The sequence below is a fragment of the Lederbergia wuyishanensis genome (genome assembly GCF_022900255.1).
In the GTDB taxonomy this organism is placed as follows: Bacteria; Bacillota; Bacilli; order Bacillales; family Bacillaceae_C; genus Lederbergia; species Lederbergia wuyishanensis.
Map to the genome: position 1 here is coordinate 57672 of NZ_JALIRM010000005.1, position 57671 is coordinate 115342.

Sequence of the window (57671 nt, forward strand, 5' to 3'; positions counted from 1 at the left end):
TATAATCAGTTGACTGCTGGAGATGTAACTAAAGGCTATGAAATAGCAGGTACCGGTACAATTGATATGGATGGAAATGTAGGTCAAATTGGTGGAATCCGTGAAAAAATAACCGCTGTTCATAAAGCAGGAATGGATATTTTCTTCTGTCCTGCAGATATTTTAGACAATGATACGAATGAAAAAGATGTAAAAGACGAAGTACAAAAAGAAGGATATAAAGTGAAAATCGTTCCTGTTAAAACGATACAAGAGGCGATTGATTACTTAGATAAGATACCGCCTAAGGAGGGGAAATAGTTGAAACAGTGGTACAAAATTATAATTGCAGTCCTAGTTAGTATGAGTTTTATCATAAGTGGAATTGGATCAGCACATGCAGATCAAAACACGGATGAGGATGTAATTAATGAAAAATTGGGTCTTCCTATCGTTGTTTATGGTGAGACATTAACGGCAGAGCAAAAAGATGAAGTAAGAAAACTATTAAAAGTAAATGATCCATCAAAGGTAGAAGAGATTACAGTTACTGCAAAAGACTTGGCAAGGCTAATAGATGGAAATCCAAATTCAAGAATGTTTTCCTCTGCAAAAATAACGTTGAAGGAAAAAGGAAATGGCCTAGTTGTAACGCGTGTGACACCGGAAAATATTACGGAAGTAACAGAAGAAATGTATGCCAACGCTATGCTGACGGCCGGTATTGAAAATGCTACTGTAGATGTTGTATCTCCGGTTAAAGTAACGGGTCATTCTGCACTAGTCGGAATTTATAAAGCGTATGAAAGCCGCGGAGAGACCTTGGATAAAGATAGGATGGAAGTGGCAAATGAGGAGCTTGATTTAGCGACAGACCTAGCTGGAAAAGACGGTCTCGATGATGAAAAAGTTAGTGAACTTTTAACAGAAATTAAAAAGGCGATTGCTGACCAAAATCCTGCCACTAGAGAAGATGTAGAGAAGATAGTGGAAGAACAACTGAAAAAGATGAAGATTGAACTTAGTCCAGAAGATAGGCAATTATTGATTGATTTATTTGAAAAAATGCGTTCAATTAATATTGATTTTGGAAATGTAAAGACCCAACTTGAAGATATTTCTAAAGATATAAAGAAGAAGTTGGAGAATGTAATCGGTGATGAAGGCTTCTGGGATAGTGTTAGCAATTTCTTTAAAAAACTTTTTGAATCTATTGCGAATCTATTTAAATAATATAGAAAACAGAGGACAGCATGAACATTTTAAAATGTTTCACTGTCCTTTTTTATATAATTTTAGAGCTTAATAGGGTTATAATAATGAAAAGGTTTTCTAAGGGGGAGAAGAAATTGGCTAGTGTTATGAATGCAGCTGTTTTAAACAAGCCTCTAGATATTGAGGTAAAACAAGTAACAATTCCTAAACCGAAAAAGGATGAAGCACTAGTAAAAGTATATTGCATCGGTGTCTGCGGCTCTGACGTCCATTATTATGAACATGGGAAAATCGGCAGATATAAGGTAAAAGAACCTCTCATTTTGGGTCATGAATTGGCTGGCGAAGTAGTTGAAATAGGCGATGATGTGTCACATATTTCAGTTGGAGACCGTGTTGCTGTTGAGCCTGGTGTTACTTGTGGAAGATGTAATTACTGCAAATCGGGAAGGTACAACTTATGCACGGATGTTGTTTTTATGGCAACTCCTCCTGTTGATGGTGCTTGGGCTGAATATATCACGATCCGTAGTGATTTCCTTTTCAAAATTCCGGATGAGATGTCTTACGAAGAAGGAGCATTGCTAGAACCACTCTCTGTAGGTATACATGCTATGCAGCGTGGAAAGGCATCTATGGCTGATCGACTTTTTGTCAGCGGACTTGGTCCAATTGGGCTGTTAGCTATTCAAGCAGCAAAAATGTTTGGGATTACTGAAATATTTGCAAGTGATGTTGTGCCTTTTAGAAGAGAACTCGCTAAGGAATTGGGAGTTACTGCTGTTTTTGACCCAATTCAGGAAGATATTAATGAGCTTATTTCAACATTGACTGAGCAAAAAGGTGTAAATTTAGTAGTAGAGACATCTGGTAATAGTAAAGCTATTTCCGATACGATTAAAATAGTAGATAGAGGCGGTCGCATTGTTCTTATAGGGCTTCCAACTTCGGACTCCATTCCATTAGATATTAACCAATTAATTGATGGGGAAATTGATGTTTATGGCGTATTTCGTTATGCAAATACATATCCGATTGCAATTCAGTCACTAAGTAATTCGAAGGTTAATATTGAAAAAATCATTACACACAAATATTCGTTAAATGATATCAAAGAGGCCGTTGAGCTTGCTCGTACTGAAAAAAATACTAGTGTAAAAGTGATGATATACCCTTAAAATAAAGCAAAAGCGAGGTGCTACTATGAAATATAAAGACTACTTTATCCGAAATGAAAGAGAACAAAAATTTGCCGAAATGGCTGACAAGCTGGCTGTGAATTTTGCAAAAAGAGCATACGAGCATGACGTTGAAGGGTCATTCCCATTTGAAAACTTCGAAGATATGAAAGTAGCTGGTTATTTAAAAACGACTGTTCCGAAAGAATATGGTGGTGATGGAGCCTCTTTATACGAAATGGTTCTAATGCAAGAAAGGATTGCAAAAGGAGATGGCTCTACTGCACTTGGCGTAGGTTGGCATGTGGGAATGATGCTTAGTTTAAGAGAAAGCCGAGAATGGCCAGAAGAATTGTTTAAGGATTTTTGCAAAAAGGTAGTAGAAGAAGGTGAAATGATCAATTCTTTTGCGAGTGAACGAGCTACTGGCAGTCCCGCACGAGGCGGTAGACCACAAACGACAGCAGAGAAAACAACTGACGGATGGGTTATAACTGGTAGAAAAACATTTAGCACATTAAGCCCAATTCTAAATTATTTTACTGTAAGTGCAGGGATTAATGATGAGAATAAAATCGGTCGTTTCTTAGTTCAAAAGTCAGACAATGTTAAAGTCGAAGAAACGTGGAATACCATGAGCATGAGAGCGACGGGAAGCCACGACGTTATTTTGGACAATGTGTTTGTCCCTGATTCAGCGTTGATCGAAATAGAAGTACCGGGTGGGAAAACGCATCATCAAGGTGACTCGGGATGGATGTTGCATATTCCTGCTTGCTACATCGGAATTGCCCATGCAGCGCGAGATTTTGCTGTACAATATGCACTAAATTATCGTCCTAATAGCTTGCCAGGCCCGATTGCTGAGGTAGATCATATTCAGCAAAAAATTGGAAAAATAGAAGCGGAGTTAAAAACGGCCAGAATGTTTCTTTATTCTGTAGCTGATCGATGGGACAAAAATCCAGATGAGCGCCCTCAGCTTAAATCTGAATTAGGTCTTGCTAAATACGTCGCAACAAATTCCGCGCTGTCAATCGTAGATCAAGCGATGCGAATTGTTGGAGGGGCAAGTCTTTCTCGAAAACTTCCTTTGGAGAGAATGTATCGTGATGTGAGAGCTGGATTGCATAATCCACCAGCGGATGATGTAGTTCTAAAGGGATTAGCAATGGCAGCACTTTGGCCAAAAAATTAATTAGGAGAGAAAATTCATGACAACTAAGGCATATATAACTTTTTCAAATAATTCACTTGTGGAGAATGATCCTCAATTAAAAGAATTTATTCAAAACCACCAAGGCAGGTTTATTACTCTGTTATTGGACGGAAACGTGTATGCAATCATCAAAGAAAATAAAACAGAAGATAGTACATATGAAGATGTAAGACATATGGCAGGTTCAATTGCTAGGGAGTTGAGTGGGAGAAAGATCCCATCTGTTATATTGGAAGGCGCCGTTTTAGAAAGTGGTTTTTCTAAATTAGATAAAGGAAAATCTGTTTGTGCCTTTATTGAAGGTTGGGAGTTAGGTTCCTATCAATTTTTAACTTATAAATCTGATAAAAAATCATTTAAAACAGAATTGGAATTAGTAGATTGTGAAGATGTTCAGTCTTCTGTTAAAGAAGGAAAAGCAAGGGCTAAGGCAGTAGCTTTTTCAAGAGATTTGATGAATGAAATTCCAAGTACGTTAAATCCAGAAACGTATCCTGAAATACTTGAAAAAGAATTCGAAAATACTGATGCAAAAGTTCAAATTTTCCGTGGAAAGCAGTTAGAAGAAAGGCAAATGAACGGAGTATTGGCTGTATGCAGGGGAAGTAAATATGAACCATCATTTGTAGAAATTTCATATTGTACTGATAAAACGAAGCCTCATGTCGTCCTAGTTGGAAAAGGGGTTACCTTTGATACAGGCGGTATTAGTTTAAAAAGAGGTGCAGATATCAGTGATATGAAAATGGATATGGGTGGATCTGCTGCAGTTGCTGGTGCGATGAAGCTCCTAGTAGATATGAAGGCAAATGTAAATGTAACAGCGCTTATCCCAATGGTAGAAAATATGCCTGATAGTCATTCCTTCCTGCCGTCTGAAGTAATTCATTATAAAAATGGATTAACGGTGCAAGTTGGAAATACAGATGCTGAAGGAAGACTAATATTAGCTGATGGTTTAATTCGCGCAGGAGAACTAGAAGCAGACTATGTTGTCGATATCGCTACTTTAACGGGAGCGATTGGAAATGCACTCGGATCTAAAATCGCTGGTGTTTTTGGTGATGAAGAATTGGCTGATGAAATGAAAAAAATCGGTAGAGAAGATGGAGATTATGTGTGGCCAATGCCTCTCATAGACGATTATGATTCCTATTTGAACAGCGATTATGCAGACCTCTGCAACATTAGTTCAAGAGGGGAGGCTGGCTCCATTACGGCAGGTTTATTCTTACGTAGATTTGTTCCGACATCGAGTAAATGGTTACATATCGATATGGCTGGTGTTATGTCTAGCAACCGTGCAACAGGTTACTATCCTAAAACAGCATCAGGGTTCGGCGCACGTCTTTTAGCTGATTTTACGACACATGTATCAAAATAAAAAATAGAATACATGTTTTGTTATTAAAGTTTTGGCTAAAACGTTCGAATGTTAAAAAGTCCGAAATTCCAACAATTAAAAATATCGTAATAAAGAAAGACCCTTCCATTCCGAATTAATAGGATGGTGGGGTCTATTCTTTTAATGAAAAGCAAACTCTTTACTTTTTACCCGAATATTAAAATTACAATAAAATAAACAGCCATTGCAATTAAGCCTACAGGTACTCCAAAACGTGCCCATTCGCGGCTTGTAATGTTTAGTTTTCCTGCTGCAATGATATTAGGAATATTCCCTGGTATGAGCATTCCTCCACTGATTAGAAGACCGAGCAAGATTGCTTTAATTGTAGGCTCGTCCATTGCAGGGCTAATTTCTGCCGCGGCTAATGTTGCGTTGTCTAAAATAGCTGAAATCATGTTAATCCAGTATAACAATAGTGGGCTAAGGCCAAGTAAATATTTTTCAATAAACGGTTCAAACCCAGCTCCAAGTAATGTTAACCCCATAACGAATAAATAGATTTTTATTGCTCGAATGATAATTTCTCCGTAGCTTTCAGAAGTTTGTTGGGCAGCTAACCCAGTATCTGATTGTTTAGGGCTAACAAGAATAGCAGCAAGGATTCCGAATATGGTTACCGCTGGGATAACATCGATGCCAATTAATTCGAGTAAATAAAAGAAATCTTCATTTAATTTGCTGATAGCAATCGTGGATAAAGGCTCGCCAATTGGTGTTAGTGCTGCACCTAGACCAATCGAAAAACAGGCTAGAACAACAAGACGCAATTCTGATTGACGGTCAAGCCTTAGTACACTAACAATTACAACTAACACGATTGCAGCGATAATAGCCGTGATGACACTAGAAATGAGGCCAAGAAAAATAACAGTTAACGCGACGAACAGTCTAAAAGGAATTGCTTTGCTAACACCTAATATCCCATTTTCTACTGGTTTTTGAAGCCATTTGAATAATAAGCCTGCAATAAGTACAGCTAATGTAATATGTACTGGATCTTCCAATGCTTTCATAAACAAACTTCTATCCAATACGTGGCTGATGAAAGCAGCTGCAAGACCCATGATAAATAAGAAAGCTTCTAAGTTGTGTTCAACCTTTTTTACAGTAAAAGGTAAAAACAATACGAGTATTAAGATGATTGTTAATCCGAGTATCATATTCTCTTCCTTTACTTTTTTTTTTTCATTATAACATGAATTAATTTCAGTGATAGTTTCTAGCAATTAAATGAGATGAAGGTCATACAATGGTTGAAAGTTATGCCAAAAAACATTGAAGGAGAGAATCATGTTCTTTTCTAAAATCATTTCTAATGATTCACTGAAGATTCATAACGCTATAAATCAATTCTCGACATCGACAAATTTGGTTTTAGTATCCTTATTAAGCTGCTTGTCCACGGTATTCCAAGCTGCAGGCGGTTTTATACCATTAATAGGTTTTTTCATCAGTCCACTATCAACAGCACCTATTATTGTTTGTACGATTTTATCCCTACGTTACGGATTACTTTCATATTTTTCGACCATCTTACTCTTATTCATTTTACAACCCAGTGAGCTTATTGTCTTTCCATTTACAACAGGCTTACTGGGCCTGGGAATTGGATATTCATTTTTAGTCTTCAAGAAAAGAATAAGCATTGTTTTTGGAGGAAGCGTTTCTTTATTTATTGGGATTTTGTCTGTTCTGTATATATTCAAATTTCCATTATTAGGTCCAGTAGCATCAACATCGTTTAACTTGTATAAAACGGGTAGCATTCTTTTGTTTTCCATTTTATATAGTTGGATTTGGATTGAAATTAGTATAATGATCTTTAAAAGTATTAGGAAGAAACTTGTTTCGTAACCTTCCAAATATCGGATTTCACCCAATGATTATTAATGAGTTTTTACATTCTATGGTCTTTGCAGAAGGGGAATCTCGAATAATATCAGTTCATCCGAAGATAATGCAGAAATTAATAATTCTTCAAACTCATCAAGAGTATTAGGTCTCACACCTTTAATACCGAAACTCCTTGCCAATTGTACGAAATCTGGATTTCCAAAGTTAACGCCAAAACTATCACCGAATTTCTTTTTCATCATTTGCTTTTCTAGTTCTAAGATGTAATCGTTTAGAACAATCATTATAAATGATAGGCCAAGTCGTTTCGCCGTTTCTATTTCGGCAAAGTTCATTAATGCCCCGCCATCACCTGTGATGCAAATAATCGTATTATTTGGGAGAGCTAACTTCGCTCCGATTGAACTAGGCATAGCGATTCCCATTGATGCAAAGCCGTTTGAAATAAGAACGCCTCCAGCTTGCTTTGGCTGATAGGTACGGGCAACTGATATTTTGTGTGCGCCAACATCGGAAATCAATATCGTATGATCAGTAGAAACTTTTTCGATCACTTTCAAAATATTTTCTGTTGTAAGAGGCAAATTTGCCGTTTCTTTATGACTGTGACTAATGTGGTATATTTGCTCAATTCTCTTTTTTAAGTTTCCTGATGGAGTCCAACTTTTCGAATGAATCTGTTGTGTGTTCATTTCCTTTAAGGTCTGTTGAATGTTGCCTATCAGCTCCGCCTGAACTGGATAGTATTCATCGACAGGGGCATTGTTTGCGTTGATGTGCAATATAGGTGCTTTTTTGCGATTCCAGTCCTTCGGAAGTTTCTCAACTATGTCAAAGCCGATGACAATTAATAAGTCAGCTTCATCAATTCCGGATAAAATAAGATCGTTCTCCTCGAATCCAAAGGTATAGTAGTTAAGCGGGCTGTTTTTTGGGAGGATTCCTTTCGCTGTAAAGGAATGGGTAACAGGAACCTGTAAATTATCAGCGAAAGCATAAAACTCTTCGATACATTTTTGCCGTAGTACCCCATTCCCAACGATTATTAACGGTTTTTGACTTTCATTTATCAATTTACAAGCTTTTGTAACATCTTCGAAATCTGGCTTGGTACTTGGCTCTGGAAGTACAGGTAAACCTTTTGGTGGAGCATCTTCCATTGCTAAATTTTCAGGTATGACAAGAAGGGCAGGGCCAGGCTTTTCCGTTTGCGATGTACGAAAGGCAATTCGTATCATTTCAGGAATTGCTTGGTTGCTTAGAACTTGTGATGCACATTTTGTTATGGGTTCAAATATTTTAACGATATCAACAAGTTGATGGTATGAATCGTGCTGTTTATCAAGTCCGGCTTGTCCCGTAATGGCAACGACGGGGGAATAATCTAAAAATGCACTAGCTATTCCAGTACATAAGTTTGTTGCACCTGGCCCCAAAGTAGAGGTGCATACACCCGTCTTTCCGGAAAATTTACCATAAGCACTTGCCATAATAGCTGCACCTTGTTCATGTCGAACGGGAATGAAGGTAATTTGGCTAGATTTTGAAAGGGATTCTATAAAGTCTAATGTTTCCTTTCCTACAATGCCAAATATGTATTCTACTCCTTCGTTTTCCAAGCATTGCACAATTACGTCTGTTGCTTTCATTTATGTCCTCCTGAAAATGTGATATTGCTCATTAGTTTTTGATATATATGAAAAAAAAATGCCTCTGAAATTAGAAGCATTTTGATGATATGGTCAATATTTCTCTGAATTCGTCATATTTCCCCGGAAATATTCGAGAAATTTCTTCAATGTTTCGCTAAGAATCATACATTTTTCGAGTTTGTTTTTTGAAATTAAAAGTCTTTTGAAAGGCAACTTCTAATAATTCCCGTAAAATGATTTTTAAGTATTGGTTGCGTTTAGGCAACATCCACGCTTGGTTAGCCGCTCGTTGTCTTTCTCTAGTCTCTTGTTTCATTATTTTTTCTACCGTATATAGATTCATCATTTTCGAACTCCTCCATTGTTTTATTAATTCCATTGTAATAGGGATGGAAGAGGTTAAAAATGGTACACATTTTAAATGATTTTTCCACTTAAAGAAGAAAAATACCTGTTCCATGATTATTTTTCCATGGTATATTGGATTAAACATGGAAAAGGTGAAAAGGGAAAGAATTATTCTTCAACTTATTATCCCGTAAAGTTGGTGTACATATGTTAGCGAATGATTTTATTGTGTTATGGAAGTCATTTTCGAATACTAAGGATCATGAACCATACCCTGTTACGATGGAAAAACTTTCCGAGTTATGGTTCTGTACGACCCGAAATGCCAAATTAATTGTTACGAAAATGGTTGAGTCAGGCTGGATAGAGTTTGTCCCGGGAAGGGGACGAGGAAAGCGTTCAACACTCACTTTTTTAAAAACGCTGGAGGATATTCTGTTTGAAAAATCCGTACAACTTGTCAAACAAGGGGAACTGAAGGAGGCACTTGAACAAATTCAATTGTATGGAGAGGGAACAAATGTAAAAATAAGAATTATGGCATGGCTATCAGAATACTTTGGTTACGATGTAGAGGATAATGATAATAATCGTATTGAAATTCTGCGGTTTCCAATTTTCCGTCCGATTACTACACTTGATCCTGCATGCCTTTATTATGAACTAGACGCCCAAATTATAAGTCAAATATATAACACACTGATAGATTATGACCGTTATTCTAAACAATTAAAAGGGGTGCTCGCTCACTATTGGGAATCTAATAAAGATCAAACCAAATGGGTTTTTTATTTAAGAAAAGGTGTTCATTTTCATCACGGAAAAGAATTTACATCAGAAGACATAGTTTATACTTTCGGTCGTTTGCGTGATTCTCCACATAAATGGTTAGTTCAGCAAATAAAAGAAATGATTATACATAATAAATATACGATACAGTTTAACTTAAATAGTCCCAATTATCTGTTTTTAAATTATTTGGCGTATACACCAATGTCTATTCTTCCTTTAGACATGTCAAATGAGGATTTTCCTCTCTGTCCAAACGGAACAGGGCCATTTAAAGTAATAAAAAATACATCAAAAAATAGCATCCTTGAAGCTAACTCAACATATTTTTTAGGACGACCACAATTGGATCGCATAGAAATCTCAAGAATTCCTAATGACGAAAAAATAATGAATTTAGAAGGGCAAAATTTTGAAAGATTGATTGTTAATCACGATGAAGGTGCTAATTACACTGATAATTCGTGGAATGTTCAAGAAGAAATATATGCAGGTAGTAGCGTGCTAACAATGAATTTAGCAAAAAATGGTCCCCAAAATAACTATTATTTTCGAAAGGCTGTCCATCGACTAATTGATCGATCAAAAATGGTATCAGCTCTAGGTGAACCACGTTTGTATCCTTCGAATGGCTTTCATTTAAGGGGAATTCCATCTATAAGAGATCGTGAATACAACCCATCAGAAGTAGGACCTCTGCTTCAGAAGTCAGGTTATGCTGGTGAGTCAATACATTTATATTGCTACGAAAGACACGAACCAGATGCGTATTGGTTAAGGGATGAATGCCTGAAGCATGGAATAAACCTAGAAGTTAACATTGTAAATTGGGATGAAATGGCACAAATCGAGTTGATTAAAAGTGCAGATTGCATTTTATTTGAGGTTCTATTAGGAGATAAAGAGATATCGCAAATTCAAGATTACCAGTATTCCAATGGGTTTTTACGTACCCACTTGGATGAGGAATTAGCTGAAAAAATTGATCAGAAAATCGATGAAGTTTTACAAGAGCCGGATGCAAGTTTAAGAGAAAATAAGTTACTGGAAATAGAATATATTTTAAAAGAACATTATGCAATCCTTTTTCTTGTTCACAAGAAGCTTGGAACTGCTTCTCATCCCTCTGTACAAGGTGTGCATATGAATTCAAGAGGATGGATTGATTTTAAAGACATTTGGTTCAAGCCAGAAGGAGTAAAGGCAGCGTTGTCAGAATAAACTAAAAGAGGCCGCATATAGAAAATATGATGGCTTCTTTTTTATTCTTAATGAAGGCGTGATGAAAATGACAATAAAACGTGTTAAACCACTTATAAAAGGCGATACTATCGGACTCACTGCACCAGCAGGCCCAGTAGATAGTGAAAAGCTCCAAGTGGCAATTTCTAGGATAAATGAGATGGGGTTCAATGTAGAGGTAGGCAAGACATGCTATGAAAAATATGGAGGGTATTTGGCTGGTACGCCTGAGAATCGAGCAAAAGAATTAAATGCAATGTTTATGAATAAGGGTATCTCAGCCATTTTTTGTCTTCGTGGTGGGTATGGCTCTATGCATCTACTTCCATTATTAAATTATGAAGCTATTGCTATGAATCCAAAATTATTTGTAGGTTACAGTGACATCACAGCGCTTCATATCGTCCTTCAACAAAAGTGCCATTTACCTACAATTCATGGGCCTATGCCTGCATCGGATTTAGTGAATGCAAATGACTTTACGATACAATCTTTAAAAAACGTATTATTACAATATCCATTTAAAGGCAAAGTGAAAAACCCAGACAATGAGCGCATTGGTTGTCTAGTACCAGGTACAGCAAGTGGAATGCTAATAGGTGGAAACCTATCAGTATTAGTGAGTACGCTCGGAACCCCTTATGAAATAGATACGAAGGGAAAAATATTATTTTTAGAGGACATAGGAGAGGAACCGTATCGAATTGATAGAATGCTAACGCAGCTTGCATTAGCGGGGAAGTTTTCGGAATCGGCGGGTATAGTTCTAGGTACTTGGACTGAATGTACCTCTGAAAGGTATTCAGATGGATTTAAAGTAGAAGACTTATTCGGAAAAATAATTGCTCCAATTGGGAAACCAACTATTTTTAACGTTAAAGCCGGACATGGTAATCCGACTTTAGCCTTACCTTTAGGTTTAACTGCTTATATGGATGCAGAAAATGGCTGGTTATCTTTTGGGTGAGAGTACGTAAATGTGTAAAATTTGGTGAATTAGGAAAATAGTATTAAAATTTAGTAAAGTATATCCGATATATAGATTATATACAGGAAAGAAGACATAGAGAAAGATGGTGGGGATATGAGAAGTTTGAGGGGGAAAATATTAAGAGGATTTTTAATTATTAATGCTTTTGTATTAATTATAAGCGGTTCCAATTATTTTTTTGCATCTCAAACGAATAAGCAAACGACACAAGTTGTTGAAGAACAATTGCCAGTGCTTGTGTTAGCTGAAAAGCTGAGTGTAAATATAGCCGAACGAACATCGCAATTAAGTATTTACCTTCTTTTCGGTCAAACACCTTACATGCACGCTTTTGAAAATTTAACAGTTGAGAGTAAGGAGTTAGAAAAGGAACTTGCAGCTAAATCTTCTTCAGCAGAAACAAAGGAGCTTCTCGAGAGACTTAATAATTGGGAGATTGCCATTAATGATATGGTTTTTAAGGAGTTTTTAGCCGATCGAGAAATAGCGAGGGATAATTTTAGAAACACAATCGAGCCTTTAGGCCAAATTTTAAGAGATTCTTTTCAAGAGCTTTCACATGCACAAGAAAAGAATATTACCGCCAATGCTGAGAAAGTAATTAGTGTTGGGGAAAGAAATTCATTGACTAGTGCGGGGATTGGGATAGTTGCCCTGATACTAGGAATTGTATTCGCTATGCTAACCGCTAATTCTATTTCTAGACCTATCGTAAGGGTAGCAAATCGTATGCGCTTAATCGCTGAAGGTGACTTAACCCATGAAGATTTAAAGACAAGGTCAAAGGATGAAGTTGGGGTATTAATTAATTCTGTGAATGATATGAATCGCCAAATTCGTTCAATGGCTCAAGAAATTGGAAGCGTTTCTCAAACTGTAATGAGACGAAGCGAAGAGCTTAGCCATTCAGCAATGGAAGTAAATTCGGGAAGTCAACAGGTGGCAACAACAATGGAAGAGCTATCGATTGCAGCTGAAACACAAGCACAATCTTCTTCCGATTTGGTTGAATCAATGGGCTCTCTCACAGCTAATATACATAATGCTAACGGGAGTGGACAAAGAGCTAGCCAAGTTTCTAGCCAGGTGCTGGAATTAACTGAAAAAGGAAATGAAGCAATGACAGAGTCAATTTCGAAAATGAAATTGATTGATGAGAATGTGAAGGATGCAGTTGGAAAGGTACAAAGTCTTGAAGGGCATTCAAAAGAAATTTCACAACTTATAAAAGTGATTTCTGATATTGCAGAACAAACAAACTTATTAGCTTTAAATGCAGCGATTGAAGCTGCGCGTGCAGGTGAGCATGGAAAAGGATTCGCCGTAGTGGCAGGAGAAGTGAAAAAGCTGGCTGAACAAGTGGCAAGCTCTGTTTCAAACATTACTGGCATCGTTTCCACGATACAAAAAGAAACAGGTGAAGTCGTTCGTTCCTTGAATGAAAGCTTTGTACAAGTAGAACTCGGAACTGAACAAATAAGATCAACGGGAAGTACATTTGAAATGATTACAGAATCTGTTAAGCAAGTCGTAAACCAAATTCAAATTATTTCCCAAGATTTGGACAATATCGCAAACAGTACAGATGTGATGAACTCGTCCATTTCAAACATTGCTTCTATTTCAGAAGAAGCATCAGCTGGCATTGAAGAAACGGCAGCATCCGCTGAGCAAACGACAAGTTCCATGCAGGAAATCGCAGCTAATGCAGAATCTTTATCCGCCATCGCTGTTGACCTGGATAAATTAATTAGACAATTTAAGGTATGAGTTTTCAGTAAGGTTGTTTTAATTTGTAAAATCCCAAAATCCGGCTTTTACACTTAACCAATGAAGTTTATCGGTTTAAATCTATTTCGTATTATTATTTATGTGAAATTGCAGCAAAGTTTTTGAAAAGAGCATCAAAAAAAGAGACCAAAGCGTAGAGAGAAAATGATTCTACACTAAATGGTCTCTTTTTTTTGTAGGGACATCTATGTTATTTTTTTGCATCTTTCTTTTCTTTATAAATTCTCTTGCAAGTGGATATACAATAGGAGCAGCTTTGATTGCAAAGCGTAATAGTTTCGACATGCGCATATTTGGACATCCTCTCTTTATTTTATATACTTTCCCCAAAACTAATAACTGCTAAACCATAACATAGTTTTGGAATAAGCAGGTTATGATAACCATAATAAGGGAATATCATCGTAGAGAGGTTTTTTTATTGTTTGAGAATAGCCATGGAATCTAAAATTGGGGGGAGCATTGATGGATACGCTGTTGATCATCATTAATATCGCCATTTTTCTACTGCTTATATTTTTCTTGTTTCGTATGCAAAAAAAACATATATCCTTTTCAAAACGGGTATTTACTGCATTAGGTATAGGGATTGTTTTTGGGCTGGCAATGCACTTAATATATGGAACGGATTCCGATATTACAAAAGGTTCCTTGGATTGGCTTAATATCGTTGGTAGTGGTTATATTTCATTATTGAAAATGATTGTGATGCCGCTAGTTTTTATATCGATTGTGTCGGCTTTTACGAAATTGAAGTTAACGAGTAACCTTGGAAAGATTAGCGCGCTAGTCATAGGGATCTTAATTGGAACAACAGCTATTGCAGCTTCAATCGGAATTGCCACTGCTTTGGGCTTTCATTTAGAAGGAATCCAACTTGAGGAAGGAGAAGCAGAGGTTACCAGAAATACTCAGCTTCAAGAAACAGTGGGGGATGTTAAAGATATGACAATCCCTCAACAAATCGTTACTCTTTTTCCGCAAAATCCATTTATGGAATTAACAGGTGCACGTCCAACTTCTACGATTGCTGTTGTTATTTTTGCTGCTATTATTGGGATTGCTTACTTAGGTGTTCGAAGAAAAGATCCAGAACATGCTGACTTTTTCGCAAAGATAATAGAAACCATTTACACAATAGTTATGAGGATTGTTACACTAATTTTAAGATTGACACCTTATGGAGTACTTGCTCTAATGGCAAAAGTAACGGCGACGAGTGACTACTCGGCAATCGTGAAGCTTGGAAAGTTCGTCGTCGCATCCTATGTCGCATTAATTATAATGTTTCTTATTCATTTGCTTTTACTAGCTCTTGCAAAGCAAAATCCAGTTACGTATGTTAAGAAAGCAATGCCGGCACTTGCCTTTGCATTTACATCGCGTTCTAGCGCAGGTACTTTGCCACTTAATATTAAAACGCAACACAAAGAATTTGGTGTATCTGAAGGGATTGCGAATTTTGCAGGTTCGTTTGGTCTTTCCATTGGGCAAAATGGATGTGCGGGGATATACCCAGCCATGCTTGCCATTATGGTTGCACCTACAGCTGGCGTCAATCCACTTGATCCATCGTTCATAATCACATTAATTGTGATCGTTGCAATTAGTTCATTTGGTGTGGCTGGAGTAGGTGGAGGCGCTACATTTGCCGCATTGCTCGTTTTATCAGCACTCAACTTGCCAATCGCTATCGTCGGATTATTAATATCGGTTGAACCATTAATAGACATGGGAAGAACAGCATTAAACGTAAGTGGAAGTATGACAGCTGGTGTATTAACTGGAAAAATAACTGGAGAAATAGATGAAGAAGTATATAAGCAGCCAAAACAAAATCTGCAAGTTTAACATGATTCAGTGGCAGTACTTCAATAAAGGATTATGAATGTATTTAGTTGCGGAGACCGAACCCTGGTTTAATAAAGGGATTATCGAGCCAGACAGATATAAAATTAGAAAAGGTGTAATGGACCGAGTGAAACCTCGGTTTTTTATTTGTCCTTTTTTATTATCCACGTTGCATTTAATAATCCACCGATAAGAAGAACAGCGGCTGTGAAATAAAACCAAATCATCAGGACAATGATGTTTCCTAATTGTCCATAGAGCCTTGTATAGCTGGCTGCATAGGAAACGTAGTAGGAAAAGGCGATAGATACACTTTGCCAACCAATTGTTGCAAATACCGCTCCCGGAATAACACTTTGTAATTTAACTTTTGTGCTTGGAACGACCGTATATAGGAATAGAAAAAAGAAAAACAAATAGACGGACCCGATGACCCATTTAGAGAGGAGCCACCAACTGTGAAAGGAAGGGGGTAAATCGACATGACTAGCAAGAAAAACCCTGCCAAGTTCTTCAGCAATGGGTACTAGCAAAGAAACAGTCAGGGTAATCATGATACTTAACGTTAAAATTAAATCTTTTCCAAATGCAAGAAAAAATCCTTCTTTACGGACTATATTATAGGCATCGTTCATGGCACGTACTAGTGATTGTACAGCCATAGAAGCAATCCAAAACGCGGCAAGTAAACTAAATGATGCAATCTTCGTTTGTTGTTGGCCAAATATGCTAAGAACATTCGATTTGATTAAATGAAAGCTTCCTTTTGGAGCGAAAGGCTCAATGGCACTAAGGATATCTTCCACTCTAATAGGTAAGAAACTAACGAGCGATAAAGCAAAAATTAGAAAAGGGAATATGGACAGCATAAAATAATACGCCATTTGTGCAGATTGATCGTGAAATCGATCGATGAAAAAACGTTTTATTATAATTCTTATTCTGTCCATTGTTCCATCCCTTTGTAAATTTTTAGGAAATCTGCAGCACTATTTTTCCCGCATTTTTATTTTGTTCCATAAATAAGTGAGCATCATTCGCTTTATCCCAATCCCAAATAGAATCAATGATTGGCTTTAATTGACCATTTTTAAATTTTGGTAAAGCAAATTCAACAAAGTCTTTCGTCAATGCAATTTTTTTCTCAATAGACTGAGAGCGCAAAGCGGTACCAATAACTTGAATTCTTTTAAACAGAAGCTTTCCAAGATTGACATCGTTTAGCTTTGCTCCTCCCATCGTTCCAATAAGGATTAGTTTTCCATCAACTGCGAGGGATTCAATGTTTTGTTCCCAATAAGGAGCACCAATAAAATCAAAAATTAGATTGACGCCATTTCTAGATGTTTCATCCATAACTTTTTGAAGAAAGGGTCCTTCTTTATAATTAATATCAGCATCTGCACCTAAGGAACGACAAAATGAACGTTTCTCATCTGTTCCAGCTGTGACAATGACTTTTGCACCAATTTCACGTGCAAGTTGAATGGCGGCTGTTCCGACTCCGCTTGCACCTGCGTGGATTAATATGGTTTCCCCTTTTTTAAGTTTCCCCAACCAAAACATATTTAAAAAAGCAGTTAAAAAAACTTCTGGAATTGCTGCTGCTTCTTCGAATGATAAGTTCTCCGGAATCTTTATTGCCATATCGGCAGGAATAACCGCATATTCGGCATATCCTCCACCAGGAAGAAGGGCGCAAACACGATCTCCCTTTTTCCAATCTCTTACATCAACTCCAACATCTTCAATGACCCCACTCATTTCAAGGCCGAGTATAGGCGATGCACCTGAAGGCGGCGGATACAGGCCGCGTTTTTGAAGTAAATCAGCTCTGTTTAAAGCAGTAGCTTTTACTTTAATGAGGAGATCGTTTTTACCCATATGAGGCATATCTGTTTCTCCTATAAAAAGATTTTGAGTAGTTTCTTCCACTAAAATAGCTTTCATCGTTCTCCTACTTTCTTTTCTAGTTTTTGTAGTCCTTCTTCTATACCATCCCAGCGATTCAAGCAATGATTTTTAATCATATCGATATCATTAAATTGTTGTTCTTCATCTAATTGGTGTACGAGCAAATTTTTCAACCAACTATACAAGTTGTGAAGCTGAGTCCGATAGGAAAAAAATCGAAGTAAATCAATATTTGGATTAACTCTACTCTCCATTTTTTCTTCATATGCTTGTATAAAAGTAATAGGCATTTGTGTAATATAATTTGCCAATTCTCTTTCCATAGGGGCTAAAATAACAGATTCCCAATCAATGACTCGAAGGCCAGAAGGGGACTGAATAAGATTTCCACCCCATAAATCACCGTGACAAATGACAAATGGGAAATGTTTATTTTTTATGGTATTGGAAAGCTTTTTTATCTGCATAATAAGTGAAATAATACCTTTTTCTTTCGGGGCAATGATGTTTACAAGCTCTGATGGTGCGGGTCTTTGCCGAAGTGTTTTTACAAATGTACTGAGCTCGTCCAAAAATTCAACATTGAATGTTTCGGCGGGTAGATGGATGTCGCTTGAGATTTTTGAGGTCGTCAAATGCAATTCTGCTAATAGCTGTGCAATCTGCCGTATATAACTTTCTGTTAACGGATACGAATCAGCCAGAGTAGGACCATTAATCCATGGAAATAAAACTAAAACGATCTCTTCTATCTCTATTTTATTCCGGTTTTCTTTTGTTAAGATTGGATAATTGGCTGGAGGATACAAATCCTTTTCATGTAGCTCTGTCAATAAAGGTAAGTAGTATGAAGTTTGAGTAATGGCCTCTTGCTGAATTTTTTTATCTAACAGCTTTAAATAAAAGGTATTTCCATTCATGCAGCGAATTTTATAACTATATGATTTATCCCCAAAAGGAATAAATGATATTGAATCGGGAAGAAATCCATAATAAGTATGTATTAATTGCAGTATTTTATTTTGAGAAATATGATGAGCTTGCTTCAAACAAATCCCTCCAGTTTTTCGATAACTCATTAAATGTATGATATCATTTTACCAATATGGATGTAAGAAGGTGATAGCCATGACCAAAAAGGAGATACAATACAAGATTGAAGATTTAAAAACGGATTATGTGAGACTTCAGCATGATTTAGAAAAACTTGAATATGTTAAAGGTAATCTTCATCCATTAGAGAAACAATTGGAAGACATCGAGCGTGAACTGCAGGATCTTAATCGCCGTCTAACAGACATAGAGAATAAATAACACATCATTCAAGGCACAATACTTTGTGCCTTATATTTATTTTCTGTTGTAAACCAGAGAATAATTGACATAGTTATGCGGCGGATCGTATTCCATCGCGGCAGACCAAAGAGAAATTGACACAGTTATGCATCGCATCGTCTTCCATCGCGGCAGACCAAACAGAAATTGACGTAGTTATGCGGCGGATCGTCTTCAATCGCGGCAGAGCAAAGAAAAATTGGCGCAGTTATGTATCGCATCGTCTTCCATCGCGGCAGACCAAAGAGAAATTGACGCAGTTATGCATCGCATCGTCTTCAATCGCGGCAGACCAAAGAGAAATTGACGCAGTTATGCGGCGATCGTCTTCAATCGCAGCAGAAAATGCGAAACAGATATCCATTTTACGCTGAAAGTAGAATTAATTACAATCGAATTTAGTAATTTCGTTTGTAGTCTATTAATGATGGGGATAAACCGTGGCTGCACTAGGGAATCACCATTTTTTAACTTTGCGATTTAAATTTAGATAAAATTGATTCCCAAAACTTCTTCTTGATTATGATTAATTTTATAGATTAAAATGATATTGAAATTTCATTTCGTTATTAGATTGCATATACAGAAATTAAATTTTGTAGACAAGGAGGGAATGTGGTTGACTTATACAATCGGAATTGATGCTGGTGGTACGAAAACAACGGGTTTAGTTATAGATTCTGATAAAAATATTTTATTCGAAATCGAAACGGGCTTTGGCAACCCAAATGTGAATTTTAATGAAGCTCTACATAATGTATGGGAAGCAGCATCTGCTTGTCTGAATAGCGATTTTGGAAATGATTGCAAAGCTATTGTAGCCGGAGTGGCAGGAATCGAAGCGGAAGGGAATCGTGAACGATTTGAACAATTTTTTTCAAATAAAACGAAAATCCCTGCCATATTTGTGAATGATGCTGTTCTTGCGTATCATGCTTTATTAGATGATCAAAATGGCATTTTAACAATTGCTGGGACGGGTTCTATTTCATATGGGAGAAATGGAGAAAAAGAAGGATATTCGGGTGGTTGGGGACACATCTTAGGTGATTTTGGAAGTGCCTATGATATTGCGATCCAAGTATTTCGCCAAATTACGAAAGAGGCAGATGAAGGGTTGCCGTATTCTGTACTTTCGCAAGCATTAATGAATAAATTAGGAATCAATTCAGCAGATGGACTCAAAGGTTTTATCTATAGCTCTCCTAAAGGGGAGATTGCCTCTATAACGTCTTTTGTATTTTCTGAGGCGCAAAAAGGCAATGAAGATGCGAAAAGGTTTTTTCGTGTTGCCGGAGTCCAATTAGCAAATCAAACATTTTCTCTATTTAAGAAATTGGACCTGAGCTTGCCGTTAAAGATTGGAATTAAAGGCTCTTTATTAGAAAAAAATCCATATGTGAAAGAGGAATTTGAATCAACTCTGCAAAAACTTGTTGGTAGTGTTGAATTTATAAGCAATGATGCTACACCTGCTATTGGTGCAAATTCAGTTGCAGAATTATATAAAAAGGGAGCATAATATGGAAAAGCTCGCTGTCGGGTTAATGTCAGGGACTTCCGTCGATGGAATTGATGCGGCTTTGGTGAGACTGAATGGTTTTGGTATACATACTAAAGTTGAATTGATTGACTTTATTACATTGCCATTTCCTCCTGCTGTAGCGGAAGAAATATTACAATGCATGGATATAAATGAATCAAATTCAGCTCTCATTTGCAGTTTGAATTTTAAACTGGGCTATTTATTTGCAGATGCTGTAAAAAAAGTGTGTGAGAAAGCAAGTATACCTTTAAGAATAATAGATTTTATCGCCTCTCACGGTCAGACAATCTATCATTTGCCACAGACTGATGGTCGACTTGTAAAATCCACTTTGCAGATTGGTGAACCTGCTGTCATCGCTTATGAAACAGGTACAACAGTTATTTCAAATTTTCGAACGATGGATATGGCAGCTGGTGGTGAAGGAGCACCTCTTGTTCCTTATGCAGATTATGTCTTATATCGTAGTAACACAATAGGGAGATCACTGCAAAATATTGGTGGAATCGGTAATGTAACGGTCTTACCGAAACAGGCTAAATTGGACGATGTCATTGCTTTTGATACAGGGCCGGGTAATATGGTTATCGATTCTCTATGCAACATTTTAAAAGGCGAATCTTATGATCAAGATGGAAAATGGGCCGCACAAGGGAAGATCCATAAAGAGATTGCACAATCGTGGTTAGAAATGGATTTTTTCAAAATGGTACCACCGAAATCGACTGGACGTGAGTTATTTGGCTCTCAATTTACAAAACAAATACTTCAAAACTGGAGCCATCTACCCGCAGATGATTTAATTGCAACTGCGACCTATTTCACTGCACTCTCAATTGCCGATTCGTATAAGCGATATATTTTTCCAACTATTCCAATTGATGAGTTGATTATAGGAGGAGGAGGAGGTTACAACAAAACATTATTACAGATGATTACGGAACTTTTACCTAACACAAAGGTATTGACTCAAGAAGATATCGGGTTTTCATCGGAAGCGAAGGAAGCGATTGCATTTGCCATCCTAGGCAATGAAACAATGAACAGGGAGCCATCTAACGTTCCAAAGGCAACAGGAGCTAAAGGTGCTGTTATTCTTGGTTCTATCACACTTCCACCTAGAAACATATTATTGGAGGAAAAATATGAAGATCATTCAACTTGAAATTAATAGAATTGATGAGTTAGTAGAATTATGGAATAGAGAGTTTTCAGAACAGTTTCCAATGCGTAAAGAGTTATTTATACAAAATACCTTTGAGGATGAGAATTTATTTCTTCCTGGATCATGGATGGCAGTAGATGATGAAAATAACGTAATCGGTTTCATTATTAGTAAGCGATGGCAAGATCCGACTCCAGTGCCTATGCCTCTCAATTATGGTTGGATTCAAGTTTTAGTCGTTAGTAAAAAGGAACGAAATAAAGGAATTGGGTCACTCCTGCTTGATAAGGCGGAAAAAGCATTAAAAGAAGATGGAGCAAGTGAAATTTTGCTTGGTTCCGATCCTTTACATTTCTTCCCAAGTATACCTGCAGAGTATGAAAATAGTGCCAAGTGGTTTGAAGGAAAAGGCTATACATATACTGGAAACGAATATGATTTATTGGCAGCTTATGATCCTTTAGTTAAATCGGAAATGCCCCAACTTGATGGTGTTGATATTGAAATTGCAAGCATACAGGACAAAGGAGAGTTGCTGAGATTTATGAATCAGGTATTCCCGGGAAGATGGGAATATGAGACGATTCGCTATTTTCAAAAAGGCGGCACTGGAAGGGAATTTGTTTTATTAAAGAAAGCAGGGAAAGTAATTGGATTCTGCAGGATCAATGATGATCAGTCCCCTGTTATCTATTCCAATGTGTACTGGGCGCCACTATTTTCAGAGCCACTAGGTGGAATCGGATCTTTAGGAGTGGATCCAGTTGAGCGTGGAAAAGGATATGGTCTAGCTGTGGTACTCGCGGGTATTGCGACGCTCCGAAGTCGTGGTATTAATCGAATAGCAATTGATTGGACAGCTATCATCGATTTTTATGGAAAAATGGGTTATCAGATTTGGAAGGAATATAGGAAATACCGAAAAACACTATAGGGTGTGGTGAATATGAAAGAAAAAGTGATCAGTTTTTTGCAAAAAGAAATTGATTTAGAAAATATTCCGGGTGCTGCAATTTATATTTCACATAATGGTTCTCCTATTTTAGAAGAGGCTATAGGTTATCGAACACTCGCGCCTATAAAAAAACCAATGCAACTCGACACAGTGTTTGATCTTGCCTCCCTGACAAAAATTGTGACAACCATGATTGCATCCCTACAATTACTTGATAGGGGTGAAATACGACTGGATGACTCCATTTCTCACTTTTTTCCCTCGTTCAGCGAAAATGGAAAAGAAGAGGTGAGGATTCGTCATTTGCTAACACATACTTCAGGATTGCCCGCACATCGACGGTTTTATGAGGGCGGTTTAAATACAGAACAAGTAATTGGAAAAATATGTGCGGAGAAGCTGGAAAATCCTGTGGGTCAAAAAGTGGTATATAGTGATTTAGGGTTTATTTTACTTGCATCTTTAATTGAAAAATTGGTGGGAGTGTCGTTTGCCGACTATGTTAATCGGGAAATTCTGTCTCCACTTGAGATGCATGAAACAGGATTTAATCTTCCTTTTGAACGAGAGCGATTTGCAGCGACAGAATTTAGTGAAAAAATTAATGATTTTAAATGTGGCATTGTTCATGACGATAACGCAGAATCAATGGGTGGAGTAAGTGGACATGCTGGATTATTTTCAACTTTAAAAGATTTGGCTAACTTCGCTCATATGATTGAAAACGGCGGGAACTTTAAAGGCAAAAAAATAATCTCAACAGTAGCTTTAGAACTTTCAAGAAGAAACTTTACTCCATTTGATGAAGAAGGAAGAGGCTTAGGTTGGCAGATTAATAGTCCGAGATTATCATGTGGAGACCTTTTCTCCAATTCATCATATGGACATACAGGCTTTACAGGTACAAGTATGTGGTTTGATCCCGAAATTAAGCTTCATGTCATTTTATTGACAAATAGGGTTCACGCCAAAAACCAGCAAGCAATCTTAAGGTTGAGACCAAGACTCCATAATTTAATACGAGCGGAAATTTAACGCAGACTCTAAGTGAGTCTGTATTTTTTATATTTTCAACAACTCACCAATTCTTCCCGCATTTCACCTATCTTCGTTCAATTATCTTCAATCTTTTCAAAAAATCAATGAATCACTTTATCATTTTCGTTTCAGAACTAATCGATTTTTCTCAATGGAACAAAAGTTGCTATTTTCCTGATTCATGTATAATAAGGATACTAATATATATCGAAGGTGCAAACTATGAAAATTAGAGGGAATCAACAAATGCTTAGGGAAATCAATAAATCCCTTTTACTAAACCTAATATATCTCCACGCACCCATTTCAAGGGTAGAATTAGCAAGACTTACGAAACTTAGTCCAACAACCGTCTCAGTATTGGTGGAAGAAATCATTAATGAAGGTCTTATTCATGAAACAGGGACAACGGGTTCAGGTGTTGGGCGAAAAATGACTATGTTGGAAATCAATGCAGAAAATGGTTATGTCATCGGCATTGATTTATCAAGGGAATCTTCCCTTATCATTTTGCTTAATTTACGTGGCGAATTAATTCGAACAGAAAAAATGGAGTGCTTTATCGGAGAGCAATCTCTACGAGAAAAATTACCACTCGCGATTGATGATTTTATTAATCAACAGAATATAGATCGGAAGATGATCAAATGGATTGGTCTTGCAGTACCAGGAATAATAGATGAGGAACAGAAAACAATCATCGGTTCCAAGTATTTGCAAGTTCGAAATTTTCCTTTAAAAGATTATCTTAACAAGTCTTTCAATATTCCCATATATATTGTAAATGATATTGAAGCGGCAGGGTTTGCTGAACGATTCAGTGGGGCAGCGAAAGGAAAAAGCACAATCGTTTATATTTTAATCGACTATGGAATAGGTGCTGGATTTGTAATCAATAATCAGATTTATCGAGGGGCAGCAAGTAGGGCTGGGAAGATTGGAGACTTCTATCCATACGGAATTGATACCTTGTACGAAAGGCTTAAAGAAGAGTATCCAGAAGTAAATATTGAAAGTGATAAAGAAGCAACGATTCAAAAATTTGTCAGTCTTGCGTTGGATGGTATTGAGCCATATGAACATGATTTGAATGAAATGATTAAGCAGATTGCAAAGTATTGTGGCAATGTTATTCAATTATTAAACCCAGAACAATTAATAGTAAGTGGTTGGATAGCTTCAAACGAAAAATTAGCTCATCGAATAACAGACTTGATTCATGAATATGAGGATAATCCCAACAATCCAACGCCAGTTAATACATCTTTTTGGAAAAATGACGGTCCTGCAATAGGGGCAGCAACAATCGGTCTTCACCAAATGTTTAGAACCAAAACAGTGCGTTAATTTTTTTTCTATAAAGTCGTGTGAAAACTCATAATATATTGATTAAAACGGCCATAATGATATAATATAATTAATTATTTCATCCACTGGAATAATTAATTCAATGATCCAAAAGGGGGCTTTTTAAAATGAAGATTTCAATTGGTGGTTATTCATTCTTCAACACGTTTTTAGAAGGGAAAATGGATATATTCGGTTATTTGGAGTCAGTGAAATATCGTTATGGATTAGACACAGTGGATATTTGGAACGGACAATTTACGATTGGTGAGCCAGATTTTTCAAGAATTCCAGATGAGGAATTTTTGAAAAAAGTGCGTGAAGCGATGGATGAGAAGGGTCTTACATTAATCAACTATGCAATAGATGGTGCCCATATTTGGGATGCAGATCCGGACAAGCGTGAACAACTGTATCAAAATGCTTTAGGTCATTTAAAGGCAGCAGAAATCCTTGGTGCAAAAACTGTACGTATTGATACTGGGGGAGTATTTGGAAATGACCCTGCGTTTGATATGAATATGAGTGATGAACAATTCGAATATATTGTAAAACGTTACAGAGAATATTGTGAACGTGGTGCACAAAATGGCTACATGGTAGGGCCTGAAAACCATATAGGACCATCCTTAAGCCCTGTCCAAATGAGAAAAATTGCTGAAGCAGTTGATCATCCGAATTTTGGAATCCTTCTACATATAGGAAGATGGAAAGAAGAGGCTGAAAAAGGTGATGAAATGGTAGCACCATGGGTATGCCACACGCATTTTGATTCAAGAACAGCTGTTGCGGAAGATGCTCAAGACAAAATTCGTATGTTGCAAGAAAACGGGTTCGATGGCTATTGGGGCATTGAATATAATGCGGATAAAAATCAATATATTGAAATTGAGTGGATTTTAGGAACAGTAAAACGTCTTTTAGCTACTTTATAAGATTAAATGATTAAAAGAATTGGAGGGATATGATGAGAAAGATACGAATCGGAGTTATTGGTGTCGGGCAAATCGGAAAATCACATTTGCAAAACTATGCTAGCATCCCAGATGCAGAAATTGTGGCTGTCTGTGATGTAAATGAACAAGAGGCACGAAGAGTTGCAGAGCAATACGGAATACCAAGCGTGTACACTGATTATCGTGAACTTTTAAGTCGAGATGATATTGAGGCAGTGGATGTTTGCTTACATAATAATTTCCATGCCCCAATGACTATTGCTGCATTAGAAGCTGGAAAACATGTGTATTGTGAAAAACCTATTGCGGGTACTTATTTTGACGGGAAAAGAATGGTAGAAGCGGCAAAAGAAACGGGAAAAATGCTTCATATTCAGTTAGCAACCCTTTATCGTAAAGAAACGAAGGCTGCAAAAGCGTTAATTGATGGAGGAAAACTAGGTAACATTTATCACGCTCGTTCTACTGGATTTAGAAGAAGGAATCGTCCATTTGTCGACGGCTATGGTACGAAGTTTTTTACAAAAAAAGAAACCGCTACAGGGGGCGCTCTCATTGATATGGGAGTCTATCATATCGCGCAAATGCTTTATCTACTAGATTTACCAACACCGACACGTATATCCGGTAAAGTATATCAGGAAATGGACATGGACCCGAAAAGACGTGAAGAAAGCGGCTTTGATGTCGAAGAGTTGGCATTAGGTTTCGTTAAATTTAAAAATAACCTAACGCTAGATATTATTGAATCGTGGTCTGTTCATTTAGGTGGATTTGAAGGGCCAAGCATTTTAGGTTCAAAGGGCGGAATTCGCTTACCTGTATTTGGGGAAGGCACTCAAAATAAGTTTAGTTTCCATTCTACGATTTGCGATATGGATATGGATAGCACGGTTAATTTAGATTTATTGGATTATCGTTGGCATAATTTAAGAGAAAATGAGGACGCTTACGATTCATCCCAGCATCATTGGATTGCTGCTCTACAAGGAAGGGTAGAATTATTGCCAACAGCAGATATCGCTTTGAAAACAATGTTAATCAGTGACGGAATCTATCTTTCTGATAAACGTGGGGAAGAGGTATCGGCTGAGGAATTAGAAGAAATAACGACATCTACGTCTGTAACAATATAACTTAAATTTCAAGGTACGATTAATCTTAAAGTCTTTGGATTAGTCGTACCGTATTTTTTAAAAGTAGAAAGGACAAATAAGTTTGATAAACACATCTGATGAACACAAACGAGGGTTAATGACTGTAAAATTGTTTAACTTCTTTCTATATGGCGCTCTTTCAGTTTTAATGTCTTTTATTCCTTTATATTTTCAAGAAGTAGGCTTTACTACAGTGGCTATTGGTATGTTAATGGCAGGTGGTCCGTTCGTATCAATTTTTGCAAATCCCTTTTGGGGATATTGGAGTGACCGGCTTCAAAACATAAAAAAAATCCTACTAATCATGTTAATAGGGAATCTTATTATCATACAAATTGTTTTTCAATTAAATTCCCTTCCACTCGTTTTTATAGCAATGTTACTGTTTTTTAACTTTCAAACTCCTTTATTTTCACAAAGCAACAGCTTAATATTAAATACCATCGAAGGGACTCCTTATAAGTTTGGGACCTTCCGTCTATGGGGGTCTTTAGGCTGGGCTATCATGGCTGTTGGAGCTGGCCCGTTAATTAATGTGATTGGGATAAAAAATTTGTGGCTTGTATACAGCTTTATGCTTATCTTGACGATTCTGTTTGGTCTTAAGTTGCCACAAGGTAAAGTTGAAGGATCGAAGAAACTAGTAAAAGGCGGCTATGCAAAAGCGTTATTTGGAAATAAGTACTTTTTGGTATTTGTTATTTTAGGAGTGTTAATTTCTGTTCCGAATTCGATTAATCTGACATTTATTTCGCTTTATATCAAACAGCTTGGCGGTTCTGTCGTGATGATTGGGTGGTCTGCATTTTTAACGGCTATTTTTGAAGTGCCGGTGTTTTTGCTGTTCGACCGTTATTTAAAAAGAAATACTTCTACTATGATAGGGTGTTTAGTTGTTATCAGTGGGCTATTTGTCATTCGTTGGTTTTTAATGTCCATTGCTACAGATCCAATGCAGGTATTATTTTTACAGATGCTGCATAGTGTCACGTTTGGTGGCTATTTTTATATTGGAACTACCTTAACCGCAAAATTGGTCCCTGTTGAACTTAGAGCAAGTGGTCAAGCCATTTATGGATTGACATGGGGAGGTATTTCAGGAATTATAGCTGGTATGGTTGGAGGATGGATGTTCCAAGAGTTGGGTCCAAATAAAATGTACCAAATTACAATGTTTATTTCCTTACTTGGTGTATTTGGCTTTGCCGCTTTGTGGCTAAGTGTTAGTAGAGCGGCAAAACAAAAGGTATCACTAGAAGGTAGCGAGAAGAATATTTCATCATAGACTTGAGAAAAATCTTTTACAAGCTCATGTTCTGAGAGAAAGAAAGGTTTTTCTATCTTACGTTGGCTCAGGTAATTTGACCTTGAGCCAAGGGCGCCTGAAGATATATAAAGCAAACACGAAATCCTATGTGGATTTTTATAATTTAATTACCTTGAAAATTATTCATTATTTTGTCTTGGAAGGTTCAAAATTGAAATTTATTTTATCTGTTATTGAAATTTTGATTCAATATTTAAATATTATTTTTAAATTATTGTTTCATACCAAAGTGAATTCATGTATAATAAAATCACAAGCCATTATTAGAAAGGCGGGTATGAATGCAGGATAACCTTTCAAAATTAACAACTGAACAAATAAATCAAGGTTCTATTAATATTGATCAAATGTCTTCATTAGAAATTATTAAACTTATGAATGCTGAAGATCAATTGGTCGCGGAAGCTGTCAATCAGGAATTACATCGGATAGCGGCTGTAATTGATGCGATTTATCATTCTTTTAAAAACGATGGTCGTCTTTTTTATATTGGTGCAGGTACAAGTGGGAGATTGGGAATTCTTGATGCATCGGAATGTCCCCCTACTTTTTGTACACCTCCCGAAATGGTTCAAGGGATTATTGCCGGTGGGGAAAAAGCGATTAAAACAGCTATCGAAGGTGCCGAAGATAGTAGGGATGAAGGAGCAAACGATTTAAAAGCAAGAGGTCTTAGTTCATCAGACATTGTCGTAGGACTTGCAGCAAGTGGAAGAACTCCTTACGTAATCGGTGCACTAGAATATGCTCGTCGTGTAGGTGCGGTAACCGTAGCTCTTTCCTGCAATAAAAATGCGGAAATGAGTCAATACGCAGATCATAAGATTGAAGTTGAGGTAGGTCCAGAAGTATTAACCGGATCAACAAGACTAAAGGCAGCAACAGCTCAAAAAATGGTTTTAAATATGCTGACAACCGCATCAATGATTAAAATGGGAAAAGTTTATAACAATCTCATGGTTGATCTTCATGCTAGTAATAAAAAGTTGATGGAAAGAGCATGTAGGATGGTCATGAATATTACAGGTGTTTCACTAGAAGAGGCAGAAACAGCTTTACATCTTACGAATCTGAAAGTGAAACCAGCAATATTAATGATTCTTGGCAGTGTAACTTTAAATGAAGCGAATCAATTGCTTCAAGATACAGATGGTTTTTTAAGGGAGGCCATTATCAAAGCAAAAGAAAGTCGGCTTGGCATGTAATTTGAGCTAAGCAAGTACTTTTTAATGACTATGTAAGCGTTGACAATACTGTCGATTAAAATTACTAGATTAATATAAATTTTTAACACAAGCCAAAATAAATAGAGATATGAGGAGGAAAAGAGGATGAACTTAGTCGTAGTAGGAGCTCATTGTGGAGATGCGGAAATTCAAGCTGGAGCAATCGCTCATAAATATGCCAAGGCGGGTCATAAAGTAACATTTTTACATTTAACTGCCGGTGAAAAAGGGAATCCCCCAGGGGTTTCTGTTGAAGAATATCGGGAGCAAAAAATTAGGGAGTCAGAAAAAGTAGCTGAAATCCTTGGTGTCGATACGATTACTTTAGACTACAAAGATGCAGAACTTACTTTTAACGATGAAATCATTACACATGTTGCCACGCTAATGAGAAAACTTAGACCAAATGTTGTCATCACTCACTGGGAAAATAGCATTCATTCAGATCATATTATGACATACAGAATCGTTCATGCAGCCCAATTGAAAGCAGGACTTCCAGGTTTTGATTTAGAAGGATTGCCAGCTCACTACTATAGTTTTTATCATAGTGAAAACTGGGAAGACATGGAGGGGTATGATCCAGATCTATTTATTGATGTATCAGATGAATTTGATACTTATTTAGAGGCTTTATCCCATCATTGGTTCATTATGAACTCTTCATCTTTCCGTTATTATGATTACTATAAAGCGCTTGGAACTGTAAGGGGATGCGTCAACCGTACAAAATATGCTCAAACGTTAAAATTCCCAAGAGGAACGAATGTTAGAAAAGGCGGGGCACTACCTGGATATGAGCTATAAACGACTTGAATTAATATGACAGCCTGATATTCCAGGCTGTTCTTCTTATCTGAAAGGCATTGTTAGTTTATTAGTATAGTTGATTGGAGCAAAAATCAACCTGCAAGTTCAACAAAGACAGTTGATTTTAGAAATGAGGTGTGATTATGCGGTTAGGTCTTGATCTTTTTTTAGAAAAGAATTATGCGCAGTTTACAGGAAAGCGGATTGGACTTCTAACGAATATGACGGGTGTAAATGAACGACTAATCCCAACAATTGATTTATTTAATGAACATCCTGATATTCAATTAGTTGCACTTTACGGTCCAGAACACGGAATACGAGGGGATGCGAAGGAAGGAGAGGCGGTTGAATCATCAGTCGATCCATATACAGGAATTCCTGTATATAGTTTATACGGGACTTCGAAAAAACCTTCAAAGGAAATGTTGGATCCTGTTGATGTGATTGTCTTTGATTTACAAGATATTGGGGCAAGGTACTATACCTTTATTTATTCAATGGCTTATGTAATGGAAGCGTGCGGGGAATTTGGCAAAGAGTTTGTGGTTTTGGATCGTCCTAATCCTATTTCTGGGTTATCGATGGAAGGGAACTTAGTAGAAGAAGATGTACGTTCTTTTGTTGGACTCTATCCGATTCCAAACCGCCATGGCATGACTGTCGGAGAGATTGCCCAGTTGTATAAACATGAATTTGGAATAGATTGTGATTTAACGGTTGTTCCAATGGAGGGCTGGAGTCGTCATATTTATTATGATGAAACGAATCTTTTCTGGGTTCCGCCATCTCCTAACACTACTGGACTTGATATGAGTATCTTGTATCCCGGAACATGTCTAGTAGAAGGAACTAATTTATCAGAAGGCAGGGGGACAACGCGGCCATTTGAATATGTAGGTGCACCTTACGTCGACGGTTATAAGTTGGCAAAAGCATTTAACCAAAAAAATCTCCCTGGTGTGCTCGCGAGACCTGTTTCGTTTGTTCCGACTTATCAAAAACATAAAGATTCAGTATGTGAAGGGATTCAAATCCATGTAGTAGAACGCCATAAAGTTCACGCTTTAAAAACAGGGCTAATATTATTAGAAACTATAGCGAATATGTATCCTAATGAATTTCAATTTAAAGAAAATCCTAACGGGAAATTTTTCTTCGATCTATTGGCAGGGACAAAAGATCTTCGTAATGTAATATTAAATGGGAACTCCTACACCTTCTTAGAATCTTGTGAAGGACAGATTGCTCAATTTGAAAAGCAAAGAGAACCATATTTGTTATATAAATAAACAAGTAAGGAGTATGTGTTATGGCTACATATCGTTGTTACCAATCGGGTGATGAAATCGAAATCGTTCTCTTATGGAATGAATGCCTACTAAAAGATCCAATCAACCAAAAAAGATTTCGGAATCTCGTATTATTAGACGCCAATTTTGACCCAAAAGGAATGCGATTAGCATTTGAAAATGATAAATTAGTCGGCTGTGTTTACGCGGTAAGAAGATTATTGCCGATGTATGGAACTGACTTAGAGCCGGATAACGGTTGGATTCCATTCTTTTTTGTTCATCCTGAGCATCGTAGGTCTGGTATTGGGTCTCATTTAATGAAAGAGGCCTTAGAGTTTTTACATTCAGAAGGTAGAAGTAATATCTTTTTTGCTTCATATGCTCCGAATTATATTTTGCCTGGTATTGATGAAGAAGCGTATCCAGGTGCATATGAATTTTTACAAAAACAAGGATTTGAAAAATTATATTCACCAGTTGCAATGGATCGTAGTCTAGTTGGCTATCAAGTGCCTGAAGAAGTAAAAGCATTAAAGAATCAAAGAATCGAAGAAGGCTATTCCTTTTCTAAAGCGGAAGATAAAGATTTATATGAGGTTATTCGTTTTGCCAATGAGGTATTCAATCCTGATTGGGGAAGAGCAATTCGAGAAGGGATTATACAAGGGCTCCCAATAGAAAGAATTTTTGTTGCTAGAGAAGGGGAGAAAATGGTAGGCTTTTGTTTATATGGCGGATATGAAGGAATTCCCGAACGATTTGGTCCATTTGGAGTAGACCCAGAGCAGCAAGGAAAAGGATTAGGAAAAATCCTGTTGCATGAAGCCCTGCTAAGCATGAGAGCTGAAGGATTGCATAGTGCTTGGTTCCTATGGACAGGAGAGAAAACGTCTGCAGGATATCTTTATAAAAAGACGGGATTTGATATCACTCGCCAGTTCCATGTAATGAAAAAAAACGGTCGATAAGTGAGTTGAGTGATTGATGGCATTTGCAACAGGCGGTTTGGTAATGCTTTCTGAAATGATGGCAAAATTGCCACCTTCAGAAAAGAAAATTGCTACATATATATTGGAAAATCCTAGAGATGCAATATCTCTTACAGCAAGTGAATTAGGAAAAAGAAGCTCGACAAGCGGGGCGGCAGTCATTCGATTATGCAAATCTCTAGATTTAAAGGGCTTTCAGGACTTAAAGCTTAGAATTGCCGGTGATTTACAGAAGACTCCGCAACAAGAGATTCGAGATATTGAACCAAATGAGTCAAAATACACGATTATTGAAAAAATGACGACGAACAGTATTCAAACAATAAAAGAAACAGCAGAATTACTTAGTGCAGATGAATTAACAAAAGCCATTCGAGTTTTAGAGAATGCCAATTCCATTCATTTTTTTGGAGTAGGTGCGTCTAATATTATTGCACAAGATGCTCAGCAAAAATTTATACGAATCAATAAACATGCTACAGCGTTTAATGATATTCATATGGCAGCGACTGTAGTGGCAAATTTTGGGAAAAACGATGTAGTGGTAGGTATTTCTTTTTCTGGCAACACAGTTGAAGTTGCAAAAATTCTTGAGTTGGCAAATAACGTCGGAGCCAGTACAATCAGTTTGACAAAGTATGGTTCATCCATCGTATCGGAGCAGGCTGATATTCGTCTCTACACATCCGCTACTCGAGAGCCTACATTTAGAAGTGGCGCTACGTCATCTCGAATTGCACAGCTTCATGCTATTGATATTCTTTTTATGTGTGTAGCTGCACAACAATACGAAGAAACCGTGAAACATATTGATGAAACAAGAGAAGCGATTGATTTTATTAGAAAGTCAAATCGCCCAAAAAAGTAGAAGGATTACTTCATATAAAAGGCGAACATATATCTAATCAATCGTTTGATTCATTCGGAGTCCTCCAAATTGGAGGTCTTTTTTTAAAACAGACGAGAGTATAAGGGAGTGTGGTCAAATGGAGTGGTTAATTATTATCATTATCGCTTATCTTCCGATGTTCTATAGAATTCATAGACGGCTTAACTATTTAGAAGAAGAAGTTAAAAGATTAAGTGGTAAAGATAATGTTATTTAGCTAGGTTGAAGAACGACTTTTTTAGGAACATAAAAACTTAGTCATTTCGCTGGAAAAGAGTTGTGTCCTTCATAAGAACCGTTGAATTCACCTTTTAGGGGTAATAGCCGGTTTTTGGGCTTTTACAAAAACAACAAACTTTACGAAAACAGCCTTATTAAAAAGAAGGGGAAAAATCATGACAAAAAAGAAGATATTTATTATAGGTGAAATTAATGTGGATTTGATCATGACAGGTGAAAACGTTGAACCACAATGGAATCAAGAGAAGTTAGTGGATTCGTTTGACTTGGTTTTAGGGTCATCATCATGTATTACAGCTGCTGGATTAGCTGGTTTAGGAATGGATGTTTATTTTGTAGGACTTGTAGGGGACGATGTATTTGGTCATTTTTGTGTGGAGGAATTAAAGAAAAAAGGAATTAACACGAGCTATGTTAAACTAGTTCCTCATATCCAAACAGGGGTGACGTTATCATTATCTACTTCCAAGGACAGAGCACTCCTTACATACATGGGGACGATATCTGAGCTAGGACCTAATGATATTCCAGAAGAAATCTATGATCTGGCTGATCACATCCATTTCGGCTCATACTTTTTACAGACAAACATGAAACAGCATTGGAAAGATGTTTTAATAAAAGCCCGCTCTAAAAATGTGACTACTTCCTTTGATACAGGATGGGATCCGAATGAAAAATGGGATAGGGACGTTATTCTTTCTTTAATGGAGGATGTAAATTTATTTATTCCTAGCGAAGTAGAAATAAATAACATCTTTGAATTAAACGATGTGAGTCAGGTAAAAGAGATTTTGCCTGAAAAGTATGAAAACGTAATTGTGAAGCTTGGTGCAAAAGGATCCATGATGATTAATGCACAAGGAAATACTACAAGAGTGAGCGGATATTCAATTAAACCAATTGATACAACAGGTGCAGGAGATTCTTTTAATGCCGGCCTTATTTATGGATATTTACATGGATTGAAAAATAGCGAGTTATTAGAATTTGCGAATGCCTGTGGAGCTTTGGCTACATTAAGAATCGGAGGAGCAAGTTCAGTTCCGAGCGTAGCGGACGTCATAGCGTTCCAAACGGAAAATAAGATTGTGAATTAGAAGGAAATATAAACTAATCAAACGTTTGGTTAAAAGAAGGTTGCTAATCAAACGTTTGATTAATTAGTGAAGTGCTGAACAAGATTCATGCTTGAAGGGTACATAGGGAAGGGAACGCGAGTATAGCATTGTTAAATATTTTAAAATAAAAATGAATTACATAATTCCTGCATACTTCTCTCCAGGTTTCACATAATGTAGAAGAAAATGTGTTTTCATAATGGGTGGACTTTGCCAAGCTAGTTAGCATAGGCTAAATGGAACGATTCTTCAACAGGAGTTGACAATAGATGGGCGGGAAAATATTAAAGTACTTCGCAGGAGGAAATACAGCTAAAGGATTTTATAGTTTGTATGATACTAACTTAGTTGACCTGGAAAGAGTGTTTATTTTATCAGGAAAGTCCAAAAATGAAAAAACGAATATTATTAATCATTTTATAAAAAAGTGGAAAGATCTTGATTATCCGATGGAGATTTTTTATCGTGCTAGTAATCCAGAACATGTAGAGGGATTAATCATAAGAAATCTAAATTTTGCCATTGTGGATGGGGATTATCCACGTGAAATAGGGAAGGAACAGGTCGGTGCACAATGGGAAACGATTGATTTGGATCAATCAGACAGAACAGCTCGCTTAGATGGTGAATTGAATGAGGTAACGGATCTCAAGTTAAAAATTCAACAATCGTATCTTAATGCATATAACTCTTATCAGACTGGGCTGAAGGTTCATGATGAGTGGGAGCGTATATATATTGATCACATGAATTTTGATTTAGCAGATAAAGTCGCAACTTCTTTGATTGCTGCATTATTTAAAAAAGCTATTCCAGTAACTCACAAGGATTCAATTATAAGGCGTCGTTTCCTAGGAGCAGCTACCCCTATTGGACCAGTCGATTTTGTTGATAATATTACAGAGGGTTTGAGCACCAGATACTTTTTAAAAGGTCGAGCGGGTACGGGGAAATCAACCTTATTAAAAAAGGTAGCTGCGGAAGCTGAAAGAAACGGCTACGATATTGAAATATATCATTGTGGGTTTGATCCTAATAGCCTAGACATGATTGTTGTAAGAGAGCTAGGTTGGGCTGTATTTGACAGCACTTCACCTCATGAATATTTTCCGGAAAAAACTGGAGATGAAGTTATAGACATGTATGAGCTGACTGTCGCTCCAGGTACTGATGAAGCTTTTGCAGAAGAAATTGCCAATATTGAAGCACGATATCATGAACAAATGAAGTTGGGGAAATTTTATTTAGCCGAGGCTAAAAAATATGAAGATGAATTAGAAGAGATTTATTGTAAAGTTTCAGATCATAGCCAAACAAACCTTATGATTGATGAACTGGATCACTTATTAGTAAATCAATCGAATCAATTGTAATTAAGTCCTTCTTGCATTATAAGAAGGTCTATTTTTTTATAAGGAAATGCTTCAATTTTTTACAACACATGATATAATTAGAACAACTGGTCATGACAACATGACAAGGTAATAGATTCTGTTTTAAGGAGTGGAAATTAAGATGGTTGAAAAAGACAACCGTTTGCCGCTCTATTATCAATTAATGGACGTAATTATCGGCAAAATTGAATCAGGGGAATTAAAGGATCATGATAAGCTTCCTTCCGAGCGTGAATTATGCGAAACGTATAATGTAAGCCGTACGACTGTAAGACAGACAATGCAAGAGCTTGAAAAGGAAAAGCTAATTTACAAACAACATGGAAAAGGTACATTTGTTTCGCCGAAGGTTATCAATCAAAGCCTTCTTAAATTTTATAGTTTTACAGAAGAGATGAAAAAGATTAATAAAATCCCTTCGACAAAAGTATTAGCTTTTGAAGAAATTGAAAGTGATATTAAAACGGCGAAAAAAATGAACATCAATGAAGGAACAAAGGTTTATAAAATAACTAGGCTACGCTTCGCTGATGATGAACCGATGATGTATGAAACATCTTATCTTCCTCATAGCAGATTTCCCGAATTAAACGGGGCAGATTTAGAAAGTATGCCGATGTATACTTTGTTTCGTGAAAAATATGAAGCAATCATTACAAAGGCTTCAGAAAGATTTGCAGCAATTCCAACATCAAAAAAAGAAGCATCACTGCTAAACATCCAAGAAGGAGAGCCTAGTCTCTTGATTAACCGAATTAGTTTTGAGGGAGATAACGTGATTGAATACACGATCACGATTGCCAGGGGAGATAAGTTCACCTATTCGGTTGAATTAAATTAATGGAAAGGTTGGAGAAAATGGAGAAATCACATACGTTGAGAGAAATTGAGCAACAGCCATCTTTATGGGTGAAAGCAATTAATCAATTTTCCTCAGAAAAAGAAAGAATGGAACAATTTTTACAGGCGATTCAATCCAAGCATGAACGCGTTCGTGTTATTTTTACAGGAGCTGGAACAAGTGCATTTGTTGGTGAGACCATCTATCCATATATTCGCCGTGAAATAAGGGAAAGAGGATGGGAAGTAGAAACCATTTCGACGACTAATCTTACATCTTCACCTTTTTCTTTTCTAGACAAAAATATCCCTACAATTATGGTATCTTTTGCACGTTCCGGGAACAGCCCAGAAAGTATAGCTGCTGTTGAACTTGCGGAAAAGCTAGTCGAGAATTTCTATGAAATTACGATTACATGCAACAGCGAAGGGGCACTTGCTAAACGGAAACGTGGGGAAGATGAACAACTTGTACTAATACTACCGGAAGAAGCGAATGATAAAGGTCTTGCGATGACGAGCAGTTACTCAACAATGATGCTTACAGCTTTCTATTTGTTCAGTAAAAATAAAGATGAGTTTGTACAAAAGGTTCAAAAGATTGCTAATGCTGGCGAAGAAATGCTTAACTCGTGCAAAAAATTGATTCCTGAACTTGTAAAACTTCCACTCGGGAAATTAGTGTATTTAGGTTCGGGCGTATTTGAAGGTTTATCAAGAGAATCAGCGTTGAAATTTCTTGAACTAACATCCGGAAAGTATCCAACAATGTTCGATACAACTCTTGGATTCCGTCACGGTCCAAAATCAATTCTTGATGCAAACACGATGGTTGTTGTTTACTTATCTAATAACGAATATACAAGAAAGTATGACCTAGACATGCTAAAAGAATTACATGCAGAACAGGAACGGGGAGCGATTGTAGCAATTTCAGGTATAGAAGATCCTGAAGTGGCTGAATATAGCGATTATCAAATTAATGTTCCATTATCGAATGAAGAAGATATGTTACTTGCATTCCCAAATGTTATTTTTGCTCAGTCCTTTGCATATGAGAAATCATTATCAAGTGGTCTATCACCAGATAATCCATCACCAACTGGTGTCATTAATCGCGTTGTTCAAGGCGTTCAAATCTATCCTTTCGAGGGGGAAAACTAAAATGGCAAATGCATCAAAGAATCTATTACAACTAGCTCAAGCAGGAAATTACGCGGTGCCGGCATTTAATATTCATAACTTAGAAATTGCAAAAGCGGTTCTAGAGACGGCTGAGGAAATGCAATCTCCTGTTCTCCTTGCTGCAACACCAGGAACAGTTAAATATATGGGAGAAGAATTTCTAATTGGGATAATGGAAGCTGCTCGAAAAACATATAGTATTCCATTCGAAGTTCATTTAGACCATCATGAAAATATTGATGACATTAAGCGAATGATTGATATGGGAGTAGGCTCTGTCATGATTGATGCGAGTCATCATTCATTTGAAGAAAATATCGCGATAGTGAAGGAAGTAGTAGACTACGCTTCAAAACATGGAGTGTATGTTGAAGCAGAATTAGGACGTCTCAGCGGAATTGAAGATGATATGAGTGTTGATGAAAAAGATGCGATATATACAAATCCTGCTCAAGCAAAGGAATTTGTTGAACGCACAGGAATCCATTCACTAGCTGTAGCGATTGGTACTGCCCATGGATTATATAAAGGTGAGCCAAAGCTAGATTTGGAACGTTTGCAAGAAATTCGTCAAGTTGTAGATATTCCGCTTGTTCTTCACGGTGGATCCGGCCTTCCTGATGCATTGGTACAAGAAACAATAAGAATGGGAATTTGCAAAGTTAATATTGCGACAGAGTTAAAAAATGCTTTTGTCGCAGGCTTAAGCAAATATTTAATCGATCACCCTGAACAAAATGATCCACGTAAATATTTCAGTGATGCCATTACAAATCTTAAACAAGTAGCTGCAGATAAAATTAATATGTGTCAAAGTGCAGCAAAGCATAAATAATAAAAATGTATTAACAAACGGAACCTAACATGAGTCGGGTTCCGTTTGTTTTTTTTGTGTTTTTGTCCTTTTCATATGAACATATTATTAATAATGTGATATATTATATATAATAACAATGTTTAATGTATACATGTGTACTTCTCTGGAGGACACATGTATATAAGGCGCTTACATGGAAACACTTTTACCATAATGGAGGGATGAAAATGTCGAGTCAAACATTGGATCAATTTTTAACGGAAAATCTAGAACAGTTACGTAACCAAGGTCTTTACAATGAAATCGAAACAGTAGAAAGTGCGAATGGTCCCATCATTACATTGAATGGAAAAAAACAAATTAATCTATCTTCAAACAATTACCTAGGGCTGGCAACAGATGAGCGCTTAAAAAAAGCAGCCATCGATGCTGTTAATGAATGGGGAGTAGGAGCAGGTGCCGTTAGAACGATTAATGGTACTTTAACGCTTCACGACAAGCTTGAGGAAAAACTTGCTGAATTTAAAGGAACGGAAGCGGCAATTTCTTACCAATCCGGTTTTAATTGTAATATGGCTGCTATTTCAGCTGTTATGGATAAAAACGATGCGATTTTATCAGATGAATTAAACCATGCTTCAATCATAGATGGCTGTCGTTTATCAAAAGCAAAAATTATTCGCGTTAATCATTCAGACATGGATGATCTAAGGAAAAAAGCTAAGGAAGCTAAAGAATCCGGACAATATAACAAAATCATGGTCATCACTGACGGAGTTTTTTCGATGGATGGCGATATTGCAAAACTTCCTGAAATCATTGAAATCGCTGAAGAATTTGACTTGATTACGTATGTGGACGACGCTCACGGTTCTGGTGTTCTTGGAAAAGGAGCAGGTACAGTAAAGCATTTTGGCCTTCAAGATAAGGTTGACTTCCAAATCGGTACACTATCAAAAGCAATCGGTGTAGTTGGAGGATATGTAGCAGGGAAAAAAGAATTAATCGACTGGTTGAAGGTAAGATCCCGTCCATTCTTATTTTCTACAGCTGTTACACCAGCTGATGCAGCAGCCGCAACAAAAGCCATTGAAATTTTAATGGAAAGCACAGAACTTAATGAGCGTTTATGGGAGAATGGCGACTATTTGAAAAAAGGCTTAAAAAATCTCGGATTTAATATTGGTCATAGTGAAACACCGATAACGCCTGTCATTATTGGAGATGAAAAAACGACTCAAGCGTTTAGTAAACGTCTCTATGAAGAAGGGGTATACGCAAAATCCATCGTATTTCCGACGGTACCAAAAGGAACGGGACGTGTCCGTAATATGCCAACTGCTGCTCATACGAAGGAAATGCTTGATGAAGCTATTTCTATATATGAGAAAGTTGGAAAGGAATTAAGCATTATCTAACCCAACATCTGGAGGAAGCAATATGAAAAAGATTATGATTACTGGAGCATTGGGTCAGATTGGAACAGAATTAGTGATAAAACTTCGCGAGTTATATGGAGAGGAAAATGTAGTTGTAACGGATATACGTAAAAATGAATCTGTTGCTGCGACATCTGGCCCCTTTGAAATTTTAGATGTGACCGATGGAAAAAGAATGTTAGAAATAGCCAAGAAATATCAAGTTGATACAATCATGCATTTGGCGGCGATGTTATCTGCTGTTGCTGAAGCTAAACCACTGGTTGCTTGGGATATCAATATGGGTGGGTTAGTGAATGCACTTGAAACATCAAGGGAATTAGGGCTACAAATGTTTACCCCAAGCTCAATAGGATCTTTTGGTCCTTCTACCCCGAAGGATGACACACCGCAAGTGACCATTCAGCGCCCCACGACGATGTATGGAGTGAATAAGGTTTCGGGTGAACTTTTATGTGATTATTATTTTGCAAAATTCGGGGTTGATACAAGAGGAGTCCGTTTTCCTGGATTAATTTCGTATATGGCACCTCCAGGGGGAGGAACGACCGACTACGCAGTCGAAATTTATTACGATGCTGTTGAAAAGGGAAGATACAATTCTTTCATTGATAAAGGAACATATATGGATATGATGTATATGCCTGATGCACTACAGGCGATTGTTCAATTGATGGAGGCGGACCCAGCACTTCTAAAACACCGCAATGCTTATAATATTACAGCTATGAGTGTTGAACCTGAAGATATCGCAAAAGAAATAAGTCTTCATATACCTAACTTTGATATAAACTATACAATTGATCCTGTTCGCCAATCTATTGCAGAAAGCTGGCCAAATTCAATAGATGATACAGCAGCAAGAGAGGATTGGGGATTTAAACCCGAATATAACTTGGCGAAAATGACGAAAGATATGCTAGAAAAAATTGAGCTGAAAATTGATAAAAAAGGAAAAATGGCTCAATAACAATAATAAAGAAGAATCCACCCAGGAAACCCTTGGGTGGATTGCTATTATTACTGATTTATTTCAATTACTGCATAAATACTTATTTTTAAGACCTTAACTAAAGAAAAGTTTTGCGTTTTTATTTATCTAAATGCTCAATAGCATAATCGGCTTCTTCTTGTGTAAATTTTTCACCGTGCTCAGAGGTTAATTGGTCTCTTATCGCTTCAGGTGACATACTCATTGATTCCTGATAACTTTTTGCTTTTGCCAAGGCATTTTCATTATAATCGGCTTTAAGATTGTCTATTGCGAAATGTGCTTCATCTTCAGTAAATTTTTCGCCATGTTCAGAAGTAAGTTGTTCATAGATTCCTTTTTTTGACATGTACATAGTGTTTGAATAGGATTCAGCCTTTTTCAGAGCGTTTGCCTTCCAGTCAAATTCGAGTTTGCTTATTGCATACTCGGATGCTTCTGTAGAAAACTTTTCACCATATTCTGAAGTTAACTGTTCAAAAATAGCACTTTTGGACATGTTCATTGTTTTTGCGTACGATTCGGCTTTTTTCAAAGCAGACTTATATTCATTAGGAACGTCATCTTCTGCCTTCGTATCTTCTATTTTCGGTTCCTCTTTTTTATTTTCAGTTTCTTTATTCTCTTTTTGTGTTTCTTTTGCAGGCTGGGTAGTTGCTGGTTTGCTTTCCTTTTGGGTATCCTTGCTCGTATCATCTCCACCAGAAGCTAGCTTCACCACTACAATAATAGCAATTACCCATACCCACCATCTTTTATAGAATGGTTTTTTCTGTTTTTCTTGTTGCTTCATTCTCATTTTCCCCCTAATATGTTGAACTATGTCAAATTATATCATTAAACATAGTACTATAGGTCTATGCACTTTTTACCACTATGTCCAAAAATTGTAAACCCATAGTGAGTTATTCAATGTTTTTACTGTCTGAATTGCACTAAGGACATTTAATATCTTTTATAAAGATCTTTTCTTAAACATTGTTGCTATATTTTGTTAATTAAAATAATAAGAATAAATTTGGAACTCAAAACTTAGTCATTCCGCCGAGAAAAGAGCTACGTACTTCATAAGAATTGCTAACTTCACCTTTTAAGGGTAAAAGCCGGCTTTTGGGCTTTAACAATAACAACAAACTTTACGAAAATAGCCTTCATTAATTCTGTAAATACACTTACATCCGTTGGCAGATTCAATGGGATGAAAAAAAGTATGGTTTCAAAAACCATACTTCGTTTATCTCTTAAATCGGTTGACACTCAACTAAAAAGCCGCCATGCTGCCATGTAGAAGTTATCTTCAAACCGACTTCATGAGCCATTTCTCGGAATTCAGACAATGAGATTGGCTTGCCTCCAACTAGGACCATTTCAATACTCAAATGGTGTGATTCTTCATCTGGTGTTACTCCACCCATTATTACGATTCGGCCTGATGGGCGAGCGGCCTCAGCACAACGCCGCAAAATTTCCTTTTTCTCTTTGTCTGGCCAGTTTCCAATTACTTTTTTCAGTAAGTAAATATCTGCACCTGCAGGAAGAGGATCAAAGAAACTCTGCCCAGAAACTGTGACACGATCACTGACACCTGCTGCTTGAAAAATTTCTGCTGATCGAGCTGCCGTTCCAGGAAGATCGACCAACGTACCGTGGATGTGTGGTCTGGCACGAAGAATTTCCGCTAGCATCGCTCCAGTGCCACCGCCGACGTCCACAACAGTTTTGACTGAATCCCAGTCCCCCGTTATTGGAAAATGAGGATCAGGAACCCCGTGCCCCGCAATTCCCATTAAATCATCGAAGCTTTTTCCGACATCAGGATTGGCAGCAAGATCCTCCCAAAAAGGAAGGCCGAACTGCTCGTGATATCCTGATTCTCCAGTTTTTACGTATGTAGGAAGGGTGCCCCAGGCATAAGCCATACGTCCAAAAATACCTGTTAAGTCAGGACGGTATGGAGATTCGACTAGACCCCTAGAAACATCATTAAGACCAAATTGTTTAGGCTCCGTTTCTTCAAAAACCCCTTTACTGACAAGATGTCGCATTACATTAAGAAGGGCATAAGCATTACTCTCAGTTGCTTTGGCGAGATCATCAATATGATTGATTCCTCTAGAAATATGATCTGCAATGCGGAGGGTTCCAACAGTATGTAAACACCAAGGAGTACAAAGATCACTTAAAGCTTCAAGCTTTTCAAAATTAATTTCTGACATTAAACTACCTCCAGCTTTCATAGTTAAAATAAAATAAATAAGTTATTTAAATGCTACCATGAAAACGCTTTTTTAACACTATATCTAGCAAAATATTGTAAATCAATATTTCTACTAATCTAATAGTGCTCCACAAATCATTCATCAAGTATATTTGCTATAATGGAACTATCTCTAATTTGGAGGTTCATAAGTTGTTAAATAAAGCAAAAACCGTATTACAAACATATTTTGGTTATGATCATTTTCGTGATGGACAGGAAGATATCATACAGAAAGTGTCGGGAGGAAAAGATACTCTCGCCATCATGCCAACAGGTGGCGGAAAATCCCTTTGTTATCAAATACCAGCGATGCTTTTTCCAGGAATAACGATAGTAATTTCACCACTTATCTCATTAATGAAGGACCAAGTGGATGCATTGGAGAAAACAGGAATTCCTTCAACCTATATCAACAGCACACTTCCAAACGGTGAAATTAATGAACGTCTAAATGATATTTATAATGGAAACTATAAACTTGTTTACATTGCTCCTGAACGATTGGAAGTACCTTCTTTTTTACGACTTCTAAAAGAAATTCATATATCTCTCCTTGCCATTGACGAGGCACATTGTATTTCCCAATGGGGGCATGATTTTCGTCCCAGTTATTTGCAAATCAAAAATTTAATAAGCCAAATTAAACCAAAACCTGTAGTATTAGCCCTTACTGCTACCGCAACTCCACAAGTCCAAAACGATATTATCGAGCTCCTTCATATTCAAAAAGAACATGTGGTTATGACAGGTTTTGAACGTGAAAATTTACAGTTTCAGGTCGTGAAAGGTGAAGATAGAGATCGCTTTTTATTAAATTATATAGAAAAAAACAGTGGACAAGCAGGCATCATTTATGCCGCTACAAGAAAAGAAGTGGATCGGATCCATCTTTTACTAGAGAGAAAAGGGTTGCCAGCTGGAAAATATCATGCTGGAATGTCAGAGGCTGAACGTAATCAGCAGCAAGAACGCTTTTTATTTGATGACATTTCGATTATGGTAGCGACAAATGCATTTGGGATGGGAATAAATAAATCGAATGTACGATTTGTTATTCATTATCAAATCCCTCGTAATATGGAATCTTATTATCAGGAAGCTGGAAGAGCAGGAAGAGACGGAGAAGAAAGTGCTTGTATTTTGTTGTTCGCTCCACAAGATGCTCAAATTCAATCTTTTTTAATTGAACAATCAGAGATGGATGAAGGTCGAAAAGAGCATGAGTATTCGAAACTAAGGAAAATGGTTGCTTATGGGCATACTGAGTCATGTTTGCAGCAATATATATTGTTTTATTTTGGGGAGGAAGATCCTCCAGAATGCGGTAAGTGTGGAAATTGCACCGATTCTCGGGAACACGTTGACGTCACAATCGATGCACAAAAAGTCCTTTCGTGCATAAGGAGAATGAATGAGCGTTTCGGAAAAACGATGATTGCGAAAGTACTGACTGGCTCGGCTGACAAAAAAATAAAAAGTGTTGGCTTTGATCAGCTGACGACATTTGGGATTTTGAAAGAACGAAATCAAAAAGAAGTTAGTGAATTCATTGATTTTTTAACAGCTGAAGGTTATTTACTTCCAACCGATGGACAGTATCCAGTATTGATGTTGACTGAAAATGCTGGCAATGTTTTACGAGGTAAAGAGCCAGTATTTCGTAAAGAAAAGGTACGTATTGCACAACTTGTGGAGGACAATGAGTTATTTGAACTTTTGCGAGAATTGAGAAGAGAGTTTGCTGAGAAAGAAAAAGTACCTCCGTACGTTATTTTTTCGGATGCGACGTTAAGAGAAATGAGTGCAGCGTTACCAAGAAATGACAATGATCTTTTACAAATTAAAGGAATTGGTGAAAGAAAACTAGAAGCATACGGAACTGATTTCTTATCAGTCATTAATGCATATTGTGAAGAAAAAGACATTGAAAGAAAACATGTCCCCATGATGAAAGTTGAGAAAAAGAGCGTTTCGAAGAGTACGAAAGATTCTAGTCATCTTGTTACGTATCAAATGTTGCAGGATGGGATGGAGATTGAGGAAATTGCGCTGGAGAGAGAAATTTCCGAAAGAACAGTGGAATCCCACTTAATTAAATGTGATGAAGAAGGTCATGAGATTGATTGGGATCAATTTATTCCGAGTCAATATGAAGAAATGATTGAAAAGGCTGTAGATGAAGCAGAATCTACTAGACTAACACCTATTAAAGAACTGCTACCAGATGAGATCAGTTTTTTCATGATTCGTGCGTTTTTACAAAAAAATAAAGAAAAGGTTACGAAGGGAGAAGTTTAAAATTACGACCATTTGTTTAATTCGACATGGAGAAACAGATTGGAACGCATTAGGAAAACTTCAAGGAAGAACGGATATTCCTTTAAATCCTACTGGAATACGACAAGCGGAGGAATGTCGGGATTTTTTAAAAGAAAATCACTGGGATATCATCGTAACGAGTCCACTACAAAGGGCAAAACGTACTGCCGAAATCATTAATGAAGGATTGCAAATTCCTCTTGTTGAAATGGAGGAATTTGTGGAGCGTTCCTTTGGTGATGCTGAAGGAATGACTCGAGAAGAGATTGAATCAAAGTATCCAAATAGAAATATTCCAAATCAAGAAGAAAGATCTGCACTGAACGAACGTGTATTGGCAGGAATCGAAAAAATCAATCGAAAGTATGTCAATAAAAAGGTCCTGCTCGTCGCGCATGGAGGGGTAATTAACGCCATTTTATCGATACTTTCAGATGGAGAAATAGGCTCCGGAAAGACAAGGTTAATCAATGCTTGTATCAGCAATATTAACTTTCAGGAAGAGAAATGGTTGATTAGTGATTTTAACCAAGTGGGACATCTTTCAAAGTATAAGGAACTATAAAAATAGAGTAAAGCCTGTATCGATTAATATAATAATTGATACGGGCCTTTTGTTTTTTGTATGGTAAACTATACAACAAAAATAAATTTACTTAATAGTGTCTCAATTGAGGTGAGATGAAAATGGACGAAATAATAGCTGGTTATGTTGAAAAACCTCCAATTATTCTTGAATCATTTGAAAATGGTTTAGAACATTGGATATGTGGCGGTGCACGATTTAAATCTATCTCTATTCGCCAAACTAAGTATCCAGAGCCGGCGCGTTTCGGAAAAAGCTCTTTGGAATTGAAGTATGATTTTGCTGGTACAACTGGGATATCAGGAGCCTACGCATACACAAAAGAAAAAATAATTTTACATGACTATCCAAAGGCGATTGGAATGTGGGTATACGGGGATGGAAATAATCATTTATTAAGAGCCCAGTTAAGAGATGGAAAGGGTCATCCATTTCAAATTGACTTAGCAGGAAAAGTAGATTGGATTGGATGGAAATATGTTGAATGTAAGATCCCCCATGGTAAATCAACGCCTTTAACACTGGATATTCCTGTTAGATTACTAGAAACAAACGACAATAATAAAAACGCTGGAAAGATCTACGTAGACAATATTAGATCCGTATACGGAAAAACAAACGAGGACTTAATTAATCCTGAAATATTTGGAGAATGTCCTTCAGCTAATGAAGTTGTTTCGACATCTACGGTGAAAATCGGAGCATTCGCCAAGGACGAGGAATCTGGCATTAATCCGACCCGAATCCGTATGTATCTTGATGGAAATGAACTTACCCCGACTTATATAGAAGAAGAGAATGAAATATTTTATACACCTAGCGAACCATTGTTGGACGGTTACCACCAAGTAAAATTAGTTGTTCAAGATTATTATGGAAATGAAACAGAACGGATATGGCAATTTATAGTCGAGGCCGGAGGACCAGGAATTAAACCAATATTTGAAAAGGCTACATATATCGGCAATCCGCTTCACGTTTTCTTTGAGGCCAATGAGTTCCATAAGTTTAAGAGAATAGAACTCCATATTAAATTTGATCCGTGTAAACTTAAACATTTGGAAAAACAAATTATACTTCATCCAATAATCCCTCCAAGCTGTATTGTAAGAAATGAAGTTACGGAGGAGGGATATATATACATAGAATTAAAGGGGCTTGATCAACTTGAAACATCTCGAGCAATACAGGAACTCTTAAAGCTTACATTCCTCATGCATTCGAACATTATAGAGCCCACTAAGATTAATTTAATAAAAGGAATGGCAACTCTGAAGGGGGAAAGGCAAACTCCTATTTACTTTCCTCCGATAGAGATTGTCCCAAAAGCTCATTATAAAATAGCGATTGATCGAGCGTCTTTAGGATTTAATAGTACTCTTATTGTTACAGATGAAAAAGGACATGGAATTCACGGTGCGACTATACAAGTAATTTTTCCTGAATACAAATTAGCATTACTTAATTCTGAGCTAGCATTTCTTTATAAGGATCCTTCTGATAAAAGTGAGGTAATGTTCAAACTAAAAAAAGATACTGAATTAGTTGTTTTAGAAATAGAAAATGACTGGTTAAAGGTGGTATATCGCAATAAAATAGGTTGGTTGAAAGCGGAAAGCCCCAAACTTTTTCCATGGAAATTGGGTAAAACTGATTGTAAAGGGAATCTAAAAACGGATCGATTATCTTTAATTGAGGGTGAATTACTCGTTCAAGCTCATAAAGGAAAACAATATAGTTTTTACAACAAAGATAAAAGTTCTAGAACATCTTGGCTCACAAACTCCAGAATTCATCAATATTACATTCAGTGAACAGAAAAATACGATGAACATTACATGGATAACAAGCCCATTGTTTACAAAATCTGTTGTTCAATTTATACATACAAAAGACTTTGAAATGAGTGGTTTTACTGGTAATTCGTTAAAAGAAGAAATAGGAACAAGTACGGAGCATGCATTCAAAGCAGGTGAAGCTCAAGTCCATAGTGTCACTCTAAATGGATTAGATTCTGGGCAATCTTATACTTATAGAGTGGGAGATGGTACAGAAAATGGTTGGAGTGAAGAGGGAAGTTTTACCGCGGATCCAATAAAAGCTAATGAACAATTCAGTTTTATAATTATGGGGGATACCCAATGTCCACCTAATCAAACGGAAAATGGTTTTGCCCTCTTTACTGAATTATTAACCCATGCAAAGAAAGAAAATGAAGACGCTGCAACTGTCATTCATGTTGGAGATATGGTTGACGATGGTAACTTATATAATCATTGGGCAGCTTTTTTCGAATCGATCAAAAGTAAATATCTTGCTCCTTCCACTCCGATTATTCCTGCAGTTGGTAACCATGAAAATACTGGTAATGGAGTTGAAACATTCAAGAAGCTTTTTAAAATGCCAATCAATGGTCCCAAAAATTTTATAGGAACGGTTTATTCGTTTGATTATGGTGATGCTCATTTTGCTGTATTGAATACCGAAACAACGAAGACTGGTCTGCTGGAACAAGCAGAATGGTTAAAGAGAGATATGTCAGAAACATCGAAACTATGGAAAATAGTTGTTTATCACCGCTCGCCATATAATGCCAATACAGAAGCTGGAAGCGAAATGGTAAAAGAAGTGTGGACAAAGGTTTTTGATGAATTGCAAATTGACTTAAGCTTATCGGGACACGATCATTCATATTTCCGGACATTCCCATTAAAAGGCGATGCTACCGATAAGGAAGGCACAACTTATATTATTGCCGGACTAACAGGACATAAATTTTATGGAGCAACTCATCAGTCTTATATGGATGTTTGTTTTAACGAAAAAATGCAAGTCTACTTAAATGTTTTCATAGTTGGTAACCGTCTAAAATTAATAGTAAAAACGCGGGATGGTAGAATTGTTGATGAGTATATTTTAGAAAAATAATATTCAAACACATCAAGTTATTGGTGTGTTATTTTTTTGCCCACTTTTTACCAAGGTTATATTGAAATATTTTTACAAAGAAGTAAAAATAATATTGAATTATTATTTCATATCTGATATCTTAATACTAAATTAAGAATTCAAAATACGAAAAACTAACTAATAAGTCTCCTAAAAAAGAGTGATCTAGATGTACTTATATATATTTTGTCGGTATCTGAGTCATTAGGGAGGAAATCTTATTAACTAGAATCATAGTGAAATCGTAATAAAAGATTAAAGCGGTTTCAGAAACGGTGGAATTTTGGACAAGCCTACATGAACAAGAATTTGATGAAAGTTATTAGCAATTCATTGATTATCTTGTAAGGACTTTTAAGGAGGTGAAGGGAAAACAATAAATTGGCAAGACCAAATTATATTTTAAAGATTAGGGGGATTCTCTTGAAAAAGTTACTAATTTTACTTGCGGCACTTCTGCTTGCAGTTTCTGGTTGCAGTAGCAAAGACTCCGGTGGAAATGCTGGAAATAAAAAAGGAAAAAAAGATGTCATCACTGTTTGGACTTATCCACACTATCAAGCAAATGAAGAAACAGGGCAAAAAAGCTATGAACAAGACCTTATTGATTTAATTAAAGAATTTGAAGCGGAAAATTCTGATATTAAAGTAGAACATGAAATTTTGTCTTGGGCAGAAGGTGGTAAGAAGTTTGATGTTGCATTGAACTCAGGAAATCCACCTGATATCTTCTTCTCTGTTATGGAACCAAAATTTATTGATACTGGGTTAGCTGTTCCTCTAGATGATTATGTATCAAATGATGATTTGAACGACTTGGAGCAATTTGCCAAAGATAATTTCACGATGGATGGGAAACTTTGGGCTATTTCTCAATGGATCTCTATACATACATGGGGTGGAAATAGAACCCTAATGGAAGAGGCAGGCGCGGATGTAGATAAAATTATGAAAGATGGATGGACTTGGCAGGAGTTTTACGATATTGCCAATAAAATTTCCAAAATGCAAAACAAAAAAGGTAAAAAGATTTACGGATTTGCAACTGCTGGGGATACAGAAACATTTGAACATTTAATGAGAAACAACGGTGTTCTTAGTGCCGTTTCAGAAGATGGCAAGTTCCAATGGGACGGAGACAAGGCAGTCGAAACATTAAATTTCATGAAAAGATTAATGGATGAAGGCGTTATGCCTAAAGAAACTGCTGGAATTGATGCACAAAAGGTAATTGATATGTTTGGTGACATCGAGGTTGGTATTTACGGACGTACAGGTCCTTACCAAGTTAGATTCAATGATAACCGTAATGCAGAAATTGATGCTGGTAAACTGGATGCTGAAAAGATCGACTTTGTATTATTACCGTTCCCGCATAATGAAGGGGAAAAGGAAATCGCCACAGGCGGTGGTGGCGGAATGTGGCTCTTCAAACAGAAGAACTATAAAGGTGATGAGCACACTGCAAACGCTGCGAAAGTTCTAAAACATATTACAGGAACAAAATCTAGTATTACAGCTGCCACAATGTTTATTCCACCTGCAAGAAAGTCAGGTCAGGAAATGTATGCGGATATGCTGCAATTAGAAACAGAAAATGGAGCATTTATTCAAAGAACATTAGATTATGTAGTTCCTGGAGTCAGGTTAAACCCAGAACTAGCTCAGAAATCTGCTCAGCTTAAAAATGATGGATTAACGCCAAAGTTCCAAGGGTTTATCGCTGGTGAATTATCTCCTGAAGAAACTGTAGAGCAATGGACTAAAGTAGCAAAAGATATTCTAAAATAATAATAGAATATGTAAGCAACAGGAAGAATTATCTGCATTTAAACTGCGGATAGTTCTTCTTTCTGGAAGTAAAAGAAGGTATAAATTTTTTAAAGTCAATATTTTAAACTAGCACTTTTGCTGTCCAATTACAGCGCCTAATCGACTAGCAAACTTGAGTGTATGTATGTTGATGAGAACGGCGCTTCCGCTGTTTGGAAAGTAAGTTTTAAAGGAGATGAAGTTATGGCCACTTCTGTTGAAAAGCAGAGCCATTGGGGGGAGAATGCAAAGCAATTCTTAAAAGATTATGGCTGGTGTTACGCATTTATTGCACTGCCTTTTCTATTATTCTTGGTTTTTACGGTTTACCCTCTTTTTTCAGCTTTTATAATGAGTTTTCAGGAATATGGAATCTTAAAATCTAAATTTATTGGCATTGATAACTATAAGTATCTATTAAGTAATGATATTTTTTGGAAGGCAATGAAGAATACAACCATCTATACATTAGGTACAGTTCCGGTCAATATTTTAATAACATTTTTTCTTTCCTTAATGATTTTTCCACTTAATCGAAGATCACAAACATTTTTCAAGGCCTCTTTTTATTTGCCAGCTGTCACATCCGGAATCACTATGTCATTAATTTGGTTGTGGATGTTTGATCCAACACAATCAGGTTTAATGAATATTGTTTTAGGATGGATGGGTTTTGATCAACAGTTATTCTTGGCAAGTTCAAAATCAGCCCTATTTTCACTCATGTTAATGACGTATATTGGTGGGCATGGTAGTGGAGTCATTTTATATTTAGCCGCAATGGGTGGGATTCCAAAATCGCTTTATGAGGCTGCGGATATTGATGCGGCAAGCTGGTGGTCAAAATTAAAAAATATTACTTGGCCACTACTGAAGCCAACGACATTATATATGTTAATTACAGGTGTAATTGGCTCGTTTCAAGTATTTGAAGCAACATATGTAATGACTCAAGGTGGTCCAAACTTTGCAACGACCACAATTGCCTTTTTGATTTACCAACATGCGTTTCAATATTATCAGTTTGGTCTAGCGGCAGCAGAAGCTTTCATATTGGGTTTTATTATTATAGTCATATCCATATTACAATTTAAATATATGGCTAGTGACGTAGAATACTAGGGGGGATTTTGATGGAACTTAAAACTGCAACAGATTCCCAATTCCAGGCCAAACTAGATGAACAAAAAGATCTCCAAAGAAAAATTATTAAAAGAATCGTTTTAATCATTGTGTACGTACTCTTGGCCTTATGGGCTATATTTACATTCGTTCCACTATTATGGATGTTATCCTCATCCTTTAAAGACTCGTCAGCAATTACATCTGTTCCACCTGAGCTGATCCCAAAAAATCCTACCCTAGATGCTTATAAAAGGATCTTTAAAGTTGGTGGATTAGGAAGATGGTTCTTGAATAGTACAATAATTGCAGCAGTCAGTACAGTAATTAATGTATTTTTTGCATCGTTAGCAGGTTATGCATTTTCAAAGCTTCGTTTCCCAGGAAGAAATGCAATCTTTTGGGTGTTACTAGCTTCGATTATGATTCCCGGACAAGTAACATTAATTCCATTGTATATTTTAGTTGTTGATACATTTCAAATGGAAAATACGTATGCAGGAATCATTGTTCCTGGAATGGTAAGTGTTGGAAGCATATTTCTAATGCGGCAGTTTATGACTTCTCTTCCGAGCTCTCTGATTGATGCGGGGAGAATTGATGCTTGTAGTGAATTCGGCATCTTTTGGAAGATAATATTGCCAATCTCAAAGCCTGGGCTTGCCGTACTTGGAATATTTACTTTCGTAGCCCATTGGAATAACTTTTTTTGGCCGTTTCTTGTGACAAACACGAATAGCATGAGGACCTTACAAGTCGGTTTAACAAGTTTTCGATTTGAAAATCTGCAGGATTATGGAGCGATGATGGCTGGAGCAGTTTGTAGTGCAGTTCCAATGATTATCGTCTTTCTAGCATTACAAAAATACTTCTTGCAGGGAATCACAATCGGAGCAGTAAAAGGGTAGGAGGAATATTCATGGCCGAAGTTAAGTTTTTAAATATTGTAAAACAATTTGAAGATGAAAATAAGGGTAAAGTTTTTGCCGTTAAAGATGCAAGCTTTACTGTAAAGGATAAAGAGTTTTTAGTATTCGTTGGTCCGTCTGGTTGCGGCAAAACAACTTCACTAAGAATGGTAGCCGGTCTGGAGAGACAAACAAGTGGGGATATTTATATTGGAGACCGCTTAGTTAATAAGGTTCATCCGAAAGATCGGGATATTGCCATGGTGTTTCAGGATTATGCCCTTTACCCTCACATGACGATCCGGGAAAACTTAGGATTTGGATTAAAAAACCTTAAAACTCCTAAAGCAGAGATAGAAGCAAAAATTAAGGAAGCAGCTTCGATATTAAGTATAGAAAACCTATTGGATCGTAAACCTCGTGAGTTAAGTGGGGGTCAAAGACAACGTATAGCTGTAGGAAGAGCAATTGTTCGTAATCCATCTGTGTTTCTATTTGATGAACCTCTTAGTAACCTAGATGCCAAGTTACGTGTCCAAATGCGTGTTGAGTTATCAGAACTACATAAACGACTCGAAGCAACTATTATATATGTTACTCATGATCAGGTTGAAGCAATGACTTTAGGACAGAGGATTGTAGTTATGAATGCTGGCGAGATTCAACAAATTGCAACTCCTGAAGAATTATACGAAAAACCAAATAATTTGTTTGTTGCTGGGTTTATTGGATCTCCTCCGATGAACTTTGTAAAAGCAAGATTAGAGGGAAACCAACTGCATACAGCAAGTTATACATTTACGCTTCCAGATGATAAGGTTAAAATGTACAAAAAGTATGATGGACAGGAAGTAATCTTTGGAATTCGTCCAGAAGACATTCTTTCCACTAAGCTTATGCCTTCCGTTCCAGATAAAAATGTCTACCAAGTAAATCTAAAAGTCGTCGAGCATTTAGGAGCTGAATTATTAATCTACTTCGATATCGGTGATGATCAATTAACAGGTAGGGTAAATGCGGATGCCAAGCTAAAACAACTTGAACCAACTGAGCTTTACTTTAATTTAAATAAAATGCAGCTATTTGATCCTAAGACACAAGAAAGAATTTATTAGAAATTAAAAAGGAACGGTGATTCAAATGCTTCCAATCAGCCAGCTTATAAAGAAAACAGGACATCAAATTTTTACAAATATATTAACGGTTTTGGGAGTTAGTGTAGGTTGGTCACTGTTCCTTGTTCCAGTAATTTTTATTCTGCCCCTTCATGTAGCACTCGTCTTTTTCGCGGTTACATTTATTCCGGTGACAGTATCTGTCTACGCCGTTATGAATCATTTATTAATAAAAAACAAGGCATCCATCGCCTTGTTCATCCGATCATTCTTCTACTATTTTAAGAGATCCTTTTTGTTGGGAATACTATTCAATCTCGCAATTCTAATAGCGATATCGGAATGGTGGTATTACATTAATATTAATAATAGCTATTTAATCTTTTTATTTGCCACATTCCAAACGTATTTGATTTTCACCTTTTTAACGACGCAAGTTTATGCGATACCTTTCATGGTTATTGAAGATTTGCCGCTATTTAAGGCAATGAATAAATCCATCCGACATTTTATGAAGAATAAGGGATATACGGTTGGTTTGTTTATTCAAATTATTTCCGTCACAGCATTGCTTAGTTTGACAGTCATAGGATTTTTCCTTCTATATATTGGCATGGTGGCTATATTTGTTATTAATGCTACAAACAATTTACTGTTGGAAAAGCCTAACAACGAAATAGTGGAAAGTAATAATAATGAACTTGTAAGAGGATAGTAGATTATGAGTTTACTGATGATAACTAAAGGGTCATTATTAGAAAACCTGTATGAATGAATAGAAATAATTCATTTATATAGGTTTTTCTTTTTAATGAAATCATATGAACAAAGGAGGTATTCTTCGATGGCTAGCAGAATTGTAGTTAATAACTAAATATGTATTGTGAGGTGAATTTGCCTTAATAATAATGGTTTTCGGTTTCTAGAATTTTTACATATAGATGAAGATGATATATATAATTACCAGCCAGTTGCTGGTTCTTTTGCCGTTATTAAATGTGATGGGAAATATCTTCTTTGTTATAACACTTGGCGAAAACAATGGGAATTACCTGCTGGAAAAAGAGAGGCGAATGAGTCTCCAAAGAATGTGCAATAAGAGAATTATATGAAGAAACAGTACAACTAGTTAGTGATATGGAGTTTGGGGGCTTAATGAAAGTTCTAAATATAAATATGGTCATATAAAATATAACCCTGTCTACTTCGCTAAAATAGATAAACTTCAACCGTTTAGAATAAAATGAGGAAACAACCGCTATAAAGCTATGGGATCAAAAGGAATATATAGGTTCTATTGATGCGGTTGATGTCCACATATTTGATTATGTAAGTGAATAATTTACGATTAGATTTTATCTTTGAGTTTTTACAGAAGCAATTTTAAATGATATTTCAATGATCTTATGGAGGTATCCAGAATGGAAGATTGCTTGATTTGTAATCGAATAAATATGATTAAAGAAGGGACAAATAAATACTTTGTTGCAGAACTTGAAACAGGTTATGTAGTGATTGGCGATCACCAATACTTTGAAGGATACACGTTGTTTCTATGTAAGGAACATAAACACGAATTACATGAATTAAATAGTGATTATAAGCAGAAATTTCTTATTGAAATGAGCACAGTATCAGAAGCAGTGTTTAGGGCTTTTAAACCAGATAAATTAAATTACGAACTTCTTGGTAACGGTGATTCCCATATGCATTGGCACATTTTCCCTAGAAGATTAAACGAACCGAATCCTACATATCCTGTTTGGTGGACTTCTAGGGAAACTATGTATTCCGAAAATTCCAGACCGAGCATCAACGAACTGGAAGAATTAAAAAAGAAGTTATTAGTTGAATTGGAGAAAATTATTTAATCCTGTTAGTAGTTAGCTATATATTAAGATAGTATTCTTTTTTTAACATCTGTAAACGCTTCCTAATAGCAATACTTTTTGATGATTCAAGGAAAGGTTTACCATTAACTAATGGACTTTTTTTATACAATTTTCGAACCTTTAGTTTTAAGGCAGCATTGTTAGAGAAAGTTTCTTCAATAGTTATGTTGTGAGGTTTAAATAAAAGAAGCTCAATTAATCTTTTTACTCTTTTTGATGATGATTTAAGTAGCATAGTTATTACCTCATGGTCAGTCAATAAAACAAAATCAGAAAGTCGTGTTTCAGCTTCTCTTGAATGAAGGCGGATTGCTTCTGAAAGTATCTTATCTACTGCCAATAAATGTGGAGATAGGAACAGTTCATGATCGGTTGCTATTAATTCTAGAAGATACATAGCCGTTTCTTCATCAGTTACAATCCCTTTTTCAGAGCACGATAACTTTTTTAATATATCACGAGGCTTGAGGCTTGCAAGACCTGCCATATACGTGTCTCGAAAGAAACTATCTAAATGATCAAGCCCAAGTACATTATCATATCCAGTTAAAGGTGAGGAGTCGTTCAAATAGGCAATAATCTCTTCCGGATTATATCCGTATTTAGATAAGATATCTTTGATTTCAAAACTGCTAATATACTTTTCAGTAAAATGGTGATGGTTAAATCCAAGATTTTCTTCTACTGCATGCGAAAAAGGTAGATGCCCGATATCATGTAATATTGCAGAAATTCTTAGTTTGTTATTTTCAGGGAAAAAATAGCAGGCTAACTTCCATACTCCTAATGTATGCTCAAGTCTTGAATGTACAACAGGAGTTACGAGAGAACCAGCTCCGAAATGAGCTAGAAATTTTAGTCTGCGCACATAACTTGTTTGGAATAATTCATATTCAATTTCAGTCATTTGCATTTGAGGATATAAAGGTTCATTTAAATAGAAACATCTCATTATGCTCAACTCCATATTCTATTAAGTAATCTTAACATAGATATCGATATTGATTGCAAAAGGTTAATAAGGAGGTAGTCATGAACAGAATTGAATACATAAGACAAGAAGAAAAAGAATATCACGACTATTGTTATCATAATTATAAGTTGTTTGTGGAAGGATCTTGGTTGCATAAACCAGTGGAGACTGTAATGGAGGTTATTCCTCTTTTGAAAGGAAAAGGCAATATAAACATCCTCGATTTAGGATCGGGAGTTGGA

51 protein-coding genes and 1 pseudogene (2 of these 52 cut by a window edge) are annotated in these 57671 nt (G+C 36.6%); 41 read left to right on the forward strand and 11 right to left on the reverse strand.

What is annotated here, in order from left to right; genetic code table 11:
• The 5 genes from MT489_RS09825 to MT489_RS09845 all read left to right on the forward strand — a co-directional run.
• Positions 1 to 300, forward strand: the 3' end of a protein-coding gene (locus MT489_RS09825; RefSeq protein WP_244681373.1) for a SepM family pheromone-processing serine protease. The gene continues 738 nt to the left of window position 1, outside the view; 300 of the gene's 1038 nt are visible here — the last part of the coding sequence; the start codon falls outside the window, past its left edge; the stop codon is at positions 298 to 300.
• A complete protein-coding gene (locus MT489_RS09830) occupies positions 301 to 1212 on the forward strand; it encodes a DUF1002 domain-containing protein (RefSeq protein ID WP_244681374.1) in 912 nt (303 codons plus the stop codon).
• 86 nt (positions 1213 to 1298) lie between these two features.
• Positions 1299 to 2372 (forward strand): NAD(P)-dependent alcohol dehydrogenase, encoded by a 1074-nt coding sequence (locus MT489_RS09835; RefSeq protein ID WP_244681375.1) that lies wholly within the window; start codon positions 1299 to 1301, stop codon positions 2370 to 2372.
• Positions 2373 to 2397: 25 nt separating this feature from the next.
• On the forward strand, positions 2398 to 3570 hold the full coding sequence (locus MT489_RS09840; RefSeq protein WP_244681376.1) for an acyl-CoA dehydrogenase family protein: 1173 nt from the start codon (positions 2398 to 2400) through the stop codon (positions 3568 to 3570).
• A gap of 16 nt (positions 3571 to 3586) precedes the next feature.
• The gene (locus MT489_RS09845; RefSeq protein ID WP_244681377.1) at positions 3587 to 4975 is read left to right on the forward strand and encodes a leucyl aminopeptidase family protein; all 1389 of its coding nucleotides are present in this window, start codon (positions 3587 to 3589) and stop codon (positions 4973 to 4975) included.
• Positions 4976 to 5142: 167 nt separating this feature from the next.
• Here MT489_RS09845 and MT489_RS09850 read toward each other — a convergent pair whose 3' ends face one another.
• The 4 genes from MT489_RS09850 to MT489_RS09865 all read right to left on the reverse strand — a co-directional run bounded on the left by MT489_RS09850 (position 5143) and on the right by MT489_RS09865 (position 8851).
• Positions 5143 to 6159 (reverse strand): DUF1646 family protein, encoded by a 1017-nt coding sequence (locus MT489_RS09850; RefSeq protein WP_244681378.1) that lies wholly within the window; start codon positions 6157 to 6159, stop codon positions 5143 to 5145.
• 342 nt (positions 6160 to 6501) lie between these two features.
• The gene (locus MT489_RS09855; RefSeq protein ID WP_244681379.1) at positions 6502 to 6861 is read right to left on the reverse strand and encodes a hypothetical protein; all 360 of its coding nucleotides are present in this window, start codon (positions 6859 to 6861) and stop codon (positions 6502 to 6504) included.
• 42 nt (positions 6862 to 6903) lie between these two features.
• Positions 6904 to 8502 (reverse strand): acetolactate synthase large subunit, encoded by a 1599-nt coding sequence (locus tag MT489_RS09860; protein ID WP_244681380.1) that lies wholly within the window; start codon positions 8500 to 8502, stop codon positions 6904 to 6906.
• A 157-nt stretch (positions 8503 to 8659) separates the two neighbouring features.
• Positions 8660 to 8851, reverse strand: coding sequence for a hypothetical protein (locus MT489_RS09865; protein WP_244681381.1), 192 nt, complete (start codon positions 8849 to 8851; stop codon positions 8660 to 8662).
• Between the two features lie 209 nt (positions 8852 to 9060).
• On the opposite strand from MT489_RS09865, the gene MT489_RS09870 reads away from it, so the two are divergent.
• The 3 genes from MT489_RS09870 (at position 9061) to MT489_RS09880 (ending at position 13645) form a co-directional block, all read left to right on the forward strand.
• Positions 9061 to 10863 carry an ABC transporter substrate-binding protein gene (locus MT489_RS09870; RefSeq protein ID WP_244681382.1) on the forward strand — a complete coding sequence of 601 codons (1803 nt, stop codon included), beginning with the start codon at positions 9061 to 9063 and terminating at the stop codon, positions 10861 to 10863.
• A gap of 73 nt (positions 10864 to 10936) precedes the next feature.
• A complete protein-coding gene (locus tag MT489_RS09875; protein WP_370876383.1) occupies positions 10937 to 11851 on the forward strand; it encodes a S66 peptidase family protein in 915 nt (304 codons plus the stop codon).
• 117 nt (positions 11852 to 11968) lie between these two features.
• Complete coding sequence (locus MT489_RS09880; RefSeq protein WP_244681384.1) at positions 11969 to 13645, forward strand: methyl-accepting chemotaxis protein; 1677 nt, start codon at positions 11969 to 11971, stop codon at positions 13643 to 13645.
• Positions 13646 to 13816: 171 nt separating this feature from the next.
• On the opposite strand, the gene MT489_RS09885 is transcribed toward MT489_RS09880, so the two are convergent.
• Complete coding sequence (locus MT489_RS09885) at positions 13817 to 13957, reverse strand: hypothetical protein (RefSeq protein WP_244681385.1); 141 nt, start codon at positions 13955 to 13957, stop codon at positions 13817 to 13819.
• 174 nt (positions 13958 to 14131) lie between these two features.
• On the opposite strand from MT489_RS09885, the gene MT489_RS09890 reads away from it, so the two are divergent.
• Positions 14132 to 15517 carry an L-cystine transporter gene (locus tag MT489_RS09890; protein WP_244681386.1) on the forward strand — a complete coding sequence of 462 codons (1386 nt, stop codon included), beginning with the start codon at positions 14132 to 14134 and terminating at the stop codon, positions 15515 to 15517.
• A gap of 143 nt (positions 15518 to 15660) precedes the next feature.
• On the opposite strand, the gene MT489_RS09895 is transcribed toward MT489_RS09890, so the two are convergent.
• The 3 genes from MT489_RS09895 to MT489_RS09905 are packed head-to-tail and all read right to left on the reverse strand — an operon-like array spanning position 15661 to position 18480.
• A complete protein-coding gene (locus tag MT489_RS09895; protein ID WP_244681387.1) occupies positions 15661 to 16467 on the reverse strand; it encodes a YihY/virulence factor BrkB family protein in 807 nt (268 codons plus the stop codon).
• Positions 16468 to 16489: 22 nt separating this feature from the next.
• Positions 16490 to 17467 (reverse strand): NAD(P)H-quinone oxidoreductase, encoded by a 978-nt coding sequence (locus tag MT489_RS09900; RefSeq protein ID WP_244681388.1) that lies wholly within the window; start codon positions 17465 to 17467, stop codon positions 16490 to 16492.
• Positions 17464 to 18480: a phosphotransferase gene (locus tag MT489_RS09905; protein WP_244681389.1), complete on the reverse strand. Its 1017-nt coding sequence runs from the start codon at positions 18478 to 18480 to the stop codon at positions 17464 to 17466. The genes MT489_RS09900 and MT489_RS09905 overlap by 4 nt, the downstream gene beginning before the upstream one ends.
• Before the next feature lie 79 nt (positions 18481 to 18559).
• Between MT489_RS09905 and MT489_RS09910 the strand changes: the two genes are divergently transcribed.
• The 21 genes from MT489_RS09910 (at position 18560) to MT489_RS10010 (ending at position 41472) form a co-directional block, all read left to right on the forward strand.
• Positions 18560 to 18745, forward strand: coding sequence for an SE1832 family protein (locus tag MT489_RS09910; protein ID WP_244681390.1), 186 nt, complete (start codon positions 18560 to 18562; stop codon positions 18743 to 18745).
• A gap of 640 nt (positions 18746 to 19385) precedes the next feature.
• The gene (locus MT489_RS09915; protein ID WP_244681391.1) at positions 19386 to 20288 is read left to right on the forward strand and encodes a BadF/BadG/BcrA/BcrD ATPase family protein; all 903 of its coding nucleotides are present in this window, start codon (positions 19386 to 19388) and stop codon (positions 20286 to 20288) included.
• Position 20289: 1 nt separating this feature from the next.
• Positions 20290 to 21477, forward strand: a complete 1188-nt coding sequence (gene anmK, locus MT489_RS09920; RefSeq protein WP_244681392.1) for an anhydro-N-acetylmuramic acid kinase AnmK — start codon at positions 20290 to 20292, stop codon at positions 21475 to 21477.
• Entirely contained in the window at positions 21458 to 22411 is a 954-nt protein-coding gene (locus MT489_RS09925) for a GNAT family N-acetyltransferase (RefSeq protein WP_244681393.1), read from the forward strand. Before anmK ends, MT489_RS09925 begins: the two co-directional genes overlap by 20 nt.
• A gap of 12 nt (positions 22412 to 22423) precedes the next feature.
• A complete protein-coding gene (locus tag MT489_RS09930; RefSeq protein WP_244681394.1) occupies positions 22424 to 23467 on the forward strand; it encodes a serine hydrolase domain-containing protein in 1044 nt (347 codons plus the stop codon).
• A gap of 225 nt (positions 23468 to 23692) precedes the next feature.
• Positions 23693 to 24817, forward strand: a complete 1125-nt coding sequence (locus MT489_RS09935) for an ROK family transcriptional regulator (RefSeq protein WP_244681395.1) — start codon at positions 23693 to 23695, stop codon at positions 24815 to 24817.
• Between the two features lie 128 nt (positions 24818 to 24945).
• The gene (locus MT489_RS09940) at positions 24946 to 25752 is read left to right on the forward strand and encodes a sugar phosphate isomerase/epimerase family protein (RefSeq protein WP_244681396.1); all 807 of its coding nucleotides are present in this window, start codon (positions 24946 to 24948) and stop codon (positions 25750 to 25752) included.
• 32 nt (positions 25753 to 25784) lie between these two features.
• On the forward strand, positions 25785 to 26909 hold the full coding sequence (locus tag MT489_RS09945) for a Gfo/Idh/MocA family protein (RefSeq protein WP_244681397.1): 1125 nt from the start codon (positions 25785 to 25787) through the stop codon (positions 26907 to 26909).
• An 82-nt stretch (positions 26910 to 26991) separates the two neighbouring features.
• Positions 26992 to 28215, forward strand: coding sequence for an MFS transporter (locus tag MT489_RS09950; protein WP_244681398.1), 1224 nt, complete (start codon positions 26992 to 26994; stop codon positions 28213 to 28215).
• Between the two features lie 323 nt (positions 28216 to 28538).
• A complete protein-coding gene (gene murQ, locus MT489_RS09955) occupies positions 28539 to 29462 on the forward strand; it encodes an N-acetylmuramic acid 6-phosphate etherase (protein WP_244681399.1) in 924 nt (307 codons plus the stop codon).
• Between the two features lie 126 nt (positions 29463 to 29588).
• Entirely contained in the window at positions 29589 to 30290 is a 702-nt protein-coding gene (locus MT489_RS09960) for a PIG-L deacetylase family protein (protein WP_244681400.1), read from the forward strand.
• 146 nt (positions 30291 to 30436) lie between these two features.
• Positions 30437 to 31585 (forward strand): exo-beta-N-acetylmuramidase NamZ family protein, encoded by a 1149-nt coding sequence (locus MT489_RS09965; protein ID WP_244681401.1) that lies wholly within the window; start codon positions 30437 to 30439, stop codon positions 31583 to 31585.
• Positions 31586 to 31605: 20 nt separating this feature from the next.
• Positions 31606 to 32556 (forward strand): GNAT family N-acetyltransferase, encoded by a 951-nt coding sequence (locus MT489_RS09970; protein ID WP_244681402.1) that lies wholly within the window; start codon positions 31606 to 31608, stop codon positions 32554 to 32556.
• Between the two features lie 16 nt (positions 32557 to 32572).
• Positions 32573 to 33445 carry a MurR/RpiR family transcriptional regulator gene (locus MT489_RS09975; RefSeq protein WP_244681464.1) on the forward strand — a complete coding sequence of 291 codons (873 nt, stop codon included), beginning with the start codon at positions 32573 to 32575 and terminating at the stop codon, positions 33443 to 33445.
• Positions 33446 to 33861: 416 nt separating this feature from the next.
• The gene (locus MT489_RS09980; protein WP_244681403.1) at positions 33862 to 34806 is read left to right on the forward strand and encodes a carbohydrate kinase family protein; all 945 of its coding nucleotides are present in this window, start codon (positions 33862 to 33864) and stop codon (positions 34804 to 34806) included.
• Between the two features lie 290 nt (positions 34807 to 35096).
• Positions 35097 to 36200: a hypothetical protein gene (locus tag MT489_RS09985; RefSeq protein WP_244681404.1), complete on the forward strand. Its 1104-nt coding sequence runs from the start codon at positions 35097 to 35099 to the stop codon at positions 36198 to 36200.
• A 142-nt stretch (positions 36201 to 36342) separates the two neighbouring features.
• Positions 36343 to 37062, forward strand: coding sequence for a GntR family transcriptional regulator (locus MT489_RS09990; RefSeq protein WP_244681405.1), 720 nt, complete (start codon positions 36343 to 36345; stop codon positions 37060 to 37062).
• Between the two features lie 17 nt (positions 37063 to 37079).
• Complete coding sequence (locus MT489_RS09995) at positions 37080 to 38225, forward strand: SIS domain-containing protein (protein WP_244681406.1); 1146 nt, start codon at positions 37080 to 37082, stop codon at positions 38223 to 38225.
• A gap of 1 nt (position 38226) precedes the next feature.
• Positions 38227 to 39081 carry a tagatose-bisphosphate aldolase subunit GatY gene (gatY, locus tag MT489_RS10000; protein WP_244681407.1) on the forward strand — a complete coding sequence of 285 codons (855 nt, stop codon included), beginning with the start codon at positions 38227 to 38229 and terminating at the stop codon, positions 39079 to 39081.
• A gap of 209 nt (positions 39082 to 39290) precedes the next feature.
• Positions 39291 to 40481, forward strand: coding sequence for a glycine C-acetyltransferase (locus MT489_RS10005; RefSeq protein WP_244681408.1), 1191 nt, complete (start codon positions 39291 to 39293; stop codon positions 40479 to 40481).
• 22 nt (positions 40482 to 40503) lie between these two features.
• Positions 40504 to 41472, forward strand: coding sequence for an L-threonine 3-dehydrogenase (locus MT489_RS10010; RefSeq protein ID WP_244681409.1), 969 nt, complete (start codon positions 40504 to 40506; stop codon positions 41470 to 41472).
• Positions 41473 to 41593: 121 nt separating this feature from the next.
• Here MT489_RS10010 and MT489_RS10015 read toward each other — a convergent pair whose 3' ends face one another.
• A complete protein-coding gene (locus MT489_RS10015; protein ID WP_244681410.1) occupies positions 41594 to 42286 on the reverse strand; it encodes an Ltp family lipoprotein in 693 nt (230 codons plus the stop codon).
• A gap of 448 nt (positions 42287 to 42734) precedes the next feature.
• Positions 42735 to 43709, reverse strand: a complete 975-nt coding sequence (locus tag MT489_RS10020) for a methyltransferase (RefSeq protein WP_244681411.1) — start codon at positions 43707 to 43709, stop codon at positions 42735 to 42737.
• A 194-nt stretch (positions 43710 to 43903) separates the two neighbouring features.
• On the opposite strand from MT489_RS10020, the gene recQ reads away from it, so the two are divergent.
• The 10 genes from recQ (at position 43904) to MT489_RS10070 (ending at position 56435) form a co-directional block, all read left to right on the forward strand.
• Positions 43904 to 46051 (forward strand): DNA helicase RecQ, encoded by a 2148-nt coding sequence (recQ, locus tag MT489_RS10025; RefSeq protein WP_244681412.1) that lies wholly within the window; start codon positions 43904 to 43906, stop codon positions 46049 to 46051.
• Position 46052: 1 nt separating this feature from the next.
• Entirely contained in the window at positions 46053 to 46637 is a 585-nt protein-coding gene (locus MT489_RS10030) for a histidine phosphatase family protein (protein WP_244681465.1), read from the forward strand.
• 122 nt (positions 46638 to 46759) lie between these two features.
• Positions 46760 to 48472, forward strand: a complete 1713-nt coding sequence (locus MT489_RS10035; protein ID WP_244681413.1) for an SH3 domain-containing protein — start codon at positions 46760 to 46762, stop codon at positions 48470 to 48472.
• A 13-nt stretch (positions 48473 to 48485) separates the two neighbouring features.
• Positions 48486 to 49586, forward strand: coding sequence for a purple acid phosphatase family protein (locus MT489_RS10040; protein ID WP_244681414.1), 1101 nt, complete (start codon positions 48486 to 48488; stop codon positions 49584 to 49586).
• Between the two features lie 444 nt (positions 49587 to 50030).
• Complete coding sequence (locus MT489_RS10045; RefSeq protein WP_244681415.1) at positions 50031 to 51398, forward strand: ABC transporter substrate-binding protein; 1368 nt, start codon at positions 50031 to 50033, stop codon at positions 51396 to 51398.
• A gap of 225 nt (positions 51399 to 51623) precedes the next feature.
• Positions 51624 to 52541 carry a carbohydrate ABC transporter permease gene (locus MT489_RS10050; protein WP_244681416.1) on the forward strand — a complete coding sequence of 306 codons (918 nt, stop codon included), beginning with the start codon at positions 51624 to 51626 and terminating at the stop codon, positions 52539 to 52541.
• Between the two features lie 11 nt (positions 52542 to 52552).
• Positions 52553 to 53449, forward strand: coding sequence for a carbohydrate ABC transporter permease (locus MT489_RS10055; protein WP_244681417.1), 897 nt, complete (start codon positions 52553 to 52555; stop codon positions 53447 to 53449).
• An 11-nt stretch (positions 53450 to 53460) separates the two neighbouring features.
• The gene (locus tag MT489_RS10060) at positions 53461 to 54564 is read left to right on the forward strand and encodes an ABC transporter ATP-binding protein (RefSeq protein ID WP_244681418.1); all 1104 of its coding nucleotides are present in this window, start codon (positions 53461 to 53463) and stop codon (positions 54562 to 54564) included.
• A gap of 25 nt (positions 54565 to 54589) precedes the next feature.
• Positions 54590 to 55279 carry a hypothetical protein gene (locus MT489_RS10065; protein WP_244681419.1) on the forward strand — a complete coding sequence of 230 codons (690 nt, stop codon included), beginning with the start codon at positions 54590 to 54592 and terminating at the stop codon, positions 55277 to 55279.
• A 706-nt stretch (positions 55280 to 55985) separates the two neighbouring features.
• The gene (locus tag MT489_RS10070) at positions 55986 to 56435 is read left to right on the forward strand and encodes an HIT family protein (protein WP_244681420.1); all 450 of its coding nucleotides are present in this window, start codon (positions 55986 to 55988) and stop codon (positions 56433 to 56435) included.
• Positions 56436 to 56451: 16 nt separating this feature from the next.
• On the opposite strand, the gene MT489_RS10075 is transcribed toward MT489_RS10070, so the two are convergent.
• On the reverse strand, positions 56452 to 57408 hold the full coding sequence (locus tag MT489_RS10075; protein WP_244681421.1) for an HD domain-containing protein: 957 nt from the start codon (positions 57406 to 57408) through the stop codon (positions 56452 to 56454).
• 80 nt (positions 57409 to 57488) lie between these two features.
• Between MT489_RS10075 and MT489_RS10080 the strand changes: the two are divergent.
• Positions 57489 to 57671 (forward strand): annotated as a pseudogene (locus MT489_RS10080) (class I SAM-dependent methyltransferase) (it continues 525 nt past the right edge of the window).

Coding starts and splice junctions, on each gene's coding strand:
- MT489_RS09835 (WP_244681375.1), top strand. CDS start 1,299: ATGAAAAGGTTTTCTAAGGGGGAGAAGAAATTGGCTAGTGTTATGAAT.
- MT489_RS09840 (WP_244681376.1), top strand. CDS start 2,398: ATGAAATATAAAGACTACTTTATCCGAAATGAAAGAGAACAAAAATTT.
- MT489_RS09845 (WP_244681377.1), top strand. CDS start 3,587: ATGACAACTAAGGCATATATAACTTTTTCAAATAATTCACTTGTGGAG.
- MT489_RS09850 (WP_244681378.1), bottom strand. CDS start 6,159: ATGATACTCGGATTAACAATCATCTTAATACTCGTATTGTTTTTACCT.
- MT489_RS09860 (WP_244681380.1), bottom strand. CDS start 8,502: ATGAAAGCAACAGACGTAATTGTGCAATGCTTGGAAAACGAAGGAGTA.
- MT489_RS09865 (WP_244681381.1), bottom strand. CDS start 8,851: ATGATGAATCTATATACGGTAGAAAAAATAATGAAACAAGAGACTAGA.
- MT489_RS09870 (WP_244681382.1), top strand. CDS start 9,061: ATGTTAGCGAATGATTTTATTGTGTTATGGAAGTCATTTTCGAATACT.
- MT489_RS09880 (WP_244681384.1), top strand. CDS start 11,969: ATGAGAAGTTTGAGGGGGAAAATATTAAGAGGATTTTTAATTATTAAT.
- MT489_RS09885 (WP_244681385.1), bottom strand. CDS start 13,957: ATGCGCATGTCGAAACTATTACGCTTTGCAATCAAAGCTGCTCCTATT.
- MT489_RS09890 (WP_244681386.1), top strand. CDS start 14,132: ATGGATACGCTGTTGATCATCATTAATATCGCCATTTTTCTACTGCTT.
- MT489_RS09895 (WP_244681387.1), bottom strand. CDS start 16,467: ATGGACAGAATAAGAATTATAATAAAACGTTTTTTCATCGATCGATTT.
- MT489_RS09900 (WP_244681388.1), bottom strand. CDS start 17,467: ATGAAAGCTATTTTAGTGGAAGAAACTACTCAAAATCTTTTTATAGGA.
- MT489_RS09910 (WP_244681390.1), top strand. CDS start 18,560: ATGACCAAAAAGGAGATACAATACAAGATTGAAGATTTAAAAACGGAT.
- anmK (WP_244681392.1), top strand. CDS start 20,290: ATGGAAAAGCTCGCTGTCGGGTTAATGTCAGGGACTTCCGTCGATGGA.
- MT489_RS09925 (WP_244681393.1), top strand. CDS start 21,458: ATGAAGATCATTCAACTTGAAATTAATAGAATTGATGAGTTAGTAGAA.
- MT489_RS09930 (WP_244681394.1), top strand. CDS start 22,424: ATGAAAGAAAAAGTGATCAGTTTTTTGCAAAAAGAAATTGATTTAGAA.
- MT489_RS09935 (WP_244681395.1), top strand. CDS start 23,693: ATGAAAATTAGAGGGAATCAACAAATGCTTAGGGAAATCAATAAATCC.
- MT489_RS09940 (WP_244681396.1), top strand. CDS start 24,946: ATGAAGATTTCAATTGGTGGTTATTCATTCTTCAACACGTTTTTAGAA.
- MT489_RS09945 (WP_244681397.1), top strand. CDS start 25,785: ATGAGAAAGATACGAATCGGAGTTATTGGTGTCGGGCAAATCGGAAAA.
- murQ (WP_244681399.1), top strand. CDS start 28,539: ATGCAGGATAACCTTTCAAAATTAACAACTGAACAAATAAATCAAGGT.
- MT489_RS09960 (WP_244681400.1), top strand. CDS start 29,589: ATGAACTTAGTCGTAGTAGGAGCTCATTGTGGAGATGCGGAAATTCAA.
- MT489_RS09965 (WP_244681401.1), top strand. CDS start 30,437: ATGCGGTTAGGTCTTGATCTTTTTTTAGAAAAGAATTATGCGCAGTTT.
- MT489_RS09970 (WP_244681402.1), top strand. CDS start 31,606: ATGGCTACATATCGTTGTTACCAATCGGGTGATGAAATCGAAATCGTT.
- MT489_RS09975 (WP_244681464.1), top strand. CDS start 32,573: ATGGCATTTGCAACAGGCGGTTTGGTAATGCTTTCTGAAATGATGGCA.
- MT489_RS09980 (WP_244681403.1), top strand. CDS start 33,862: ATGACAAAAAAGAAGATATTTATTATAGGTGAAATTAATGTGGATTTG.
- MT489_RS09985 (WP_244681404.1), top strand. CDS start 35,097: ATGGGCGGGAAAATATTAAAGTACTTCGCAGGAGGAAATACAGCTAAA.
- MT489_RS09990 (WP_244681405.1), top strand. CDS start 36,343: ATGGTTGAAAAAGACAACCGTTTGCCGCTCTATTATCAATTAATGGAC.
- MT489_RS09995 (WP_244681406.1), top strand. CDS start 37,080: ATGGAGAAATCACATACGTTGAGAGAAATTGAGCAACAGCCATCTTTA.
- gatY (WP_244681407.1), top strand. CDS start 38,227: ATGGCAAATGCATCAAAGAATCTATTACAACTAGCTCAAGCAGGAAAT.
- MT489_RS10005 (WP_244681408.1), top strand. CDS start 39,291: ATGTCGAGTCAAACATTGGATCAATTTTTAACGGAAAATCTAGAACAG.
- MT489_RS10010 (WP_244681409.1), top strand. CDS start 40,504: ATGAAAAAGATTATGATTACTGGAGCATTGGGTCAGATTGGAACAGAA.
- MT489_RS10015 (WP_244681410.1), bottom strand. CDS start 42,286: ATGAAGCAACAAGAAAAACAGAAAAAACCATTCTATAAAAGATGGTGG.
- MT489_RS10020 (WP_244681411.1), bottom strand. CDS start 43,709: ATGTCAGAAATTAATTTTGAAAAGCTTGAAGCTTTAAGTGATCTTTGT.
- MT489_RS10035 (WP_244681413.1), top strand. CDS start 46,760: ATGGACGAAATAATAGCTGGTTATGTTGAAAAACCTCCAATTATTCTT.
- MT489_RS10040 (WP_244681414.1), top strand. CDS start 48,486: ATGAACATTACATGGATAACAAGCCCATTGTTTACAAAATCTGTTGTT.
- MT489_RS10050 (WP_244681416.1), top strand. CDS start 51,624: ATGGCCACTTCTGTTGAAAAGCAGAGCCATTGGGGGGAGAATGCAAAG.
- MT489_RS10055 (WP_244681417.1), top strand. CDS start 52,553: ATGGAACTTAAAACTGCAACAGATTCCCAATTCCAGGCCAAACTAGAT.
- MT489_RS10060 (WP_244681418.1), top strand. CDS start 53,461: ATGGCCGAAGTTAAGTTTTTAAATATTGTAAAACAATTTGAAGATGAA.
- MT489_RS10065 (WP_244681419.1), top strand. CDS start 54,590: ATGCTTCCAATCAGCCAGCTTATAAAGAAAACAGGACATCAAATTTTT.
- MT489_RS10070 (WP_244681420.1), top strand. CDS start 55,986: ATGGAAGATTGCTTGATTTGTAATCGAATAAATATGATTAAAGAAGGG.
- MT489_RS10075 (WP_244681421.1), bottom strand. CDS start 57,408: ATGAGATGTTTCTATTTAAATGAACCTTTATATCCTCAAATGCAAATG.